This window comes from Flavobacterium algoris, from assembly GCF_048158525.1.
GTDB lineage: Bacteria > Bacteroidota > Bacteroidia > Flavobacteriales > Flavobacteriaceae > Flavobacterium > Flavobacterium algoris.
Genome location: NZ_JBLNKT010000002.1, coordinates 57,672 through 115,342, shown reverse-complemented (window position 1 = coordinate 115,342; position 57,671 = coordinate 57,672). Strand labels below are relative to the sequence as shown.

At 33.5% G+C, this 57,671-nt stretch carries 51 protein-coding genes and 4 tRNA genes (1 of these 55 only partly in view); 23 read left to right on the top strand and 32 right to left on the bottom strand.

Annotation, left to right across the window (positions count from 1 at the left end; all coding sequences use genetic code 11):
* Window positions 1–632, top strand: the 3' portion of a protein-coding gene (folK, locus tag ACM55I_RS01530) for a 2-amino-4-hydroxy-6-hydroxymethyldihydropteridine diphosphokinase (protein ID WP_416845026.1). Its footprint begins 502 nt before the window's first position; the window shows 632 of its 1,134 coding nt (coding positions 503–1,134); the start codon falls outside the window, past its left edge; its stop codon occupies window positions 630–632.
* Window positions 633–648: 16 nt separating this feature from the next.
* On the opposite strand, the gene ACM55I_RS01525 is transcribed toward folK, so the two are convergent.
* From ACM55I_RS01525 to ACM55I_RS01515, 3 genes are all read right to left on the bottom strand, one after another.
* A complete protein-coding gene (locus ACM55I_RS01525; protein WP_416845025.1) occupies window positions 649–4,422 on the bottom strand; it encodes a T9SS type B sorting domain-containing protein in 3,774 nt (1,257 codons plus the stop codon).
* Between the two features lie 96 nt (window positions 4,423–4,518).
* The gene (locus ACM55I_RS01520) at window positions 4,519–5,049 is read right to left on the bottom strand and encodes an RNA methyltransferase (protein WP_416845024.1); all 531 of its coding nucleotides are present in this window, start codon (window positions 5,047–5,049) and stop codon (window positions 4,519–4,521) included.
* A gap of 74 nt (window positions 5,050–5,123) precedes the next feature.
* On the bottom strand, window positions 5,124–5,582 hold the full coding sequence (locus ACM55I_RS01515; protein WP_416845023.1) for a DUF1573 domain-containing protein: 459 nt from the start codon (window positions 5,580–5,582) through the stop codon (window positions 5,124–5,126).
* Window positions 5,583–5,744: 162 nt separating this feature from the next.
* Between ACM55I_RS01515 and mutS the strand changes: the two genes are divergently transcribed.
* The 4 genes from mutS to ACM55I_RS01495 all read left to right on the top strand — a co-directional run bounded on the left by mutS (window position 5,745) and on the right by ACM55I_RS01495 (window position 9,160).
* Window positions 5,745–8,351 (top strand): DNA mismatch repair protein MutS, encoded by a 2,607-nt coding sequence (gene mutS, locus ACM55I_RS01510; protein ID WP_416845022.1) that lies wholly within the window; start codon window positions 5,745–5,747, stop codon window positions 8,349–8,351.
* Between the two features lie 148 nt (window positions 8,352–8,499).
* Window positions 8,500–8,575 (top strand) — tRNA-Gly (locus ACM55I_RS01505).
* A gap of 12 nt (window positions 8,576–8,587) precedes the next feature.
* Window positions 8,588–8,673, top strand: a tRNA-Leu gene (locus ACM55I_RS01500).
* Window positions 8,674–8,812: 139 nt separating this feature from the next.
* Window positions 8,813–9,160 carry a DUF1508 domain-containing protein gene (locus ACM55I_RS01495; protein WP_416845021.1) on the top strand — a complete coding sequence of 116 codons (348 nt, stop codon included), beginning with the start codon at window positions 8,813–8,815 and terminating at the stop codon, window positions 9,158–9,160.
* 156 nt (window positions 9,161–9,316) lie between these two features.
* Here ACM55I_RS01495 and ACM55I_RS01490 read toward each other — a convergent pair whose 3' ends face one another.
* On the bottom strand, window positions 9,317–9,541 hold the full coding sequence (locus tag ACM55I_RS01490; protein ID WP_039108867.1) for a hypothetical protein: 225 nt from the start codon (window positions 9,539–9,541) through the stop codon (window positions 9,317–9,319).
* A gap of 311 nt (window positions 9,542–9,852) precedes the next feature.
* Window positions 9,853–11,097: a 3-deoxy-D-manno-octulosonic acid transferase gene (locus ACM55I_RS01485; protein ID WP_416845104.1), complete on the bottom strand. Its 1,245-nt coding sequence runs from the start codon at window positions 11,095–11,097 to the stop codon at window positions 9,853–9,855.
* A 230-nt stretch (window positions 11,098–11,327) separates the two neighbouring features.
* Here ACM55I_RS01485 and ACM55I_RS01480 point away from each other — a divergent pair, with 230 nt between their 5' ends.
* Both ACM55I_RS01480 and galE read left to right on the top strand, forming a co-directional pair.
* The gene (locus tag ACM55I_RS01480; RefSeq protein ID WP_416845020.1) at window positions 11,328–12,458 is read left to right on the top strand and encodes a DegT/DnrJ/EryC1/StrS family aminotransferase; all 1,131 of its coding nucleotides are present in this window, start codon (window positions 11,328–11,330) and stop codon (window positions 12,456–12,458) included.
* Window positions 12,459–12,537: 79 nt separating this feature from the next.
* On the top strand, window positions 12,538–13,551 hold the full coding sequence (gene galE, locus ACM55I_RS01475; protein ID WP_416845019.1) for a UDP-glucose 4-epimerase GalE: 1,014 nt from the start codon (window positions 12,538–12,540) through the stop codon (window positions 13,549–13,551).
* A gap of 39 nt (window positions 13,552–13,590) precedes the next feature.
* Here the strand turns inward: galE and ACM55I_RS01470 are convergent, their stop codons facing one another.
* The 7 genes from ACM55I_RS01470 to ACM55I_RS01440 all read right to left on the bottom strand — a co-directional run bounded on the left by ACM55I_RS01470 (window position 13,591) and on the right by ACM55I_RS01440 (window position 19,531).
* Complete coding sequence (locus ACM55I_RS01470; RefSeq protein WP_416845018.1) at window positions 13,591–13,842, bottom strand: hypothetical protein; 252 nt, start codon at window positions 13,840–13,842, stop codon at window positions 13,591–13,593.
* Window positions 13,843–13,960: 118 nt separating this feature from the next.
* Window positions 13,961–14,836 carry an ACP S-malonyltransferase gene (gene fabD / locus ACM55I_RS01465; RefSeq protein WP_416845017.1) on the bottom strand — a complete coding sequence of 292 codons (876 nt, stop codon included), beginning with the start codon at window positions 14,834–14,836 and terminating at the stop codon, window positions 13,961–13,963.
* A gap of 195 nt (window positions 14,837–15,031) precedes the next feature.
* A complete protein-coding gene (locus ACM55I_RS01460) occupies window positions 15,032–15,982 on the bottom strand; it encodes a bestrophin family protein (RefSeq protein WP_416845016.1) in 951 nt (316 codons plus the stop codon).
* A gap of 32 nt (window positions 15,983–16,014) precedes the next feature.
* Window positions 16,015–16,740 (bottom strand): hypothetical protein, encoded by a 726-nt coding sequence (locus tag ACM55I_RS01455; protein WP_416845015.1) that lies wholly within the window; start codon window positions 16,738–16,740, stop codon window positions 16,015–16,017.
* An 80-nt stretch (window positions 16,741–16,820) separates the two neighbouring features.
* Window positions 16,821–18,209: a HAMP domain-containing sensor histidine kinase gene (locus tag ACM55I_RS01450; RefSeq protein ID WP_416845014.1), complete on the bottom strand. Its 1,389-nt coding sequence runs from the start codon at window positions 18,207–18,209 to the stop codon at window positions 16,821–16,823.
* A 3-nt stretch (window positions 18,210–18,212) separates the two neighbouring features.
* Window positions 18,213–18,887 carry a response regulator transcription factor gene (locus tag ACM55I_RS01445; protein ID WP_416845013.1) on the bottom strand — a complete coding sequence of 225 codons (675 nt, stop codon included), beginning with the start codon at window positions 18,885–18,887 and terminating at the stop codon, window positions 18,213–18,215.
* A gap of 281 nt (window positions 18,888–19,168) precedes the next feature.
* Window positions 19,169–19,531, bottom strand: coding sequence for a DUF983 domain-containing protein (locus tag ACM55I_RS01440; RefSeq protein WP_416845012.1), 363 nt, complete (start codon window positions 19,529–19,531; stop codon window positions 19,169–19,171).
* A 91-nt stretch (window positions 19,532–19,622) separates the two neighbouring features.
* Here ACM55I_RS01440 and ACM55I_RS01435 point away from each other — a divergent pair, with 91 nt between their 5' ends.
* On the top strand, window positions 19,623–20,486 hold the full coding sequence (locus tag ACM55I_RS01435) for a helix-turn-helix domain-containing protein (RefSeq protein ID WP_416845011.1): 864 nt from the start codon (window positions 19,623–19,625) through the stop codon (window positions 20,484–20,486).
* Here the strand turns inward: ACM55I_RS01435 and purT are convergent, their stop codons facing one another.
* The 3 genes from purT to ACM55I_RS01420 form a co-directional block, all read right to left on the bottom strand.
* Entirely contained in the window at window positions 20,487–21,647 is a 1,161-nt protein-coding gene (gene purT / locus ACM55I_RS01430) for a formate-dependent phosphoribosylglycinamide formyltransferase (protein ID WP_416845010.1), read from the bottom strand.
* A 235-nt stretch (window positions 21,648–21,882) separates the two neighbouring features.
* On the bottom strand, window positions 21,883–23,088 hold the full coding sequence (locus ACM55I_RS01425; protein WP_416845009.1) for a pyridoxal phosphate-dependent aminotransferase: 1,206 nt from the start codon (window positions 23,086–23,088) through the stop codon (window positions 21,883–21,885).
* A 76-nt stretch (window positions 23,089–23,164) separates the two neighbouring features.
* On the bottom strand, window positions 23,165–24,262 hold the full coding sequence (locus ACM55I_RS01420; protein WP_416845008.1) for a fatty acid desaturase family protein: 1,098 nt from the start codon (window positions 24,260–24,262) through the stop codon (window positions 23,165–23,167).
* 107 nt (window positions 24,263–24,369) lie between these two features.
* Between ACM55I_RS01420 and rsmG the strand changes: the two genes are divergently transcribed.
* Together rsmG and ACM55I_RS01410 are read left to right on the top strand one after the other, a co-directional pair.
* A complete protein-coding gene (gene rsmG, locus ACM55I_RS01415) occupies window positions 24,370–24,999 on the top strand; it encodes a 16S rRNA (guanine(527)-N(7))-methyltransferase RsmG (RefSeq protein ID WP_416845007.1) in 630 nt (209 codons plus the stop codon).
* A gap of 69 nt (window positions 25,000–25,068) precedes the next feature.
* A complete protein-coding gene (locus ACM55I_RS01410; RefSeq protein WP_416845006.1) occupies window positions 25,069–25,743 on the top strand; it encodes a DUF2490 domain-containing protein in 675 nt (224 codons plus the stop codon).
* Window positions 25,744–25,856: 113 nt separating this feature from the next.
* Here the strand turns inward: ACM55I_RS01410 and pruA are convergent, their stop codons facing one another.
* The 12 genes from pruA to ACM55I_RS01350 all read right to left on the bottom strand — a co-directional run bounded on the left by pruA (window position 25,857) and on the right by ACM55I_RS01350 (window position 43,238).
* Window positions 25,857–27,485: an L-glutamate gamma-semialdehyde dehydrogenase gene (pruA, locus tag ACM55I_RS01405; protein ID WP_416845005.1), complete on the bottom strand. Its 1,629-nt coding sequence runs from the start codon at window positions 27,483–27,485 to the stop codon at window positions 25,857–25,859.
* A gap of 283 nt (window positions 27,486–27,768) precedes the next feature.
* On the bottom strand, window positions 27,769–28,155 hold the full coding sequence (gene apaG, locus ACM55I_RS01400; protein ID WP_416845004.1) for a Co2+/Mg2+ efflux protein ApaG: 387 nt from the start codon (window positions 28,153–28,155) through the stop codon (window positions 27,769–27,771).
* 81 nt (window positions 28,156–28,236) lie between these two features.
* Window positions 28,237–29,490 (bottom strand): type IX secretion system plug protein, encoded by a 1,254-nt coding sequence (locus ACM55I_RS01395; protein WP_416845003.1) that lies wholly within the window; start codon window positions 29,488–29,490, stop codon window positions 28,237–28,239.
* A 92-nt stretch (window positions 29,491–29,582) separates the two neighbouring features.
* A complete protein-coding gene (locus ACM55I_RS01390; RefSeq protein ID WP_416845002.1) occupies window positions 29,583–30,353 on the bottom strand; it encodes a class I SAM-dependent methyltransferase in 771 nt (256 codons plus the stop codon).
* Between the two features lie 147 nt (window positions 30,354–30,500).
* Entirely contained in the window at window positions 30,501–31,319 is an 819-nt protein-coding gene (map, locus tag ACM55I_RS01385; RefSeq protein WP_416845001.1) for a type I methionyl aminopeptidase, read from the bottom strand.
* A gap of 44 nt (window positions 31,320–31,363) precedes the next feature.
* Window positions 31,364–32,752, bottom strand: a complete 1,389-nt coding sequence (locus ACM55I_RS01380; protein WP_416845000.1) for a TolC family protein — start codon at window positions 32,750–32,752, stop codon at window positions 31,364–31,366.
* A complete protein-coding gene (locus ACM55I_RS01375; protein WP_416844999.1) occupies window positions 32,752–34,098 on the bottom strand; it encodes an HlyD family secretion protein in 1,347 nt (448 codons plus the stop codon). The genes ACM55I_RS01380 and ACM55I_RS01375 overlap by 1 nt, the downstream gene beginning before the upstream one ends.
* Before the next feature lie 2 nt (window positions 34,099–34,100).
* Window positions 34,101–35,762, bottom strand: a complete 1,662-nt coding sequence (locus ACM55I_RS01370) for a peptidase domain-containing ABC transporter (protein ID WP_416844998.1) — start codon at window positions 35,760–35,762, stop codon at window positions 34,101–34,103.
* A 32-nt stretch (window positions 35,763–35,794) separates the two neighbouring features.
* Window positions 35,795–36,466, bottom strand: coding sequence for a TetR/AcrR family transcriptional regulator (locus ACM55I_RS01365; RefSeq protein WP_416844997.1), 672 nt, complete (start codon window positions 36,464–36,466; stop codon window positions 35,795–35,797).
* 118 nt (window positions 36,467–36,584) lie between these two features.
* Window positions 36,585–38,102 (bottom strand): 2,3-bisphosphoglycerate-independent phosphoglycerate mutase, encoded by a 1,518-nt coding sequence (gene gpmI, locus ACM55I_RS01360; RefSeq protein ID WP_416844996.1) that lies wholly within the window; start codon window positions 38,100–38,102, stop codon window positions 36,585–36,587.
* A 141-nt stretch (window positions 38,103–38,243) separates the two neighbouring features.
* Window positions 38,244–40,661, bottom strand: coding sequence for a DUF5916 domain-containing protein (locus ACM55I_RS01355; protein ID WP_416844995.1), 2,418 nt, complete (start codon window positions 40,659–40,661; stop codon window positions 38,244–38,246).
* 183 nt (window positions 40,662–40,844) lie between these two features.
* Window positions 40,845–43,238: a DUF5916 domain-containing protein gene (locus ACM55I_RS01350; protein WP_416844994.1), complete on the bottom strand. Its 2,394-nt coding sequence runs from the start codon at window positions 43,236–43,238 to the stop codon at window positions 40,845–40,847.
* 188 nt (window positions 43,239–43,426) lie between these two features.
* On the opposite strand from ACM55I_RS01350, the gene ACM55I_RS01345 reads away from it, so the two are divergent.
* Window positions 43,427–44,149: a murein L,D-transpeptidase catalytic domain family protein gene (locus ACM55I_RS01345; protein ID WP_416844993.1), complete on the top strand. Its 723-nt coding sequence runs from the start codon at window positions 43,427–43,429 to the stop codon at window positions 44,147–44,149.
* Here ACM55I_RS01345 and ACM55I_RS01340 read toward each other — a convergent pair.
* The gene (locus ACM55I_RS01340) at window positions 44,138–45,646 is read right to left on the bottom strand and encodes a L,D-transpeptidase family protein (protein WP_416844992.1); all 1,509 of its coding nucleotides are present in this window, start codon (window positions 45,644–45,646) and stop codon (window positions 44,138–44,140) included. The genes ACM55I_RS01345 and ACM55I_RS01340 overlap by 12 nt on opposite strands.
* Window positions 45,647–46,132: 486 nt before the next feature.
* Here ACM55I_RS01340 and ACM55I_RS01335 point away from each other — a divergent pair.
* Together ACM55I_RS01335 and ACM55I_RS01330 are read left to right on the top strand one after the other, a co-directional pair.
* Window positions 46,133–46,205 (top strand) — tRNA-Gly (locus tag ACM55I_RS01335).
* A 48-nt stretch (window positions 46,206–46,253) separates the two neighbouring features.
* Window positions 46,254–46,326, top strand: a tRNA-Gly gene (locus tag ACM55I_RS01330).
* Between the two features lie 59 nt (window positions 46,327–46,385).
* On the opposite strand, the gene pepE is transcribed toward ACM55I_RS01330, so the two are convergent.
* Window positions 46,386–47,093, bottom strand: a complete 708-nt coding sequence (gene pepE, locus ACM55I_RS01325) for a dipeptidase PepE (protein ID WP_416844991.1) — start codon at window positions 47,091–47,093, stop codon at window positions 46,386–46,388.
* Window positions 47,094–47,261: 168 nt separating this feature from the next.
* Here pepE and ACM55I_RS01320 point away from each other — a divergent pair, with 168 nt between their 5' ends.
* The 7 genes from ACM55I_RS01320 (at window position 47,262) to ACM55I_RS01290 (ending at window position 53,456) form a co-directional block, all read left to right on the top strand.
* Window positions 47,262–48,029 (top strand): hypothetical protein, encoded by a 768-nt coding sequence (locus ACM55I_RS01320; RefSeq protein WP_416844990.1) that lies wholly within the window; start codon window positions 47,262–47,264, stop codon window positions 48,027–48,029.
* Window positions 48,016–48,744: a carboxypeptidase-like regulatory domain-containing protein gene (locus ACM55I_RS01315; RefSeq protein ID WP_416844989.1), complete on the top strand. Its 729-nt coding sequence runs from the start codon at window positions 48,016–48,018 to the stop codon at window positions 48,742–48,744. The genes ACM55I_RS01320 and ACM55I_RS01315 overlap by 14 nt, the downstream gene beginning before the upstream one ends.
* Entirely contained in the window at window positions 48,734–49,486 is a 753-nt protein-coding gene (locus ACM55I_RS01310; RefSeq protein ID WP_416844988.1) for a peptidase associated/transthyretin-like domain-containing protein, read from the top strand. Before ACM55I_RS01315 ends, ACM55I_RS01310 begins: the two co-directional genes overlap by 11 nt.
* An 80-nt stretch (window positions 49,487–49,566) precedes the next feature.
* On the top strand, window positions 49,567–50,070 hold the full coding sequence (locus ACM55I_RS01305; protein ID WP_416844987.1) for a DUF6702 family protein: 504 nt from the start codon (window positions 49,567–49,569) through the stop codon (window positions 50,068–50,070).
* 64 nt (window positions 50,071–50,134) lie between these two features.
* Window positions 50,135–52,378 carry a M1 family metallopeptidase gene (locus tag ACM55I_RS01300; protein ID WP_416844986.1) on the top strand — a complete coding sequence of 748 codons (2,244 nt, stop codon included), beginning with the start codon at window positions 50,135–50,137 and terminating at the stop codon, window positions 52,376–52,378.
* Between the two features lie 113 nt (window positions 52,379–52,491).
* The gene (locus ACM55I_RS01295; RefSeq protein ID WP_416844984.1) at window positions 52,492–52,893 is read left to right on the top strand and encodes a Sec-independent protein translocase subunit TatA/TatB; all 402 of its coding nucleotides are present in this window, start codon (window positions 52,492–52,494) and stop codon (window positions 52,891–52,893) included.
* Complete coding sequence (locus ACM55I_RS01290) at window positions 52,893–53,456, top strand: phosphatase PAP2 family protein (protein WP_416844983.1); 564 nt, start codon at window positions 52,893–52,895, stop codon at window positions 53,454–53,456. Before ACM55I_RS01295 ends, ACM55I_RS01290 begins: the two co-directional genes overlap by 1 nt.
* A gap of 175 nt (window positions 53,457–53,631) precedes the next feature.
* Here ACM55I_RS01290 and ACM55I_RS01285 read toward each other — a convergent pair whose 3' ends face one another.
* Genes ACM55I_RS01285 through ACM55I_RS01275 form a run of 3 tightly spaced genes read right to left on the bottom strand, consistent with a single transcriptional unit; the run spans window position 53,632 to window position 54,817 of the window.
* Window positions 53,632–54,273 carry an O-methyltransferase gene (locus tag ACM55I_RS01285; protein WP_416844982.1) on the bottom strand — a complete coding sequence of 214 codons (642 nt, stop codon included), beginning with the start codon at window positions 54,271–54,273 and terminating at the stop codon, window positions 53,632–53,634.
* The gene (locus ACM55I_RS01280) at window positions 54,274–54,573 is read right to left on the bottom strand and encodes a type II toxin-antitoxin system RelE/ParE family toxin (RefSeq protein WP_416844981.1); all 300 of its coding nucleotides are present in this window, start codon (window positions 54,571–54,573) and stop codon (window positions 54,274–54,276) included. It lies immediately after the preceding gene.
* The gene (locus tag ACM55I_RS01275; protein ID WP_416844980.1) at window positions 54,566–54,817 is read right to left on the bottom strand and encodes a hypothetical protein; all 252 of its coding nucleotides are present in this window, start codon (window positions 54,815–54,817) and stop codon (window positions 54,566–54,568) included. The genes ACM55I_RS01280 and ACM55I_RS01275 overlap by 8 nt, the downstream gene beginning before the upstream one ends.
* A 668-nt stretch (window positions 54,818–55,485) precedes the next feature.
* On the opposite strand from ACM55I_RS01275, the gene ACM55I_RS01270 reads away from it, so the two are divergent.
* Genes ACM55I_RS01270 through ACM55I_RS01260 form a run of 3 tightly spaced genes read left to right on the top strand, consistent with a single transcriptional unit; the run spans window position 55,486 to window position 57,075 of the window.
* Window positions 55,486–56,169 (top strand): hypothetical protein, encoded by a 684-nt coding sequence (locus ACM55I_RS01270; RefSeq protein ID WP_416844979.1) that lies wholly within the window; start codon window positions 55,486–55,488, stop codon window positions 56,167–56,169.
* Window positions 56,166–56,618 carry a hypothetical protein gene (locus ACM55I_RS01265; protein ID WP_416844978.1) on the top strand — a complete coding sequence of 151 codons (453 nt, stop codon included), beginning with the start codon at window positions 56,166–56,168 and terminating at the stop codon, window positions 56,616–56,618. Before ACM55I_RS01270 ends, ACM55I_RS01265 begins: the two co-directional genes overlap by 4 nt.
* A 10-nt stretch (window positions 56,619–56,628) precedes the next feature.
* Window positions 56,629–57,075, top strand: coding sequence for a peptidase associated/transthyretin-like domain-containing protein (locus tag ACM55I_RS01260; RefSeq protein WP_416844977.1), 447 nt, complete (start codon window positions 56,629–56,631; stop codon window positions 57,073–57,075).
* Window positions 57,076–57,671 lie beyond the last annotated feature (596 nt).

Below are 57,671 nucleotides of genomic sequence, written 5' to 3'. Positions count from 1 at the left end.
GTCCTTTGCAAAGTATTGCTTTGGAACAATTTAATTATGTAGCTTTTGAAGGGAATATTGGAGCTGGAAAGACAACTTTGGCTATGAAAATTGCTGAGGATTTTAATGCAAAAACAGTTTTAGAACGCTTTGCAGACAATCCTTTTTTACCTAAATTTTATAAAGATCAAAACCGATACGCTTTTCCGCTTGAAATGTCATTCCTTGCCGACAGGTACCAACAATTATCAGATGATTTAGCTCAATTTGATTTGTTTAAAGATTTTTTAGTAGCCGATTATCATATTTTTAAGTCTTTGATTTTTGCCAAAATAACACTGGCTGAAGATGAATATCGTTTGTATCGAAACCTGTTTGATATCATTTACCGAGAAATGCCGAAACCCGATTTGTATATTTATTTGTACCAAAATTCAGAGCGTCTTTTACAAAATATTAAAAAAAGAGGCAGAAGCTACGAGCAAAAAATTCCAGCAGAATATTTGGATAAAATTAATAACGGATATTTGGATTATATTAAATCACAAACGGAACTGAATGTTCTGATTATTGATGTTTCTAATCGAGACTTTGTGAAAAACCAAGAAGATTATCTTTATATTTTAGATCAAATTCAGCAGAAAATCAGCTAATAGTAATTAGAAATAATTACCTTTTTAATGAAAAATGACCTTTTGCTTCTCTGCCATCTTCTAATTTTAAGGTAAACCAATAATCATCTGCTGGTAAAGAATTACCATTGAAAGTACCATCCCAACCTTGGTTTAAATTGGGAACCCATTGTTTGATGAGTTTTCCGTAACGGTCAAAAATGTAGATTATTGATTTTGAATTAAAAGTTTCATTCACTCCTTTTACGCTCCAATAATCATTATAACCGTCATTGTTTGGTGTAAAGAATTTTGGTGCACCAATAACGGCAATAGTTTTGCTAACTACACCGCAGCCATTTTTGTCTTTGATGAAAACTTCGTGAATTCCTGCGGGTACTTTATCAAAGAAATTGGAGTCCTGCCAAAATCCACTAGGCTCGTCTAAACTATATTCATATTTTCCTTTTCCTGTTACATTTACGGTAACTGTATTTATATCGGTCAAATCTATAATATCAATACTTTCGATATGTGCCAAATCCGAAGCGGTAACTTTTATGGTTCGAATTCTACTGCAACCTGAACTATTTGTTACTTCTACAGCATAATTTCCTTCGGCGTTTACTGATAGCGTTGGGGCTATTTTGCCAATCAAAATAGTTTCGTCTTTTGACCAAATGTAGGTGTAATTACTTGTTGGAGATCCGTCTTGAATTCCAGCATCAAGCGTTACAAAAAAGCTTGGAAGATTAGAACAAACCAATTCATTTTCACTACCATTGGTATTCAAGTTAATTTTCGGAGTTGGATTAACAACAAAATTTAAAGTTGTGGTGGCAGTACAAGAAGTATTTAATGGATTTATTACTGTTGCTGTAATATTTTGAGTTCCTGTTATAAAAGTGGGTGAAAAATTTGAAAGTACAGTTCCGTTTTGTAAAGAATAAGTCACCGTCATTCCGGTTTGTCGGCCTAGAATAGTGGCTTCAAATGTTGAAGTGTCGAATGCAAATTTTCTGTCTTGATTCAAAGGATCTGCTTCATCATCGCAAACTGTAGTTAAGGCAGGGGAGACTGCAAATGCCTTAGGTGAAATGTCTACAATAAAAGGAATGCTTGTTTCGTCATAACATTTTAAAGTTGTTCTATTAGTTACAACGGCTTTTATAGTTTGAGAAGCGGTTGTGAAAGTATTCGGAAACGGACTTGGCAACGGATTATTGTTTTGGTCAAAATAAGTAACAGTAACATCAGCAAGCATTTGTCCTTTTAATAATTTCGATTCAAGGGTACTAGTGTCAAAAATGAATATTCCATCTTGATTGTCATCACATTGTCTTGGAATTATAACTGAATTAGCAATAGGTAAAGCCTCAACTTTTAAAGTAATGTAAGGCCCTAAGCCAACGCAAGCGTTATCTAGACTACTTTCAACCCGTACCCAAATATCTTGAGAATCGCGATAACCAATATTTCTGTAATTTGAAATATCCGCAATCACATTGAGTTCGGCTAAGGCATCAGCTTGGTTTCTGTAATAGTTTATAGTGTAAACTTGATTTATGGGGAGTTGAGTTTGTATTGTGGCTTTCGTCCAAGAGAAATCAAAAGTTGCAATTCCGTCTCTATTATTGTTAATAGCATCTAAAAAATCATCACAAACAGGAGGGACTATGATTTTATAAGTTGAAAGAAGATTGGTAGCAGGAACTTTTAATGTTAATTTGGCAATACTATAACAACCGCTAATTTTATTGGCAACTCTCACCCAAACATTCATTGTCGATGGTGTTGTGTTTTCGAAAGCCAAATTATTTGAAATTAAATCGGTTGTAAGACCATTATTAGCTCCTGATTGTGACGTATAATAGGTAAAGTTTTCATTGGTATAATTTGGGGAAATTAGATTGTTATTTACGGTCAAATTAAAAAGAGTTTCCCCGTCTGGAATCAAATCAGTATCGCATTGAACAATTGTTACATCGTAGACAATTGGCAAAGGATTTACAACAAAATTTAAAGTTGTAGTTGCAGTGCAGTTTGTGTTTGCTGTATTTGTTACTGTTGCTAAAACATTTTGAGTTGCTGTTACAAATGGATTTGGGAGTGGACTTGATAATGGATTTCCATTTTTATCAAAATATTTAACTATCATTCCGGTTTGCCCTTTTAGAATGGAAGCTTCGAATGTAGCCGTGTCAAAAGCAAATTTACCATCTTGATTTAATGGATTTGGTTCGTCATCACAAGTTGTGGTTAAAGATGCAGGAACGGCAAAAGCTTCAGGTAAATCATCTACGATAAATTTAATAGTTGTTTCGTTAGAACAGTGTAAAGGAGAGTTGTTTGTCAAAACAGCTTTTATCGTTTGTGATGTTGTTGTGAAACTAGCAGGAAACGGACTAGTTATCAGATTTCCGTTTGAATCTTTTAGCGGATTAGTGTTTTGGTCAAAATAAGTAATGGTTATGTTTGTTTGATTTCCTAATAAAGTAGACTCAAGAGCAGCAGTATTAAAAGTGAATATTCCATTTTGATTGTCATCACATTTTCTAGGAATTATTACCGGATTTGCAATAGGCAATGGATTTACAGTTACTATAATCGGAGTTCTCGGAGTACAGCCGTTATCAATATAATAGGTTGTGGTGGTATTGAGTGGAGGAGTCGTAAAACTATTACCAGTCCCAAGAGAAACTCCATTTGTTGCAGCATCATACCAGTTTATAGTTCCAGTTGTAGAACTTGCTTGAAGTGTACATGTCGCTGAAGCACAAATAGGGCTTGGTGTTGTCGTTGTAATTTTTGCGATTGTCATTGTAGTACTTGTTGCTATTTGTAGCGTTGGATCGCCTGGCATTCCGCCATATTCTACTACATAACCTTTTGGTTGATAAGATCCGCTAATAGCACCCGTATCAGATAGATCATTCCAGGAGCCTTTGATCCCGATACCTGGTTCTGTAATATGAGCATAATCTTCATTACCAGTTTGATTGGGTTCATTTGTGTTCCAAAAGGCAAAATTTGGAGATGATCCATTAGCAAGGCCATTCCAAAATATTGTACCGTTTTCAGGACCGGTTACCCATTTCCAAACCCCTTCGGTTGCAGCGTCGCTGCCTCCAATCCATCCTGTGCCTGAAGCTTGTTCCCCAATTAGTAGCGCTTCATCTAAAGCGCCAACTGTTGCTAAATAGCCTTGAATTCCATAATATGTGCTCGTTTCTGCTGCCGTTTTTGCTGCTGTCCAAGTAATTCCTAAACTAGGTATAAATTGATAATAATGTTGTGTAGAGGGAAGATAATTGGCTTGACCTATGGTAATGGAAAAATTTCGAATTCCTGAAGGTGAAGACGATGAATTGTAAAATTCTACATCTTTAATCGCAGATACAAAGTCCATATAAGATATTGGTGTTCCAGTAGGACTGTATAGTTTTAATTTCCCTGCAGTAATATCCCAACTTGTGATAATTGTAGGATGTGAACCACTAAGTGTTAATTGGTCTTGTCCGTTTATATAACCTGATGAAATTTGAATGTAAATGGCATCCGTACTGGTGTCATCAGGATCAGTTATTGTAACATCAGTTACAATTTTTATATTGGTTTGAGGGCAATAGATTTGATTGCCTGTGGCTTTAATTATAGGAGCAATATTTGCTACTAAATTTATTTTAGAATTATTAACAGCAGGGTTGATCTTTTGTCTTAGAGTGGTGACGTTTCTTTTTTTTAAAGGATAAACAACTTTAGTAGCGTAGGTTACATTATTGATTAAAAAAAATATTGCCAAAATGACTTTAAAAAAAAAATTATTTTTCATTTTATAAAAATATAAATTTTATCAATATATCGGTGTTTGGCTATAAATTTTAACTAAAAAGAGATAGGTTAGAAAGGTAATAAAACAAAATACATGCTAATTGTTAAATTGTTTAAAAAATTCCCAAACCACAATGCCAGCACTTACCGAAATATTTAAAGAATGTTTGGTTCCTAATTGTGGAATTTCAATACAACCATCACATATTGCAACCGCTTCTTGCGATACGCCATAAACTTCATTCCCGAAGACCAAGGCGTATTTTTTGTCTTTCTCTACTTTAAAATCTTGAAGAAAAACAGCGCTTTCAACTTGTTCAATAGCAAGTGTGGTAATGTTTTCTTCTTTTAATTTATTAATAACTTCAAGGACGTTGTCATTATGTTCCCAACTCACGGTTTCAGTAGCGCCAAGTGCGGTTTTATGAATTTCTTTGTTTGGAGGTGTTGCAGTAATACCGCATAAATATATTTTTTCTATTAAAAATGCATCGGCAGTTCTAAATACAGAACCTATATTGTGTAAACTTCTAATGTCGTCCAACACTAAAATAAGCGGTGTTTTTTCAGATTGTTTAAATGCTTCAATAGATTTTCTTTCGAGTTCGCTGTTTTCCAGTTTTCTCATATTTTTTTGAGTTTATTTCAATAAAAAAAGCTTCCGCAGTTAGGGAAGCTTTTTTGTTATAATTAATTTAGAATTTAGCTTTTTGGTGCATCATCTGCTAAAACTGTTCCTTTTATAGTAAGCACTTTAGTTGGTTGTCCTGCAGCATTTGAAGTTACAGTTACAGTTTTTGTAAATGCACCAACTCTGTCAGTTGCATATTTAACACCAATAATACCTTTTGCTCCAGGAGCAATTGGCTCTTTTGGAGTAGTAGGAACAGTACATCCACATGAACCTTGAGTATTGGTAATGATTAATGGTTTATTACCGTTATTAGTAAAAACAAATTCACGTTTGCCATCTGCATTGTGTGCAATTGTTCCATAATCAATAACTTCAGTTACAAATACCATTCCTGCGCCATCTACTTTTGGAGTAGAAACTTTAGCAGCTATAGCTTTTGCTTTTTTTGTAACTTTTGATGTTTCTTGTGCATTAGAAGCTGTAGCTCCTAAAACTAATAATAACGCTAGTGTAACTATTTTTTTCATTTTCTTGTTTTTTTTAATTAGTAAAACAAATTTAAAGAAAAAATCATGCCAATGGCTTAATTTTTCCTTAAAAAAAATAATTTTTTGAAGTGTTACTTATTCGCTTTAAAATATTTAAATTCGCTGACACATTTTTTTTTCATTTTTTAAATATAAAATAACTTGGCATCTAAAGAGAAAACGGTTAAAGAAACGCCTTTAATGAAGCAATATAACGAGATCAAAAGGAAATATCCGGATGCGTGTTTATTGTTTAGAGTAGGGGATTTTTATGAAACTTTTGGAGAGGATGCCGTTCGTGCTTCAAAAATTCTTGGGATAACATTGACCAAAAGAGGGGCGGGTTCAGAAACGGAGACTGCACTGGCAGGGTTTCCGCATCATTCTATAAATACCTATTTACCAAAATTAGTCAAAGCGGGACTTCGGGTCGCTATTTGTGATCAACTTGAAGATCCAAAAATGACAAAAACCATTGTGAAACGTGGTGTTACAGAGCTTGTAACTCCTGGGGTTTCCATGAATGATGAGGTTTTACAATCTAAAACGAATAATTTTTTAGCGGCTGTTTTCTTTGCCAATAAATCAATAGGGATTTCTTTTTTGGATGTTTCTACAGGCGAGTTCCTTACAGCACAAGGAAATGCAGAATATATTGATAAGTTACTACAGAATTTCAATCCTAGCGAAGTTTTAATTCCAAAAAATAATAAAAATGATTTCCGAGAAATTTTCGGAGATGATTACCATAGTTTTTACTTGGAAGATTGGATTTATAAAGAAGATTATGCATTCGAAACCTTAACCAAGCATTTTCAGACTGTTTCCCTAAAAGGATTTGGAATCGAAGAATTGAAAGAAGGAATTATTGCTTCGGGAGCGATTTTGTATTATTTGTCCGAAACTCAACATAATAGGGTACAACATATAACAGCTATTCAGCGTATAGCCGAAGATGCTTATGTTTGGATGGACCGATTTACAATTCGAAATCTGGAATTGTATCACAGTTATAATCCTAATGCGGTGACGCTTCTCGATGTGATTGATAAAACGCTTTCGCCAATGGGTGGGAGATTGTTAAAGAGATGGTTAGCGCTTCCTTTGAAAGATAGTGCTAAGATTCAAAGTCGTCATCAGGTTGTTTCGTATTTAAAAGAAAATCAGGATGTTTTGAAAAACATTCAAAATCAAATCAAACAAATCTCAGATTTGGAACGTTTGATTTCGAAAATTGCTGCGGGAAAAGTATCGCCCCGTGAAGTAGTTTATTTAAAAGAATCATTGGACGCGATAATTCCAATAAAAACCTTGGCGTTAGAAAGTCCGCAAGAAGCAGTAAAAGTAATTGGTGACAGTTTGCACAGTTGTGAATTATTGCGTGAAAAAATCAAAACCGTTTTAAATCAAGATGCTCCTGTGGCTATTGCCAAAGGAAATGCTATTGCTAAAGGTATTAATGCAGAATTAGATGATTTACGGGCGATATCGACTTCAGGAAAAGAATTCTTGGAAGGAATAGAAAAACGAGAGTCGCAATTGACGGGAATCTCCTCGTTGAAAATTTCCTTTAATAATGTTTTTGGGTATTATATCGAAGTTAGAAACTTACATAAAGATAAGGTTCCTGCTGAATGGATTCGAAAACAAACTTTGGTCAATGCTGAGCGATACATTACGGAGGAATTAAAAGAATACGAAACTAAAATACTTGGTGCCGAAGAAAAAATTCATAAGATAGAAGTAGAGTTATTCGAACAATTGGTGAGTTGGATTGCTACTTATATCAAACCGGTTCAAATGAATGCTAATTTAGTAGCGCAACTGGATTGTTTGTGTTCTTTCACGCAATTAGCTATCGAAAATAAATATGTTTGTCCTGAACTAGACGAAACATTCGAATTGGAAATTAAGAACGGAAGGCATCCTGTTATCGAAAAGCAATTACCGGTAGGAATGCCTTATATAGCCAATGATGTTTTCTTGGATAGAGAAACGCAGCAATTGATAATGATTACCGGGCCCAACATGTCGGGAAAGTCAGCTATTTTACGCCAAACGGCTTTAATTGTACTCTTGTCTCAAATGGGGAGTTTTGTTCCTGCAGACAGTGTGAGAATGGGAATTGTAGATAAAATATTCACCAGAGTAGGAGCGAGCGATAATATTTCGATGGGAGAATCTACTTTCATGGTCGAAATGAATGAAACGGCTTCCATCTTGAACAATATTTCTGATAGAAGTTTGGTGCTATTAGATGAAATTGGAAGAGGAACGAGTACGTATGACGGAATTTCGATCGCTTGGGCAATTGCAGAGTTCTTACACGAACATCCTTCAAAGCCGAAAACATTATTTGCAACGCATTATCATGAGTTGAATGAAATGAGTGAATCTTTACCTAGGATTCAGAATTATAATGTTGCGGTCAAAGAATTGAAAGATACCGTGCTTTTTATTCGAAAATTAGTAAAAGGAGGGAGTGCGCATAGTTTTGGAATACATGTGGCTAAAATGGCCGGAATGCCTCAAATCGTAATTTTGAAAGCACAGAAGCTTTTGAAAAAATTAGAAAAGAATCATTCGAGCGATGCGCTGAACGGAATTAAAGCTACAAAAGACGAAATGCAAATGAGCTTCTTTAATCTGGACGATCCTTTGTTGGAGGAAATCAAAGAAGAAATCATAAGTTTAGATATAAATACCATTACGCCTATGGAAGCGTTGATGAAACTTAATGAAATTAAGAGAATGTTGACTAGAAAATAATTTATTTTGTTTTAAAGTTTACGTTATCAGAAAGTTAACTTTTATCTGCGATTTTTTTATAAAAAAGGCTTGTTTAATTCAATAAATGTCCTAAATTTGCATCCGCAATACAGAACAAGTATAGCGGTTCTTTCTAAGAATTGAAAATGCGAAAATAGCTCAGTTGGTAGAGCGCGACCTTGCCAAGGTCGAGGTCGCGGGTTCGAGCCCCGTTTTTCGCTCCAACACCACATAATGCTCGGATGGTGAAATTGGTAGACACGCTGGACTTAAAATCCAGTGAACAGCAATGTTCGTGCGGGTTCAAGTCCCGCTCTGAGTACTAAAAAAGCTTCAAACTATGTTTGGAGCTTTTTTTATTTTATAGAAATTTGTAACTGCAAAGAAAATAATTTTTATAAAAGTGAATTCTAAGCTCCACGTTTAGAATCTGAAATCTGCAATTTAAAATCTAAAATTTCATGGGAGCTTTTGTTATTAGTAAAAGATTTAATGATGAGTATAAATTTGTTTTCACTTCTAGGAAAGGGAAAATTATTTTTACAAGCTTAAGTTATGAACTCAATTTTGAGTGTCAGGAAGATATTGAAAAGTTAAAGGAAGATATTGTCTCGACTGACTTTTTAAAGTTTAAGTCGTCCAGTGGAAAGTTTTTTTTCAAACTGATGTTTCGAGGGGTTCATTTTGCGACAAGCAGAAAATATACTACTTCGTTAATGCTGGAGAAGGGAATAAAAGAAATTGTTCTATATGCTTCAAAGGCAGAAATATTAGATTTTTCAGTAGATCATTTTGTTTTTACTGATTGAGAGCTTACGTGAATATTGAAAAAAAAGAGAGCCGTGTTAATTAACACGGCTCTCTTTTTGTATTATATCAGTTTTTTTTAATGAGCTGATATAGATAACTAAAAAAGCCATCTCGCTTAGCGGATGGCTTTAAAATTTTTAGAATTTAAATTCTAATTATTTTTTTGCAGCTTCAGTTGCAGTTTTTGCAGCGTCAGTAGCAACAGCAGCAGCAGAATCAACTACAACAGCAGCAGAATCAACTACAGCAGCAGCAGAATCAACAACAACAGCAGCAGAATCAACTACAGCAGCAGCGTCTTCAGCAGGAGCTTCAGCTTTTTTACATGATACAACAGTTAAAACAGCAACAACAGCTAAACTTAAAAATACTTTTTTCATCTTACTTTATTATAAAAGGTTAATTATTAATTCGTGGCAAAGATATAAATTTTTTAATATGTAAAATATTTTTTTATTTTTTTTTTAAAAAATAATATTTTTTGTCAACATTCTCATTTACAGCAACTATTATGCCAGAAGGGAAATTTTGCAAATTATTCGACTATTATTTAATAAATGATACTCTTACAAAATTTTACTTAAAGCAATTTTACTTAATTTAATACTCTTTGGATAATGTAATTAAGAATGGACATAACAATTAAGTTACTTACATTAGATGCTCTTTTTGTTTAATTATTTTTAAAATACTAATGTTTTTCAAAATTTGTAATGGTATTCATAATCATATTTGTGGCGCCTTTATTCATTTGTACAAAAGTGCCACAAATATGTCCTCTTTCCTGTCGTTCTACCTCGTTTAGAATTAAATTTGTAAAAGTAGTATCGAGTTCTTTTTTATTGGAAACAGACACACATCCTTCTAGATTAACTAAAGCGGTAGCTTCGGCAAAATGAGAATAATTTGGTCCTATTACTATTGGAACACCAAAAGTAGCAGGTTCAAGGATGTTATGCACACCAGGGTTTCCAAAGCCACCGCCAACATAAGCAATGTCGGAATAACTGTATATTTTGGTCAGAATGCCAATGGTATTGATTATTAAAACATCATATTCAGATAGCATTTCATTTTCTTTTTCAGAAAAAAGAATGGTTTTTTTAGTAATGCTATTTTTTAGCTGCTGAATCTGTTCGGTTTTTATATTATGTGGTGCAATTATAAATTTGACATTGTAATTATTCGAATTTATAAAATCGACTAGTAAATTTTCATCTTTTGGCCAAGAGCTGCCAATCACAATAGTAAGTGTGTCATTTTTAAAATCACAAATAAAATCCAAAGTATTATCTTTTTCTAAAATTGCAACAACCCTGTCAAAACGAGTATCTCCAGAAACGGCTGCATTGGTTTTGCCTAATTGGAGTAATAATTTTTTTGAATTTTCATTTTGTACGAAAAAATAAGTGAAGGTGTCCAGGGCTTTTCTATAAAAGCCACCATACCATTTAAAAAACATTTGGTTTTCTCTTAGGATACCGGAAATCAAATAAGTTGGTGTGTTTTGTTTTTTAAGTTCGCTTAAGTAATTAAGCCAATATTCATATTTGATGAAAAATACTAAATCCGGGTGTACGAGTTTTAAAAACTCCTGCGCATTTTTTTTAGTGTCCAAAGGCAGGTAAACCGTGACATCAGCAACGGTATTGTTTTTGCGTACTTCATAACCCGAAGGCGAAAAAAAGGTAACTACAATTTTATGTAGAGGGAATTTTTCTTTAATTTTTTCAATCACAGGTAAGCCTTGCTCGTATTCGCCCAACGAGGCGGCGTGAAACCAAATTGTTTTATCAGAAGGTTTTATATTTTGTTCTAAAACAGGAAAAACAACTTTTCGACCATCTACAAAAAGTTTGATTTTTGGGCTGAAAAGTGCTACGATTTTTAATATAAAAGCAGCAATCTGAACAATAAGATTATAGAGAAAAAGCATCATCGAAATTTTGGGGCTAAAATACGTTTTCTTTATATTAATTTCTTCTGAAAGAAATATTTAAATTTTTGGCTGACAGGAGCACGATTTTTTATTTAATTGGAATGCTTTTTTTTAATTTGGGTTTCATTGGTTTAAACTCATTAAATAACTATTTTTGTTCTTCGTTTTAAGAAAGTGTCAGTTGTTTCCAGAAACGCTAAACTTTCGAACTTTAAACAAAAATTTCAATGAAAAAAATCCAAATGGTTGACCTAAAAAGTCAATACGATAAAATTGCAGCTGTTGTAAATACCTCTATTCAGGAAGTTTTAGATACCAATACGTATATCAACGGACCTCAAGTTCATCAATTTCAAAAGTCTTTAGAAGAGTATTTAGGTGTAAAGCATGTAATTCCATGTGCAAATGGAACTGATGCCTTACAAATAGCCATGATGGGACTGGATTTAAAACCTGGGGATGAAGTTATTACTGCTGATTTTACTTTTGCAGCTACAGTGGAAGTGATTGCTTTACTGCAATTAACACCCGTTTTAGTTGATGTGGATATGTATAATATGAATATTTCTATCGAAGGAATTAAAAAAGCGATTACACCAAAAACCAAGGCGATTGTACCCGTACATTTGTTTGGTCGTGCTGCCAATATGGAAGCTATTATGGCTATTGCTAACGAGTATAATTTATATGTTATTGAAGATAATGCACAAGCTATTGGAGCCAACTGTAAATTTTCGGATGGAACCAAAAAGAAAGCCGGAACCATTGGACACGTAGGGGCTACTTCATTTTTTCCTTCCAAAAATCTTGGATGTTATGGAGATGGTGGAGCTATTTTTACAAATGATGATGCTTTAGCGCACAAACTTCGCGGAATAGTAAATCACGGAATGTATGAACGCTATCATCACGATGTAGTAGGAGTAAATTCTCGTTTAGACAGTATTCAAGCAGCTGTTTTGAATGCTAAATTGCCTTTATTGGATGAATACAGTAAAGCACGACAAGATGCTGCCAGAAAATATTTTACTGCTTTTGAAGGGCATAAAAATATTATTGCACCAAGCATTTGTGATATTTGTGATTGCCATGTTTTTCATCAATACACGTTACGCATTATTGATGCAGATAGAAATGGTTTAATGCAACATTTATTAGATAAAGGCATTCCATGTGCTATTTATTATCCAATTCCGTTGCATTCACAAAAAGCATACATGGATTCGCGTTACAAAGAAGAAGATTTTCCGGTAACCAATCAGTTAGTCAAAGAGGTGCTTTCTTTGCCAATGCACACTGAACTGGATGATGAGCAAATAAAATTTATCACGGAAAGTGTTTTAGATTTTTTAAAATAATAATACAGAGACGCAATTTATTGCGTCTTTTTTATAAAATGAGATGTGATAAAATCACATTCATAACAAGATATAAGCTATGAAAATACTAGTAACAGGAGGGTTGGGTTTTATTGGTTCTCATACGGTTGTTGAATTGCAAAATGAAGGTTTTGAAGTGCTTGTTGTGGATAATCTTTCTAATACATCATTGAATGTGTTAGACGGGATTCAGAATATTACCGGAAAAATTCATGCTTTCGAAAAGTTAGATTTGCGCGAAAAAGAAAAAGTGCAGGATTTTTTCAAAAGACATCACGATATTTCAGGTGTGATACACTTTGCGGCTTCAAAAGCAGTTGGTGAAAGTGTTGAAGATCCATTGTTATATTATGAAAACAATATTAATACATTAGTTTACTTACTTCAAGAACTACAGAAAAAGCCGGAAGCAAATTTCATTTTCAGTTCTTCTTGTACCGTTTATGGTCAAGCTGAAAAAATGCCAATTACTGAAGATGCTTCTATTCAAAGGGCTATGTCTCCTTATGGGAATACAAAACAAATTGGAGAGGAAATTATCACAGATACTGCCAAAGTAACCAATATTAATGCAATTTTGTTGCGCTATTTCAATCCAATTGGAGCACATCCATCGGCTGAAATAGGGGAATTACCTATTGGAGTTCCTCAAAATTTAGTGCCATTTATCACTCAAACCGGTTTAGGTTTGCGAAAAGAATTATCAGTTTACGGCGATGATTATCCTACGCCAGATGGAACAGCTTTGCGGGATTACATTCACGTAGTTGATTTGGCGAAAGCCCACGTTATTGCTTTGCAGCGACTATTGAATAAAAAAAATACCGCAAAAGTAGAAACATTCAATCTGGGAACCGGAACCGGAAGTTCTGTACTGGAAGTTATCCATACCTTCGAAAAAGTAAGCGGTAAAAAATTACCTTATAAAATAGTGGCCCGTCGAGAAGGAGATATTACTTCGGCTTACGCCAATACCGATAAAGCGAATAATGTTCTGGGCTGGAAAGCGCAATCAACGCTTGAAGAAGCCATGGCGAGTGCCTGGAAATGGGAACAAAAAATAAGAAAATAAAAAAGGAGACTGTTCACAATGACAGTCTCCTTTTTCGGATTATTTTTTTGCTGCTTCTTTGAGTTTTTCAGCGGCTTGATTCATTTTGTCAGCCCCTTTTTCAAGAACTTCCCCTGTTTTAACCTTGGTAGAATCTGCTGCAGCGTCAACTTTTACAGCTGCCGTATCTATCGCTTCTCCCATTTCATTTCCAACAGCTTCAGTAGCCTCTTTTACTTCATCTTTTGTTTCTTTTTTACAAGAAGTCATTAAAGTTGCAGCAAATGCTAATCCTAAAAGTACTTTTTTCATTTTTTTTCATTTTAAAAATTAATAATCGAGTAAACTCATCCTATAAAGATAAAAAAATCCTCATAAACTTATGTTCACGAGGATTATATTTGTAATCTATTTCAAAACTGAACACTAATTACGCATTAGCCGTAACCGCTTCTCTGTCAATTTTTCCAATCAATCCAGTTAATACTTTTCCTGGACCTACTTCGGTAAACAAAGTCGCACCATCTTTAATCATTTGCTGTACCGATTGTGTCCATTTTACTGGAGCGGTCAATTGTATGATTAAGTTTTTCTTGATCTGGGTAGGTTCAGAAACAGCGCTTGCCGTTACATTTTGATACACAGGGCATATAGGAGTCGAGAATGTAGTTGCTTCAATAGCAGCAGCCAGTTCTTCACGAGCTGGTTCCATCATTGGAGAGTGAAAAGCACCACCGACAGGCAACAATAAAGCACGTTTTGCGCCAGCTGCTTTCATTGCTTCACAAGCTTTTTCCACTGCGGATGTTTCTCCTGAAATTACTAATTGTCCTGGGCAGTTGTAATTAGCAGCCACTACAATTCCGTCAATTGAAGCGCAAACTTCTTCCACAATATTATCAGCTAATCCTAAAACAGCCGCCATTGTAGATGGCTTAATCTCGCAGGCTTTTTGCATTGCTAAAGCACGTTGTGAAACCAATCGCAATCCGTCTTCAAAAGACAAAGTGCCATTTGCCACTAATGCTGAAAATTCACCTAATGAATGTCCCGCTACCATTTCCGGTTTGAAATCTTCACCCAGCGTTTTTGCTAAAATCACCGAATGCAAGAAAACTGCCGGTTGTGTAACTTTGGTTTCTTTCAATTCTTCGGCTGTTCCTTCAAACATGATGTCTGTGATGCGAAAACCTAAAATTTCATTAGCTTTCTCGAATAATTCCTTTGCTAATGGGGAATTTTCATATAAGTCTTTTCCCATTCCTGTATATTGTGCACCCTGACCCGGAAATACGTATGCTTTCATGTATCTAATTTTAAAAATTTAAAGATTGAAAAATTAGTTTCAATCAGAACGCAAAAATACTATTTTTTACGGTATTTGAAACTATCTGTTTGGGTTCATTTTGCTATTGAAAAGGGTACTTTAGTATAGATAATTAAGATTCAATCAAAAAAAATCCACTCCAATTAAGGAGTGGATTTGAACTGAAATCAAAAGCTAAAGGACAAAATAAGCGTTGTTTAAAGGTTGTATATGATGCGCTTTTGTTTCAGAAGTATATACTTCTTCATCAAATTCATCTCTATATTCGTTGACCATCTGCATTAGATTTTTTTCAATTGCATTTGAAATGGCACTTACAGGAGTGTCTGTAGGTCTGTTTTCAAATGGATCTTGTAAATGAATCGCCATTTTTTCGATTAAGAAAAAGGCAGCGGCAATGGTTGTAACTAGTGGAATTTGAAGCCAGCCGATACTATTGATTAATCCAAAAGGCAAGAGAATTATGAATAAACACAGCGCAAATCTGATGTACATACTGTATGTTGTTGGAAAAATAGTGTTTTTTATACGTTCACACTTTCCCATTGCATCACACAATCGCGTTAATGTATTATCAATTTCAACTTGTTGGTAAACATTTATTTTATTGTTGCTAAGGGCCTTTTTTAAATCTTTGGCGTGTAAAATTAAAATGGCATTAGGAACATGTTTATGTCTTTTTACAAATCGCAAATCATCTTCATCCAGTAAATCTTTTATTGTTTTTGTAGGATCTTTTTCTCGCAGCATTTGTCCCAGGCTATAACACCAGGCAGCTTGTCTTTTTGCAAATTTTTCTTTGAAATCGTTAGCCTGCAATGAAAAATCAGGATCATTATAAAAAATAATAATTTGTCTCAATAGTGTTCGGGATTCGTTAACAATAGAACCCCAGATTATTCGGGCTTCCCACCAACGGTCATAAGCTTGGTTAGACTTGAATGCTAGTAGCAATGAGATAATTGTACCAATTATTGTGGGGATTGCGATAGGAATATTGATAGACACGGTTTGAAAAAAATAGCGAAAAATTTCAAATGAAATACAAAATAAAATGACTAATGCTAATTCATTTTTTATTTTACCCAATACATATTTCATGGGGATTTTCTTTTTTAATAACATATATTTTGAATTAAAAGTTTAAACAATCATTATTAATAAATCGCTTCATATAAAGAAAGAACAGGTAAACCTAATGTTTCGTTAAGAGCAATTTTTTCTTTTTTTAGGAGTTTTAGTTTCTTAGGTTTTCGGGTTTCGATCAGGATATTTATGTTGTTTTTGGATATCGTATCGGTTAAAAACGGTTCAATTTCATTCGCTTTTTGTTGGTCATTTATTTTGGCTTGACTTACAATTTTTATAGAAAAAAGGGTGTTTACATAGGTTTGTAAATCTTCTACTTGAAGAACAGAATCTGAATTTTTAAGATACAACGCCTGGCTAAATATTTCTTCTTCAAAGTTCGTGTTTAGGTGTAAAATGGGACATTTACTATTAGAAATAATTTGGACACAATACGTGTTTATTTTCTTTTTAGAAGCTGTAAAAGAAGGCGTAAGTATTGTTAATTCAATAGCGAAATGCTCCATTAGATTTCTAAAAAGGGGAGCAGAAATACCGTATTGATGGTGAATTTTTAAGCTGCAATTGTTAGATTGCAAAATAATTTCTCGGCACATTTGAAAAACATTTTCCTGAGTAATACTTAGATCCTGATTGATGTTTCTTAATAAATTGGCAGATGAATACGTATCCGGAATGTCAGTTAGTAGCATTAGAATAAGCTGGCATTGCTCACCATTAGATGATTTTATGGCTGTTTTAATTGCATTGATTGTATCACTTTGTAAAGTAGTGGGAATTAGAATATTTTTCATCTGTATAAAATTTGATTTATTTATACATACAAAATAACAGTTCCCAGTTTATAGCAATCTTAAATTAACATTAGAATATTCTAAGAAGTAACATTAGAATTTTTAATGTTGGTTGTATTAAACGTAATGTTTACAATAGTGCCTTGGTCTGGTTCGGATTGTATTTTAAGTTCTCCATTGTGCATCCGGATTATTTTCATGGCAAGCGGAAGTCCTAATCCATAGCCATTGTATTTTGATGCTTTTTTACCTCTAAAAAAAGGTTCGTAAAGATGGGGAATGTCTTCTGCGGGGATACCAATTCCAATATCAGTAATCGAAATTTTGATCGATGAATTGTTTCCTGACAAAGTAACAAAAACGGTCTCATTATCAGAATATTTCACACCATTGGCGATTATATTATTCAATGAAAGTTCCAATAAGGATCTGTTACACGGAATTTCCAGTAAACTAGGATCACTAGGGATTTTATCGATTTTAATCTTTACCCTGTTATTAGGATAAATTTTATCAATATCCGATTTTACATCCATTAGAAGTTCATCAATTCTAACGACATCTAATAGTTGTTTTTTTCCGTCGTAACCAGTTTGTGTCAGTTTCAAAAGACTTTCCGTAAGATCTCCCAGTCGGGAAGCCTGACTGTGAATGTTTTCTAATGACGAGATGTATTCCGTAACATTTCTCTCTTTGAAGAGCATGATTTCCGCTTCGGCAATTATAGTCGTTACGGGCGTTTTTAGTTCATGTGAAGCATTGTTGATAAAATTAGCTTGAATTTCAAATGAGGTTTCCAGTCGGTCCAGCATATTGTTAAATGTCTTTATCAAATCAGCAATTTCATCGGTGCTTTTAGTTTCGGGAAGTCTATTGTGTAGGTTTGATGCGCTTATTCTTTTTACGTCGTAAATAATTCGGGCTACAGGATCTATAACTCTTCTTGCCAGAAATCTACCAAAAATATAGGCTAACAATATAAAAGCCAATCCCCCAAAAAAGAGAATCCGAATAATGTAGATGCTACTGGTGTTTCCTCTTCGGTCTTTTGCAGTAATGATTATAATGTATTTTTGACCGGATTCAGTAAAAGTCTGGCCATAAAAATAACGGTTGTCATCTTCAATCCATTCTGAACCATTCGCCATCACTTTTTTATAAAAATCAGCAGGCAAATTAAGATTGGTATTGTATTCAAATGTGTTTACCCCGTTGACTTTAAGAACAAAATCCTGTTCATCTATAAGTTCTTCAAGTCCTTTCGCTTTAAATTCTTTGAAATAGCGCGTTTTTACAGAATCATTTTGATAATGAATCGAAGCGCTAATTTTAGCTCGGTCTTGTAATCTTTTCAAAAAATAATACTGATTGTTTTGTTTGAACAAAAAGAAAACCACCAGACTTAATAAAAGGGTGCTGAGGGTTGAAAGAGCGATATAGGTAAAGGTTATTTTTTTCTTAATCTGCATTTTTTATGGTTTCAGTACATAACCCAACCCTTTCATGGTGTGAATTAATTTAGTGTCGTATGGTTTGTCAATTTTTTTTCTCAAATAGTTAATGTAGACGTCAATTACATTTGTATTCATCTCAAAATTGATGTCCCAAACATTGTCTAAAAGTTGTTCTCGCGATAAAATGCTTTCAGAGTTTATTGCCAGATAATGCAAAAGTTTAAATTCTTTGGCTGTTAATAGAATAGTATCGCCATTTCGGGTCACCGATTTTGTTCTGGAATTAATTTCAAGATCAGCAATAATTATAATTTCATGCGGTTTTTGTATTTGACCCGCTCTTCTGGACAACGCATTGACTCTGGCATCAAGTTCTAGAAATTTAAAAGGTTTTACTAAATAATCATCGGCGCCGGAATTCAATCCGTTTATTATATTTTCGCTACTTCCCAAAGCAGTTAGTAATAAAATGGGAACAAAATTTTTTGCGGCTCTCAAACGTCTACAAATTTCAATACCATTGATATCCGGTAACATCACATCTAATAGTACCACATCAAAAGTATGATTTGAAAGCAGCTCTAATGCTGTTGTGCCATCAAGTGCAACACTTACATCGTGATTTTTTTCTGAAAATCCTTTGCGGATAATTGACGAAAGATTGGGTTCGTCTTCAACTATTAATAACTTCATCGAGATGTAATTTATACAAATCTAATGATTTAACTTTTGTTTTTTTTTAAAATGGAGTTTTAGAAATAATATTAACAAAATCTTATTAAAATAGTTGATTTTTAATTTTTTGAAATCAGATTAAGTAATTCAGTTTTGGTCGACAAAAGGGATGGTTAATTCACAAGTGTGAACTTCCATTTCAGGAAGCTTTAATAATCGCGTTTAGTTTTCCACTAATACAACAAAGGTTATTAGCTTTTTCAGTAATGCTTAATTTCCTTAAGCCGTGATAATAGTTTTTACAGGGAATAATTTTTAAACATATAAATCCACAATAATCTGGAAAGACGAATGTTAAAAGAAGCCATCGTTACAATCACCACAGCAATAATAGGGATGATTCTTAAGTCGAAAGTTTCGGTAAAGAAAAATTGAGCAATAACATAGGTAGCAATTCCTTGGGCTACTGTCAAGCCATAATTGACATACATGGCACCAAAGAAATAGCCAGGTTCTTTTTGGAATTTATAATGACAATGCAAGCAATACGTATTCATTTTAGGGAATCCAATATTGAAAAAAATGTTTTTTTCTTTAAATACTTTGCCTTCAAGACAATGTGGACAATCATTATTTAGGATGTGAGCAATAGTGTGTGACATTTTTATTATTTTTATCAAAGGTATTTCTTATCCACGTCATGGATGTTTTCTATATTCGCTAATTATAGCACAATAAAGACATTTGGAGCTTATGAAGAAATATCCTATTTATAACATTCAGCGGTTTAATTGCAATTCCGTGAATAGTGATTTATACATTAATACCTTCAAAAATCACTTAATCGACCATAGTTTTGTCGAGGAACCGCATCGGCATAATTCCTATGTTTTGGTCTTTTTTACCAAAGGTTCAGGGACACATGAAATCGATTTTGATGTGTTTACGATTCAGCCGGGAAGTATGTTTTTTTTGCAACCCGGACAAATGCACCATTGGGATTTATCGGATGATGTGGAAGGGTTTGTGATTTTCTATTCGCAGGAAATGTACAATCTCTATTTTGGGCAAAAAACCATCGGTGACTATCCATTTTATTCTTCGGTGGACAATAAGCCAGAAATGGTTTTTGATGTACCTGAATCGAAAGCGATTCTCCCTTATTTTGAGAGTTTAATTTTAGAAACTCAGGCAAATCATCTGTTGAAGCAAGATAAAATAATAAATCTCTTGGATATCATACACATTGAAATTGCCAGAAAATATAGTGAAACACATTTCCATGAAACGCATTCCTATAATGTGAAAATTAAGAATTTTGAAATGCTTTTAGAAAAGAATTTTAAAATAGAAAAAACGGCTTTTTTCTATGCGTCACAACTTCATATTACCTTAAAACATTTGAACAGGATATGCAATGAGATCCTGAAAAAGACAACAACCGAGGTGATTACGGATAGAATTATTCTCGAAGCTAAACGCATGCTGATGGATAAAAAAATGACCATTAATGAAATTGCAACTGAATTAGGCTATGATGATTATTCTTATTTCACACGATTGTTTAAAAAATATACTCGAATGACTCCTTCCGATTTTCGTGTTTCTAAAAAATAGTTATGAATTTACCGTAACTAAACTGGCTGCTTTTTTTGCTTTTTCTACCACTTCTTCAATTGGAGTTTCTAGGATGTCATTGATCAAAGCTACTCCCATTCTTCTATATGGTCTTGAAGTTGGTTTACCAAAGATTCTGAAATCAGTTTTAGGTAAAGCAGCAATTTTTTCAATACCGGAATACGTTGGTTTTGTTGCGTTTTCAGATGCCAAAATCACTGCGCTGGCTCCCGCTTTTTCTAATGTAATTTCGAAAATAGGCAAACTCAAAATGGCTCTTAAATGCAATTCAAATTCATTGAAGTTTTGTGTTCCTGCTAATGTTACCATCCCTGTATCGTGTGGCCTTGGCGATAATTCCGAGAAATAAACGCCATCATGAGCCAAGAAAAATTCCACTCCAAAAAGGCCGGCGCCGCCCAATGCTTCGGTTACTTTTTCGGCCATGTCTTGCGCTTCGTATAGATCTTTATCGGAAATTCTGGCGGGTTGCCAGCTTTCCTGATAATCTCCACGCTCTTGACGGTGACCTATTGGTGCGCAAAATAAAGTAGGATTATTATTTTGAACAACAGTCAATAAAGTAATTTCGGAATTGAATTTTACGAAGGCTTCTACAATCACTTCTACCACATCGCCACGGGAACCTTCAACGGCATAATTCCACGCTTTTTTAATATCGGCTTCGGTTTTTATCGTGGATTGACCTTTTCCAGACGAAGACATTAAGGGTTTTACCACGCAGGGCATTCCAACGGCTTCAACACCTTTTTCTAATTCCTCGGCAGTTGTAGCGTATCGATAAGCAGCGGTTTTTAAACCTAATTCTTTGGCAGCTAAATCACGGATTGCTTTTCGGTTCATGGTGAAATTAGCCGCTTTCGCTGATGGAACTACAGTAATGCCTTGCTTCTCGTAGTCATAAAAACGCTCCGTTCTGATGGCTTCTATTTCTGGAACGATGAAATCAGGTTTGTGTTTGGCAACGATGCTGTCTAAAGCGTCACCGTCTAGCATATTGATGACTTCAAAACCATGGGCCACTTGCATGGCGGGAGCATTTTCGTAACTGTCAACCGCAATTACGATTTGTCCGATGCGTTGTGCAGCGATTGTAAATTCCTTTCCTAATTCGCCTGAGCCGAGAAGTAGTATTTTCATATTTATTGTGTTAGGTATAGCTAGGGACCGCTCGCGAGCTGTCCGTACTGCATGAGGGATAGTAGTGGAAATCCTTTTTATTTCCGTAGCGATAGCGAAGGTAATAAAAAGATTGCAACGGATAGCCCGACCCGCTTTTTCAGCGGGGCATGCCCATAAAAAAAAAAATAGTTTAAAGTATAAAGCGGTAAAACTTTAAACCTTAAACTATTTTAAATTTTAAACAGATTTTATATTATGCAGGAACTTCGGTTAATGTTACTGCTTCTTTGATTCTGCGTAATGCTTCTCTCAATAAATCTTCGCTTGTTGCGTAAGAAAAACGGATACAGTCAGGGTTTCCAAATGCGTCACCCGTTACGGTTGCTACATTCGCTTCGCCCAAAAGGTACATGGAGAAATCATTAGCATCTTTGATGAACGTTCCTCTCAATGTTTTTCCGAAGAAAGATGAAACGTCTGGGAATACGTAAAAAGCACCTTCTGGAACGTTGATTTTTACTCCTGGAATGTCTTTCAATAATCCAACCACTAAATCTCTACGGCTATGGAAAGCGTCAACCATGTGTTTTAAAACGCTTGGATCCGCATCTACAGCAGTAATGGTGGCACGTTGTGCAATACTGTTAGCGCCACTTGTTACTTGACCTTGAATTTTTGTACACGCTTTAGCAATGAATTCAGGAGCTCCAATATATCCAATTCTCCATCCTGTCATTGCGAAAGCTTTTGCTACTCCATTTACGGTAATTGTTCTTTCTAACATTCCCGGGATTGAAGCGATGCTACAAAAAGTTCCTGAGAAATTGATGTGTTCGTAGATTTCATCAGCAACAACATAAACGTTTGGATATTTCTCCAATACTTTTGCTAAAGCCGTTAACTCTTCTCTGTTGTACACCGATCCGCTTGGATTACAAGGGGAACTGAACCACATCATTTTTGTTTTTGGTGTGATGGCTGCTTCTAATTGTTCTGGTGTGATTTTGAAATCAGTATCTACAGAAGTAGGAACTTCTACAGGAACTCCACCAGATAATTTTACGATTTCGAAATAAGAAACCCAGTATGGAGCAGGTAAAATTACTTCGTCACCATCGTTTAACATTACTTGCGCAATATTGTATAAGGATTGTTTTGCTCCCGTTGAAACTACAATTTGAGATGGTTTGTACTCTAAATTATTGTCTCTTTTAAATTTTCTACAGATTGCTTCTTTTAATTCAGCATATCCTTCTACTGGAGAATAGGTGCTGTAATTTTCATCAATCGCTTTTTTTGCCGCTTCTTTGATAAAGTCTGGCGTATTAAAATCAGGTTCGCCTAAACTTAAGCTGATGATATCTTTTCCTTGTGCTTTTAATTCTCTGGCCAAAGCAGCCATTGCTAGTGTTTGTGACGTAGCTAGATTGTTAATTCTGTCTGAAAGTGGATTATTCATTAAAAAAGTTTTGAAAGCCCCGAATTCCTATGCAGGAGTTAAGGGAGGTTAATTATTATTTTTTAGTTTATTTATTTTATGCACTTAATTCTGGTTTCATTCCCAATTCTTTCAAATGCTTAAAGTGAGCAATAACAGCACTTCGCATCGTTTTGTATTCGTAATAAGGCAAGTTGCATTCTTGAGCAGTTTCTTTTACGATTTTTGCAATTTTGCCGTAATGCACATGGCTAATATTTGGAAAAATATGGTGTTCGATTTGGTGGTTTAATCCGCCGGTGTACCAGTTTACAATTTTGTTTTTTGGTGCAAAATTGGTTGTGGTAAACAATTGGTGAATCGCCCAAGTATTGTCCATTTCCCCTAATTCATTTGGAGATGGATTAGTGGTTTCTTCTACTACGTGTGCCAATTGAAAAACGACGCTCAAAATTAATCCCGCAGTATAATGCATTGCAAAAAAGCCAATAAGTACTTTCCACCATGTAATTCCTATAAGAATAGGCAATACGATCCAAATGGAAACATAAATTACTTTTGTAATGATTAAAGTGGTCCAAAGTATTTTCGGGCTTTTGGCTTCACCATAGGATAATTTTCTTTTTAGGTAACTTCTCATTTGTCTAAAATCAGTTGTGATAGCCCAATTGAAAGTGAGTAATCCATATAAAAAAACGGAATAATATTGTTGAAAACGGTGAAAATTATACCATTTGGCTTCTTTTGTAAAACGGATGACACGTCCGGCATCTAAATCTTCATCATGACCAGGAATGTTAGTATAGGTGTGGTGTAAAACATTGTGTTGCACTTGCCAGTTATATACATTTCCTGCAAGAACATAAATAGTTCCTCCCATGAATTTATTTACCCAATTTTTATTCGAATAAGAACCGTGGTTTCCATCGTGCATTACATTCATTCCAACTCCTGCCATGCCTATTCCCATGACAATGGTCAATAATACATGTGCCCAAAATGGCATATCCAGTGTTAGTATCAAAAAATACGGCGCAAGAAAAACAGTAAACAGAATTATGGTTTTCAAATAAAGTCTCCAATTTCCTGTTTTTTGAATATTGTTTTCCTTGAAGTAATTGTTTACCCGCGAGTTAAGCGTTCTGAAAAACTTCAGATTGTCTTGCTTTGCAAATGTAGGAGCGGTCTTGTTCATATAATTTTATAATAATTCCCAAAGGTAATTATTATAAATTTTCAATATGCAAAATTGAGTTAAATATTTACAATCTAAAAATAGTACTTTTGTTAAAAAATTAGAGCATGGACGAGATTCTTAAGTATTTTCCTTATTTAACCGATATTCAAAAAGAGCAATTCGCAAAATTGGATTTGCTGTACCACGATTGGAACGAAAAAATCAATGTCATTTCGAGAAAAGATATTGATGCTTTATATACCAAACATATTTTGCATTCGTTGGGAATTGCCAAAATCATAAAATTTGAACCGGGAACATATGTTTTGGATGTTGGAACTGGCGGTGGATTTCCTGGAATTCCATTGGCGATTCTTTTTCCGGAAACCCGTTTTTTTCTGATTGATATTATTGCCAAAAAAATCAAAGTAGTTCAAGCTGTTGCTGAAGCATTAGAACTGAAAAATGTAAAAGCAGAACAATTGCGTGCCGAATTAGTGAAAGGGGATTTCGATTTTATCGTGAGTCGCGCCGTTACCAATATGCCTGATTTTGTTTCTTGGGTGAAAACCAAAATAAAGAAAAATAGCAAGCACGAACTGAAAAACGGTATTCTCTATCTAAAAGGAGGCGATTTAACCGAAGAGTTAAAAGATTTCCCAAAAGCCACAGAATACAATTTAGCGGACTTTTTTGAAGATGAATTCTTTGAAACTAAGAAAGTGGTGCATGTGCCGTTGAAGTTTGTGGTTTAGGAATTGTATTGCTGTATTGAATTTGTGTCTGAGAACTAGAGGATTCAGGACTTAAAATAATAAAATTTAATGAAAAATAAAGTGAGATTATTTTGCTTTTTGGTGTTGTTATTTATAACCGCTAATAGTAATGCGCAAAAATCAGATCTAGGGAATTGGTTTGCTTATTTGGGTAACCAAAAAATAAATGATAGATGGAATTGGCATAATGAGGTACAATATAGAAACTTTAATTTTGCTGGGGATCTTGAACAATTAATGGTAAGAACAGGTTTAGGCTATAATTTATCTGAAAATAATAATAATGTATTACTTGGTTATGCGTATGTTCATTCGGAACCTTATATAGCGGGAACAGAGGAGAAGACACGAACGGATGAGCATAGAATTTTTCAGCAATTTATCACAAAACAACAGTTTGGGAGAGTGAGTATTTCGCATAGATATCGTTTTGAACAACGATTTCTTCAAGATAATTTTAAAATGCGTTTCCGTTATTCGCTAGCATTGAATATCCCAATAAATAAAAAAGTGATGGAGAAAAATGCAGTTTATGCCTCGTTGTCAAACGAAGTTTTCATCAATACAAAACAAAATCATTATGATAGGGATCGTGTTTATGGCGGTATTGGTTACTGTTTCAGTAAATATGTTAAAGTAGAGGCGGGTGTGATGTCCCAACTTTTACCAGCAACGAGCAGAACTCAATTTCAAATTATGATTTTTAATAACCTTCCTTTTTAATCTTGTTATATATTAGGTTTAAAAAAACATAACCTCCAAGAATTCAAAATCATTTGAATTCTTGGAGGTTTTTTAATCCAAAATCTTCATGCGAAAATCCTCAATCTATATCCTTATTCTCCTAAAAATGGATATCTGTAATTTTCTGGAGTTATAAAAGTTTCTTTGATAGTTCTTGGGGAAGCCCAACGTAATAAGTTCAATGCTGAACCCGCTTTGTCGTTAGTTCCTGATGCTCTTGCACCACCAAAAGGTTGCATTCCTACAACAGCTCCCGTTGGTTTATCATTGATATAGAAGTTACCAGCAGCATTTTGTAATTTGGTAGTCGCTTGCTCAATTGCATAACGGTCTTGACTGAAAACTGCACCTGTTAGAGCATATTCTGAAGTAGTGTCAACCAATTCTAATGTTTCTTCCCATTTTGCGTCTTCGTAAACGAAAATCGTCATTACAGGTCCGAATAATTCGGTTTCCATTGTGGTGTAATGAGGATTAGTAGTTACGATTATTGTTGGTTCAATGAAGTAACCAACAGATTTATCATAATTACCACCAACGATGATTTCGGCATCAGTATCTTTTTTGGCTTGGTCAATAAAACTAGCTAATTTGTCAAAAGAACCTTCATGAATTACCGCAGTGATGAAATTGCCAAAATCTTCTGGCGAACCCATTTTCATGGATTTTGTATCGGTGATTAATTGTTCTTTTACGGCTGGCCATAAACTTTGTGGCACATAAGATCTTGAAGCTGCCGAACATTTTTGACCTTGAAATTCAAAAGCACCACGAACAATTCCTGTTGCTACTTGTTTTGCATTGGCACTTGGATGCGCGATAATAAAATCTTTTCCTCCAGTTTCTCCTACAATTCTTGGGTAGGTTTTATAATGGTGGATGTTTGTTCCAATTTTTGACCAAATATCTTTGAATACATGAGTTGAACCTGTAAAGTGAATTCCGGCAAAATCACGGCTTGCCAACACAGTATCAGTAATCATCAAAGCATCTCCAAAAACAACGTTGATAACGCCATCAGGAACTCCTGCTTCTTTGAAAACTTCAATTATGATTTGAGCAGAGAAGACTTGACTGTCGCTAGGTTTCCAAATCACAACATTACCCATCATTGCAGCACTCGCAGGAAGATTTCCGGCAATGGCAGTGAAGTTAAAAGGAGTGATAGCATATACAAAACCTTCAAGTGGTCTATATTCTAATCGGTTCCACATATCCGAATTTGAATTAGGCTGATCGCCGTAAATTTGGGTCATAAATTCTACGTTAAAACGTAAAAAATCGATAAATTCACAAGAAGCATCAATTTCGGCTTGATGGATGTTTTTAGATTGCGCAATCATAGTTGCTGCATTTATTCTTGCTCTGTATGGACCAGCTATCAATTCAGCCGCTTTAAGGAAAATTGCGGCTCTTTGTTCCCAAGCCATATTTGCCCATGCAGTTCTTGATTCTAATGCATTTGCAATGGCACTTTCAACATGAGATTTTTCAGCTAAATGATACGTTCCTACGATATGTTTGTGATCGTGAGGAGCGGTCATGTTTTTTGTATTTCCAGTTCTAATTTCTTCACTTCCAATGTATAATGGCACATCGATTTTAGAATTCCACATTTTTGCGTAAGCTGCTTGAACAGCTGCTTTTTCGGGTGAATTTGGTGCGTATCCTTTTACTGGTTCGTTTACCGCTTTTGGTACATGAAAAAATCCTTTTAACATATTTGTAAAATTATAAAATTAGCGAATGTTTGTGTGTGGTAATTTTTTTTCACAAAAGTACGAATGATTGTTTAAAAAATCGTCATTTGTTGCTATAAAACTATTTGTAATAAATTAGATCGTTTGTGTTGTAGCCCAGATAGAAATGAAAAGCCCGGAATAAAATAAGCTTTTTTTGCGGCTCTAAAAAAGCGACCAATGGAAGGCTTGCAAAAATGCTGTTTTTATGAGGACTTGTAATTAATAGCTGGAATAGCTCCTAGTAATAATAAAGCTTATGATTTTAGTTTAATGCGAATGGAGCACACAATCTAAAGGTAGGCACAATAACTTTGAAAGTTTTTGTAGAAGTAAAATTGATCATATTAAAATACCCTTTCATTGCTCCATAAGGGGATGATAATAAACAACCGGAACTGTAAGTGTGGAATTCTCCTGGTTTTAAAACAGGTTTTTTTCCAATGATACCTTCTCCATCAACCACTTCAACATCATTTAGAGAATCAAAAATTTCCCAATGACGACAGGTTAATTGTACGGAATCTTTGCTATGGTTTTCGATGGTGATTTCATAACTAAAGGCAAAGTGAATCTTATAGTTTTTGAAGTAGGTGCCTTCAAAACTAGTCAATACGGATATCTTTATGCCTCTTGTTATTTGAGAAACCATGATAAATAAGTGAATAGGTGCTTAATAATGACAAATTTACAAAAAATTGATTTTGTAGCGTCCTTTTTAGAATTTTTTTTTTTAGTTGATGATATTTAATGAATTAGCCGTCCCTTTTCCGATGGCTCGATCATATCTGCCGGTGTTTTCGCGGTAATATACGATTACGGAATAATCATTTTCTGTTTGATAAAAATTTCCGTCAATTGCATTTTCATGATCGATAATTCCTTTGTTGTCAGCAATTGTGTATTGAAAATTTGTAAATCCTTGTTTTATTAAAACTGCTTTTTCATAAAGGCCCTTTTTTTCATTGTAATCCATTTTATATTCGGGTGTCAGATTGTAATTATTGAACATGCCGTTTATGTAAATGTCTTTATTCATTCTAAAAGTAGGAGCCGAAAGACTAAAATACACCCAGGCATAATCGGCTTCAATTTCATTGTTGGTCGCGTTTAGGTTCTTGACAACAAAATTCCCGTTTACATCTTGTGTTAGAGAATAGGGGAAATTCGTTCGTGCATTATTGGTATATAAATAAGAACTGTAGATCTCATTATTAGAATCTACGCGGGCTACATTATTATTGGCAGCTCGAATGTCTTTGTTTTCAAAATATAAAAACTCGTTTCCTGCCCAAAATTGGGTTTGCGTATCGTATTTATAAATCAAATCATTTCCAATCGTGTATTGAGGGACAATATTTGTAATCGCGTCATTGAATTGTCCATTTTGAAGTAAAACTACTTTCACATTTTTCAATGGATTTTGAAAAGTAAGGGTGCTGGATTTAATCGTAAACTCCAGGTTGTGTTTAAACTCCAAATTACTAACGGTTCTGGCTCTCTTGATTTGAATAGGAATTGTGACAACATCTTCATAGAGAATGAATTTTCTGGAGAAAACGGCTTCTTTATTGTTGTTTAAAATTTTCAGAATGTAATTACCGCTGATTAATAATTGTGTAAACTGATTTGGAATAGCCAGTCTATAATGGGAATAGAGTTGTAAGGCATTGAAAGAATTGGAGTAATCTGAAATTCTTTGGTTGTCAAAACCTCTTAAATACTCACTTTTAGGGATGTCTGTTGGTTTCCAATTATAATCGCAATGGGTAATTTCATAATAATAATCAGCTTCATTACCAAAAAGATCGTCAAATTGTAACTGAAATCCTTCTCCTAATTTGAAAATTGGAATTACATTTTGGTCATTTTGCACAAAAGAAATCGTCTTAATATTATAAGGTGGAGCAACCTCTTTTTCTACTTGAGCAGTAGCCGAAGTAATTATGAAAAGCAATACTATTTTTTGAAAAAAGGCTTTAAGCATATGTTTTGAATTGCTGAAATGTAAATATACGGAATTAAGCAACACTATTATAATGCCAATTATGGAGCAGTTTTGTTTTATCTGTCTTAAATCTATTTAAAACAAACTGGAATAATTTCCCCTTTTGCCAAACAATATTTTTCTACCAATTCCGGGGCTATTTTATTGGTGTAATCTTCTTCGATTACTTTAAAACCAATACTTCTTAATTTATCAAAATAATCTCGTCCATAAATACGAACGTGGTCGTATTGTCCGAAGATTTTAGCCCGTTCTTTCTGGTCAGTAATAGTATCATCTGCAAATGTAGTGGCTCTGGACAACTCTTGTGGGATTTGTAAAATTGCCATTCCTCCTGGTTTCAAAACTCGATATAATTCCTGCATCGCTTTTGTATCATCCGGAATGTGTTCCAAAACGTGATTGCAAAGAATAACATCATATTGATTGTCCTCGAAAGGCAAATTACAAATATCCGCTTTTACATCTGCTAAAGGCGAAAATAAATCGGTTGTGGTATAATCCAGATTTTTTTGATTTCGAAACAATTTATAAAAGGCTTGTTCCGGTGCAAAATGCAGGACTTTCTTTTTTGCTACAGAAGTAAAAAAATCAGTTTCCTCATTCAAATACAACCATAATAAACGGTGTCTTTCCAATGAAAGTGTACTTGGTGAAAGCACATTATTTCTTTGTGTTCCATAACCATAAGGCAAAAACATTTTGAAACTTTTCCCATCAATAGGATCCGTAAATGTATTTCCTTTTAATGCTAATGCAAGAACTGGACGAGCCACGTAACTTAAACGAATAAGTAAAGGACGCGGAATGGTATTGAGTATAAGTTTAAAGAGTTTTTTCATTTTTGTTTCAGAGAGATTCACTTTTACAACTTTAGATTTTCTTATATGACCTTAAATCATTTATATGTTTCTAAAAAGGTTAAAATATAAATGATTTAAGGTCATGTAATTTGGGTTTTAATTCTTTCTTGTTAGACTGTAAATAATTTATAGAACTAAAGGTTCTCTTCTAAACTCATCTTCTTCATTACTCACAATTCCTAATGCTTTGTAGATGTATCCAAAAGTCGATAAAATCTCCGGTTTTCCATCTATAATCGCAACATCATGCTCAAAGTGCGCACTTGGTTTCCCATCGGCAGTTAGGATTGTCCAACCGTCTTTTAATTGTTTGATGTTTCTGGTGCCCATATTGATCATGGGCTCAATGGCAACAACCATTCCTTCAACAAAAAGTTTTCCTCTTCCTTTTTTGCCATAATTAGGCATTTCCGGATCTTCGTGCATTTTTTGTCCTACGCCATGTCCTACTAATTCACGAACGACACCATAACCGTGTGCTTCAGTATATCTTTGAATCGCATTTCCAACATCTTCCACGCGGTTTCCTAATTTTAATTCTCGGATTCCTACGTACAATGATTCTTTGGTTACTTGCAATAATTTTTTAGTTTCTGGCGCTACTTCGCCAATTTCAAAAGAATATGCATGATCGCCATGGTATCCATTTTTATAAGCACCACAATCTACCGAAATAACATCACCGCTTTCTAAGGGTTTGTTATTTGGAATTCCGTGAACTACTTGCGCGTTTGGACTCATACAAAGTGAGTTTGGAAAACCATACAAACCAAGAAAACTTGGTTCGGCGCCATGATCACGAATGAATTCCTCGGCTAGTTTGTCTAAATATAAAGTGGTGACTCCTTCTTTTATTTCAGAAGCAATCATTCCTAATGTTTTTGATACGATCAAGGCACTTTCTCGCATCAATTCTATTTCTTCACGTGATTTTACTATAATCATAATTTCGAATTTTCAGTTTGCAAAAGTACAATTTTATAAATTATTTAATCCGGATTAGCCATTATTTTAAAAAGCTCTGAATTTGAAATATAAAAACGGTTTTCCAAAGCTATTTTTGAAAGTTGTGCCACAACTAAATTATTCTCTCTGGTATTGATTAAAAACAGGGAACTTTCACCAAACGAAAATAATCGTTCCTCTGAATTGAGCATCGTGAGATTATCCTGTACCAAACCTTTGATTAACGCCTTTTGTTTAAGCAACGATTCAATCTCCATTTTTTGAGCATTGATTTTATTCGTTAGTTGCACTTTTTCTAAGTCTAATGTAAATTCGGTTTCTTGTACCTTGTACTTTGCCAATTTCAAACTACCGCGTTCTTTTCTTAGAAACAAGGGGAAATAAAAATCCAATCCTATTTTATAATCCTGAAATTGATAATTGTCAATATAACTGGGTTCGGACAAATAGGAGTACCCTACATCAATTTTTGGTAAAAGCATGTTGGCTTTTAGTTTTCTTTCCACATTCAGTATATCAATTTTGCTTTCTAGCGCATTTATTTTTGGATGGTTAGTGATCGAAAAATCCGTATTTAATAAATCATTCGTTTTTAGACTTTCCTGAATCGTAAATTCCAATTGAGTTTCAGGAATAATCAGATCGGAAATTTCCAGCGGAATGTTATTTTCCAACCAAAGAAAATTAGCCAGTTCTAACTTGGCTTTGGCTAATTTCAGGTTTGAATCTTCCAAGTTAAGCAGCCTGTTTTTTACAATAATTCCAGCTTCAACACTGTCAATTGCCGGTTTATCACCTTGCTTAATCAACGATTGAATTGCTTTGAACCTAATTTGTGCATTACTGCTATACTCTTGATACAATTGAACCTCATTAAAGTTTTTCTTCCAATTGAAATAGGCTAAAGAGGCATCATACAAAACAGCGATCGCTTGTAGTTTTCTTTCGGACTGGCTTAATTGCATTTGTATCTTTGCTTTTCGCACATCAGCCATTCTTTGATTTATAAACAATCCTTGTCCAAGCGGAACGGTTATTCCCAGCGAAGTCAATCCTTGATTGGGGACAGTGTTTTGGGGATTCAAATAAACGCCTTCACTGTTGTCAAAGCCCGCTTTAATCTCAATTCCATACCATGTTGGGATTTTGAAACTGCTATTTAAAATAGAATAATACTCTTTGTCTTTGAATTGTTTTTTGCTAAAATCAACTTCTATTTTTGGATCAAATCCACCACGAGCCATCATCAAATTAGCTTGTGCTTTATTTATTTCCAAATTAGCGTTTTTAACTAACGGATGGTATTTTTTTACATAACCCAAGAATTCCGTATACGAAAGTTCTTTTGATGGGTTTTGTTGCGCTGTAACAGAAAACGCAAAGAATAAAAAGGCGAAAAGGAGTGGTTTCATTATTTTTTTTCTTTGGTTGTTTTTGTTGCCGGCTGGTAATAGTTAGGTGGGAAACCATTTAATGTTCTCCATAATTCGAACCAAACGGGAACAGTATTCAATAAAGCAATAGTTTGTGCGCCCGCTCCTATGCTTAGTTGTTTAGGCCAATTGGCTTCGTTTTTGTCAGGTGTTATTAAGACTCTGTATTTTCCATTTTCGCTAATGAAGTTTTCAATGGCTACAATTTCTCCTCCAAAAGTTCCATAAGACATATCTGGCCATCCAGAAAATACGATAGTTGGCCATCCATCAAACCAAACCCGAACTTTTTCCCCTTTGTTCAACAACGGTAAGTCCATGGGGTTTACAAAAGTTTCTACAGCAATATCATATTCTGATGGCATAATGGTAGCAATTGGGGTTCCTTCTTTTATAGTTTCGCCTAAACCAGATTGTAAAGCCCTATTTATGTAGCCGTTTTGGGATGCTTTTATATAATACATGCCATTGCGGATGCTGTAATTTACATATTGGTTTTCAAGTTTGTTAACTTGCGCATCAGTATCGTACTGACTGCTGAGTGCCGTAAATTTATCACTACTGGCTTTAGAAACTTTTTCAGCATACTCTGCGCTAATTCGGTTTATTTCGACTTTTGCATTTATAAGCTCGTTTTTACTGGTTAAGAATTTGTTTTCCTGAGTTATGATTTTAGCCTCTACCTCTTGCAATTTCAATCTTTTTTCCTCAATATCAGTTAATGGTTTTAGACCTTCTTTGTTCAACTGAGCGGAACGGTTGTATTGCGTGTCTGCAATTCGGAGCTGTGTTTTTACCGCAACTAAATCCATACTGTCGCTTTTTATTTTTAAAAGAGATTGTTTGATTTTATTTTGTGCTTGTTCCAGTTTCAACGTTTTTTCGGTTTCAATAGCCTTAATTTGACCAGAAAGCGTACTTACTTTTGAACCATACGATTGCAAAGATTGTTTCTTGGCATCAATCTGTTTTTTAGTATTTCCTACTAAATTGGGATCCATGTAATCCTCTTTTGTCTCTGATATGAAAAGAATCGTGTCTCCTTTATTAACAAAATCACCCTCTTGAACGTACCATTTTTCTATTCGACCAGAAATCACACTCTGAATAGATTGCGGTCTTTGACTTGGTTTTAAAGTCGTTACGGCTCCTGATCCAGAAATATTTTGTGTCCAAGGCAAGAAAAGGGCAACAAAGCCAATTATGGAAACAATGGCTATGATTCTGTTTAAAATTTTATAATGAGGTCTGTTGGATAAATTTTTTACAGTTGAATACCGATCAAGATACGGCAGTTTCATTTTATTATCGGATATGTTTAGCATGGCTAATTATTTTTTAAATCAAGTTGAATGAGACCATTTTTCATCGTAATCGTTCGATTAGTTTTGGTTTTCCAATACGGGTTTTTAGAGGACACAATAATTGTCCATTTGTTCTTGTCGGAAGTAATAAAATCAATAATTTCATTGGCTACTTTTTCATCCATAGTATCGGTCGGGTCTTCATAAAAAAGTATTTTTGGCTTATGGATAATACTTCTTGCCAACAGTATTTTTTGAGCGTTGGAAGAGGATAACTGTCGTCCTTCGGGATAAATGCTTCTTTCTAAACCCTTTGGATAAAGTTTTATAAAAGAGGAAAGTTGCACCCCATCAATTGCCCATTTCAAATCTTCTGAACTTACCGAAGCATCATTGAAAGTAATGTTTTCCAAAAGTGTTCCTTCAAAGGGTTTTTCTCCATAGATTATGCTTCCTATTTGAGATCGATATTGTTTCAGGTTTATTTTTCGAAATGTATCGTCATTGATATAAAAGGAACCAGAAGTGGGGTGGAGTAAACCGGATAATATCCGAATTAGAGTTGTTTTTCCAGAACTATTTTCCCCGTCAATCACTATTTTTTCTCCTTGTGCTATTTTCAATGAAATATTATTCAGTATTTTTTTATCATAATCAGGGAATTTGAAGCTAAGATTTTCAATTTCTAAGGAGATATTGGCATAGCAAACATCACTTTTAAAGCTAGTGTCTTCTTCTAATGCCAGGTCTGTTACTTGCCCTATTTTTTCAATGGAAGTTAACACATCATAGAAAGTTTCAAGTCCAATTATTATTTTTTCCAACGAATTAATTACCAATAAAATGATGATTTCTGCAGCTACAAATTGCCCGATATTCATTTGTTGCGATAATACCAAAAAACCTCCTATTGACAATAAACTAGTAGTAACTATAATCTTGAATAAGATCAACTGAGTGAACTGTTTCTTGATGATATTAAAATGTTTTTCCCGATAATTTAAATAATCGGTTACTAATGAATTGTTTTTTTGAAGTGCATAATCGTAATTGAGTTCGTTTTTGAAACTAAAGCTGTTGCGCGCCATTTCTTGTAGCCAGCTGGCTACTTTGTATTTGAATTTTGATTCTTTTAAACTGGTTTCTAACCCTGATTTATAAGAAAATCGGAAGATGAAATATAAAAGTAAGAAAAGTAAAATACCAAATACAATAAAATAAGGATGATACAAGGACAATAAAATTACACCAAAAACAATTTGCAACAAACCTGCGGAAAAATCAATCAATAATTTTGAAGTTCCTTTTTGAATGGTCATGGTGTCAAAAAAGCGATTGGCTAACTCCGGAGGGTAACTGTTGTGTAATTCTTCGGTTTTTATTTTTGGCAACCGCGTAGCAAAATCAAACGAGGAACGAACAAATATTTTTTGTTGTAAATTTTCCGTAATTCGAAGCTGCATTAAAGAAAGAATTCCCACTAAGGCGACACCAAAAACGACTAGAATAATCAATACAATCCACGAAGCACTCACTCTTCCTGATTGAATAAAGTTGGTGATTGCTTGAATTCCAAGAGGCAGCGATAAACTGATCAATCCGGAAAATATGGCGTAAAAAATTATTTGGGAGACATCTTTTTTGTCTAAGTGAAGTAAGTTGTAAAAACGTTTTAGAGGAGTCATAATGGTATTGGTGTTTTCTTTTTTTAATGGTTCTATTTCAAAACGTTTTCTGCAAGATTCAAGTAAAAATTTGTAGTACTAACGGAATCATTACAATCGGTGATGGTTTTTAAATGTTCTTTTAGAAAATGCTGGTGTAAACTGCCTTCAACTATTGTAGAAATAAGCGATTTAGCATAAGGGTATTCGGGGTTTACCTCTGTTACAATACCTACAATTCGATTGATTACCCTTTTATAAATCAAGAAAAAACCTTCATTGTTTTCTTGATCAACTTCCTTGATATGTAGTGTTTTTGTGAACTCAGCGATAATGATTTTGTTAAGAACGGCTTCATTGATGTGCTCTGTACTGTTATCATCAATTACTTTTTCAGTTACAATAGTTATCGCTTTTTTTAGTTTTTCCTTTGGATCCGAAATATTTGTAGTAGCAAAAACCAGTTTGTATTCCATCCAGCTCCAGTACCAAGAGGATAAATAAACCAATAGTTTATGTTTGTTTTCAAAGTAACGGTATATGGAGCTTTCGTTTGATCCAATTTTCTCTCCTAATTTTTTAAAAGTAAAATTGTCGAATCCAATTTCGTCTATTAAAAGGATACTTTGTTCTATGATTTTTTTACCTAAAGCGGAAGTTTCAGGATCCTTAACGTATATTTTTTCGTTAACTTGTATTTTTAAATTGGATAAGATTACATTCACAATTGATATTATTTTATGCAAATATAATAGTATTACTATCAATAATGAGATTTTAACTTTTATTTATAAAAAAAAAGCTACTCGACTGGAGTAGCTTTTAAGAAAAATATTTAATTATTTATAGTAAGGAATGACACGTCATTACTTCAGGTTTCTCTATTCCCATTAATTCCAAAATAGTTGGAGCAATATCGCCCAAAACGCCATCGTGGATCGCTTTCAAGTCTTTGTCTACCAAAATGATTGGAACTGGATTTGTTGTGTGGGCAGTATTAGGACTTCCATCCGGATTTATCATCGTTTCACAGTTTCCGTGATCCGCAATGACAATGGTAGTATAATTATGCGCTAATGCGGCTGTAATTACTTTTTCGACACATTTATCAACGGCTTCACAGGCTTTTATCGCAGCACTCATAATTCCGGTATGACCTACCATATCACCATTGGCAAAATTAAGACATACAAAATCAACTTCTTCTTTTTCAAGTTCCGGAACTAAAGCATCAGTAAGTTCAAATGCGCTCATTTCGGGTTGCAAATCATAAGTGGCTACTTTTGGAGAGTTTTTCAAGATGCGAGTTTCGCCAGCAAAAGGTAATTCTCTTCCACCAGAAAAGAAGAAAGTCACGTGAGGATATTTCTCCGTTTCGGCAATACGAATTTGTTTTTTATGCGCTTTTTCCAAAACTTCACCCAGGGTTTCAGTAATGTTATCTTTATTGTAAACGACTTTTACGTTTTTATACGTTTCGTCATAATTGGTAAGCGTTACATAATACAAATTCAATTTGTGCATGTTTTGCTCATGGAAATCCTGTTGCGAAAGCGCTTCGGTCAATTCTCTTCCTCTGTCCGTTCTGAAATTGAAGAAAATAACGATGTCATCTTCCTCAATAGTAGCAAGGGGTTTGTCATTATCATCAACTACAATCATTGGATGAATAAACTCATCGGTTACATTGGCTTCATAACTTTCTACCATCGACGCAACTGGATTTTTAGTATGAGTACCTGTTCCGTTTACTAATAAATCGTAAGCTAGTTTTACTCTTTCCCAACGTTTATCACGATCCATTGCATAATAACGTCCAATTACAGAAGCTAGTTGCACGGTAGTATTTGCGATATAATCTTCTAAATCCTGAATATAATTTTTTCCTGATTTTGGATCAACGTCGCGACCATCAGTGAAGGCGTGAACGAAAACTTTTTGCAATCCGTATTGTTGTGTGGCATCAATCAAACCACGTAAATGAGAAGTATGAGAGTGAACACCACCATCAGAAACTAATCCTAAGAAGTGTACTTTTTTATTGTTTTCTTTAGCATAAGTAAAAGCATCAACCAATACTTGTTCTTTTGCCAAAGTATTATGCGCTACGGCAAGATTTATCTTGGCTAAATCCTGATACACTATTCGACCAGCACCAAGGTTCATATGTCCTACTTCGCTGTTTCCCATTTGTCCTTCAGGCAAACCTACATTCAGACCATCGGTTCTAAGTTGTGCGCTAGGGTAATTTTTATAAAGGCTATTTATAAATGGTACATTGGCATTATCAATTGCAGATACCTTAGGGTCAGGAGATTTTCCCCAACCGTCCAAAATCATAAGAATTACTTTTTTGTTCATTGTAATATATTTTGAACAAAGATAAAGCATTTCTAAAAATGTTCGAAGCAATCGAAATCACTATTATTCATTCGTAACATAACAATAACAAATAATGATAATTTTGTTGCAGAAACCTTAGTTTTTTAAAATTAATGCAACTTAAAATTTATTTTTTACGGCGTTATAATCTATGAAATAACGAATACTTATAGAAAAAACATGCTTAAGTTGATCATTGGTTAATAAAGTAGTAACGTTTCTTCCAAAATCTTTGTCGATTTCTCTCTGAAAATTGGCTGCATTATTTCTATATAAAATAGAGACTTCACTTCCAGGGGCAAACCACCAGGAATAGGATAAATCAGCGTTCCAAGAATAAAAACTTGAGTTTCTGTTTTCGGTAAAATTCGTATAATCTTTTAATCTTCCGTTTTGTTCCAGAGAGAGGAAGTTTTTATTTTCGGCAAAGGACCAATATTGTCGTAAAGAAAGATTAAAAGTCATTTTGCTGTTGATAGAGTATTTTCCAGTAAGTGTATTAGAATAGGTAATTACATTTCTATTAGCAAATATTATGGTATTAGGCGTTGCTGAATTTAAATCATCATTGATACTATCTATATATCCTTTGTTATTGTTTTGTCTAAAAAAGTTGAAGCTGTAATTTAAAGCAAATTTATCGTTAAAGCGGTATCTTGGACCAAGTAAAAAGCCATATGAATTTCTTCCAGGTTCGCTTAAAATAGCAAAAGAAGGGTTAAAGTCTATTGCAAATTTATTATTGTAATTAGAAGAAAAGTAGAACCAGCCTCCCATTCTTTTTGGGAAAATTAGAGGTCTGTTTTCTGTTCTTGATTCATAATAATCATAGGATTCAATGGGATTTGCATTTATTCCTAATCCAAAATAATGATTTTGTTTATTATTAGAATTTATATTTACATTGATATTATTTCCTTGAATTTTTCCTGTCTCTTTTTGAAATTGAGTATACATGTTGAAATTCGCAATGAAAGTGTTGAAATATTTTGTGGGATTTAATATCCTATAATTTGTGTTTCCATAAATAGCATAGTAGTTGGTTTCAAAATTGATTCCTAAATCATTGCTGTCGAAATTTTTAGAAACTATTTCTGTTCCAAGACTGTATCTGTATTTTCCAGATGTTTCTCCAAAGTTTAATGAAGTAAAAGTCCCTTTCTTGTCTTCAGTATCGTTTATGATGCTGTACTTGAAATTTCCAGAGAGATTATAGGTGTTTTTCTTAGTGTTTAAATCCCAGACTAATGCTGAAACATTTGCATCACGAAAACTTCCGTTTCGGGTAACATTAGTATTGATAAATGAAACTGAGGAGTTTTTGCGAAAGCGCTGATCTAAAACCAATACATTATAATTAGTTAACGGTTCTACTAACTCTTTTCTTTTTTCGTTGGTCTCATTATTCTGAATCGTTGCATATGTTTTTTCAGTAACTGCATTTAAAATTCCTATCCCCAGCCCATTTTTTGTTCTACCGGATACTTTTAAGGCATTGATAAGATTGATGCTTGATGGATTGTCAATAATTTTTTCATTGCTCGCAATAGTTGGATAATTTGACGGTCTTCCACCAATTCTTCTGGAATAGAGTAGGTTTCCTTTGCTGAATAAATCTGTTCCTTCTGTGAAAAAAGGTCTGTTCTCATTAAATTGTTGTTCGAAAGGACCTAAATTCAAAATTTGATCATCATATTTTGTTTGGCCAAAATCAGGAATAAGTATGGCATCAAGTGTAAATGCGTCATTTATGCCATATTTTATATCTAAACCACCTTTAAGTGTACCCGTAGTTTTTTGCTGTGCATTTGCATTTACATAAAAAGAAGAATAGGGTAAAAGAAACAGTCGGGTAGGTGTTTTTATATTTTCAATTCCTTCCAAAACACCAGTTTGTTGCGTAAAAGTCCCAATTTTTGAATCAATAAAATTCCAACTGTATTTTTGCTTGTCCCGTTTTATTTCTCTAAAAAAATTGAGTCCCCAAGTTTGTTTTTTCTCACCCGAAAAACGTAGCGCGGCATATGGAATTCGCATTTCAACAACCCAGCCAAAATCCGTGATTACTGCTTTACTTTTCCAAACTGCATCCCAAGAGTAATCTTCTCCATTTGTATCGGTTCCTATACAATCAGCTTGTCCATCCGATGCGGAAACTATAAAGCGAAAATCTTGTTGCCCGTCATTATAACCGTTTACAAAAACTCCAAAAATATCAGAAGCACCAAAATTATCTCTTTGTGAGATTTCTTTCAATATTTTATTAGGTTCATTATCGTACATTAATGCGGCAACATATATGGCGTCATTGTCATATAAAACTTTTATCTCGGTTTTTTTATTTTCTGCAATAGGTTTGCCATTGTCTGGTTCAAACATGATAAAGTCTTTAGCCACAGGAACTGATTTCCAAACATTTTCATCTAATTTCCCATCAATAGTTATGTTTTCAGTGATGAATTTAGTTTGTAATATTTTTTTTTGGCTGTAGCCAAGAAGGGAAAAAAGAAGCGTGATTATAAGGAGTAATTTTCTCATTTAATTTTGATTGATTTTGATGATTGTTGGGATTCTTTTAATCGAATTAGAATAATAGACTGTACTTTTAAGAATTTGTTACAGTTTTTTTAATAAAAAATTAAGTTACTTTTTATTGCATAAAAAAATGAGATTGAAAACGAAGTGTTTTTCAATCTCATTTTATGAAGCTTTCTTTTTGGGTTAAAATTTACTTTTTACAACATTGTAATCAATAAAGTAACGAAGGCTAATGGAAAAAATTGTAGTCAGGTTACTGTCAAAAACATTTTTGAAATTAGTGGATAAATCTTTTTGAACGGTTCGAGTACTTTCGAGTGCATAGTTGCGGTATAAAATAGAGATTTCACTACCTGGAGCAAACCACCAGGAATACGATAAATCAAAATTCCAGGAATTAAAATTTCTGTTTTTATTTAATGAATAAGCATTATTTTGAACTAAATAACCATTGTCCTCTAAAGTTAGAAATTGATGATTTTGAGAATAGGACCAGTAATAACGAGCCGTCAAGTTTAGCGTCATTTTATTGTTTATAGCATATTTACCAGTAACGTCATTCTGTACTATTTCTCTGTTGCGCTCTGCAAAAATGATTCCCGTGTTATCTTGGTCTACCCAACCTCTGTCGTTTGTCTTGCGGGTATAATCTAATATGTAGGAAAGCGAAAATTTGTCATTAAATCTGTATTTTGGACCTACAGCGAGTCCGTAAGTAATTCTTCCTTCTTGATCATATAATGTGAAAGATGGAGTGAAGTCAAAAGTAAAAGCATTGTTACTATTGAATTCGGTTCCAAAATAAGATGCTATTCTTTTTGGGATTTGAAGGTATCTGCCGTTTGCACGTGGCTCATAAAAATCGAACGTTTCAAATGGATTTATTATTAAAGCAAATTCAAAATAATCATTTTTTTTAGATGTAGCTTTAATTACTGTTTTGTACCAACCTTCTTGTAATTTTCCAGTTGTGTTTTGCAGTTCTAAATTTAATTCTTGTTCGACTTTGAAGGTATTGAATGTTTTAGTTGGATTTAAAATCCTATAACTGACATTAGCGAATGCATTGTGATAATTGGTATAAAAAATAATTCCTAAGTCATTTATATCATAATCTTTAGATATGTATTTCCCAGAAAGTAAGTATCGATACCTTCCACTTGTTTTTGCAAAGTTTAATGATGTTTTAAAGCCATCGTAATCTTGAACTGTATTGATAGCACTGTATTTGAAATCTCCGTATAAATTATAGGTGTTTGATTTTGTGTTTAAATCGAATAATAATGCTGAAACATTAGCGTCTCTAAAACCGCTATTACGGGTTGTATTTGTATTTACAAACGAAACCGATGAATTTTGATTAAAACGTTGGTCTAAAACCAATATATTATAATTGGTAAGTGGTTCTATGACTTCTTTTCTGGTTTCATTCGTATCAGTATTATGAATAGTAGCATAGGTTTTTTTTGTGACAGCATTCAAAAAACCAATTCCGAGACCTTTTTCTGTCCTTCCGGAAACTTTTACTGCATTAAGTAAGTTAACGGTGTTAGGATAATTTGTTATTTCTTCATTTGCTTCAATTACTGGTTCTGTTATTGGTGATCCACCAATTCTTCTGGAATAAAACAAACCTCCTTTATTGAATAAATCAGTTCCTTCTGTAAAAAAAGGCCTGTTTTCATCCAGTTTTTGTTCAAAAGGTTCTAGGTTTAAAATTGCATTGTCAAATTTAGTTTGTCCAAAATCTGGGACCACGATAGCATCCAATGTAAAGGAATCATTGATTCCGTATTTTATATCTAAACCAGCTTTAAAAGTAGTTCCCGAAGCGATATCATTTTCTTGGTAATAAGCAGATGAATATGGGATGAAAAAAAGTCGGGTAGGGGTTTTTATATTTTCAATTCCTTGAAGAATCCCTGCCTGCGGAATTACAGCGCCAATTTTTGTATCAACACGATTCCAAGTGTATTTTTGATTATCGCGTTTTATTTCGCGCATAAAATTCAAACCCCAAGTTTGTTTTTTGATATTCGAAAATCGTAAAGCTGCATAAGGGATTTTCATTTCGACTGTCCAGCCATAATCAGTTATTGTTGTTTTGCTGTACCATATAGCATCCCATGTAAAATCTTCGCTTTCCTCTATTGCTAAACAATCTGCTTGAACTCCTGCTGAACTTACAAAAAAGCGAAAGTCTTGTTGTCCGTCATTAAATCCGTTAATGTTAACTGAAAAGTTGTCTGAAACTCCAAAAACATCTCGTTTTGTAATTTCTCTTTTTATTTTATTGGGTTCATCATCGTATAAAGTAGCAGCAATATAAATGGCATTGTTGTCATAAAGTATTCTGACATCCGTTTTCTTAGCGGTGCTTATTGGTTTTCCATTATCAGGTTCAAACATGACAAAGTCGGTAGCTACCGAGCTTGTTTTCCAAATTTCCTCATTAATTTTCCCGTCAATGGTGATGTTTTCTGAAATAGATTTTGTTAAAAGAATCTTTTTTTGGCCATAGCTATTGAAACTATAGAAAATTAATATAATTAGGACTGTAAAATGTAATTTGGACATAAATTAGTATTGTATCTAAACAAAAATAACAAAATTAACATAGAAAGTGATTTTATTATGATTTTTTGCTCAATATTTTCAGTACTTCATCCGTTATACTGGTCTAAAGTTTTGTTAATTACTTTTTAATTCTTGTTTTTTGGAGTACGTTTGCAATCCCAAATTAATTTATAACTTAAAGATATTCAATGATTTATAAGATATTTCCTGCTATTTTGTTTATGCTGGTTTCATTCACTCCAAGCAAAACAAGTTTTTCTGAGCCAAAGAGTATTAAATCAGTAGTTTATGCCAAAACGGTGAAATTTAGTGTGGAGGCTACTATTGAAATGGCATATAATAATTTGCATTCCAACGAATTTGCCTTACCTAAATTTGAAGGTTTTTCAGAAGCTTTAAAAGGGTATTATTTATTGAAAGAAAAAGGATTAATTAAGAAAGATATTTTAACTTTAGTTGATTTTAGTTTATCATCCAATACCAAAAGACTTTGGGTGATTAACCTGACAACGGGTGAAATCTTGTTCAATACGCTTGTTGCACATGGGAGAAATACGGGCGATGAATTTGCTTCTACTTTTTCAAATTCAGCCGAATCCTATAAAAGCAGTTTAGGTTTTTATGCAACTGGTGAAATCTATAGCGGTAAACATGGAATGTCACTAAAATTAGATGGTTTAGAAAAAGGAGTTAATGACAATGCAAGAGCAAGAGGCGTGGTTATGCATGCGGCTGAATATGTTTCTAATTCATTTATTAAAAATAATCATAGATTAGGAAGAAGTCAAGGTTGCCCAGCAGTGCCAGTAGAATTGTCTAAAGATATAATCAATGCAATAAAAGACAAATCATGTTTCTTTATTTATCATCCATCAAGAGCATTTAAATTGGAATCAGAATTAGTTTCTTAATTTATTGTATAAATCAACGTCAAGATTATAAATATCATCTCTAAAAATTAATTTATTATTGTCACTCCAAGCAGTCCAATACAATAAATGAAAGAAAACATCTTTTTTTATTTTTACAAATTTTGTTTTTTCGTTTTGTAATGTAGTTGTGATTTTTTCTAAGTTCCAATTAACGGGGTCATTCAGTAAATATTCCGTTAATTCAAGCGGATTATCAACCCTAACGCAACCTGAGCTCAACGAGCGATCAATTTTATCAAAATAATCCCTGTGATTTGTATCGTGTAAATAAACAGAGAAACGATTTGGAAAAATAATTTTCACCATACCCAGAGAATTAAAAGTTCCCGGAGTTTGTATATAGCGGTAACTTTTTGCTTGAGATAATTGCCATTCATAAGGACTTACTATTCTTCCGTCACTATCATATACCTTAATGTTTGAAGTTGTTAAATAGCTTCTGCTTTTTAAAATTGCAGGAATTACATCTTCTCTTAAAATAGTTGGTGGAACCGTCCATGTTGGATTAAAAACTACCTGAATTAATTTGGAGCTTAGGATTGGAGTTTTTCTTTTAGTTCTTCCCACAATTACTCTGTGGGTTCTCAAAGTATCTTTATCTTTAACTAAAGTCAATCTGTAATCGGGAATGTTAATGATTACGTATTCTTTTCCCATTTCTTTTGGATACCATTTCCAGCGCTCTAGATTGACAATAATTTGATGGATGCGTTGTTCTTTTGAAAAATTTAGAGAAGCAATTGTCGCGTCATGAATAATTACATCAGTAGCTAAGCCATGACGGGCTTGAAACTTTTTTACTGCAATTACCATTTCTGGATCATAAACTGGTGTCAAAGTGTCCTTTGGCTGTAAATCTTTCCAATAAATTAATCTTTTTTTGATGTCAATTATAGAAGTATTAGTATCATTTGGAGAAATTCTCCCGGTAATTTTTAAATTTTTGAAATTGTATTTAGGAAAACTTTGAATCAGTTTAAGCGCCTTTTTTAATCTTTTATAAACAATATGACTGGGTTTTAATTGTTCTATTTTATAGGTCAATGAATCGCTTTTTAATAATTGAGTGACAGTTTCGTTTAAATCAATATAGTTTTCTTTTAAATCCCAGTTTTTATATAGTTTTCTTGGATTTAATGTCCCATTTGTTAGATGTGAAATGTATTTTTCAAGACTGGAAGTTAGTAAAACATCATATTTTGCTAAATCTACAGTATCTAGAGTTGCTGATTTTTTTTCGAATTCAAGTAGTTTTTTTACTTTATAATCCTCTGGATTTAATCCTTCTTCATCAGATTTAAGAAGTTTTTCTAAAATTATTTTTCTCTTTTCGTCAGATTGCCAAACAGTTTTATATTCAGTAGATTTATAAAAATTGAAAAGTGTTTTATCCTTAAAAGAGGATAATAGAGTAGTGTCAATTCTAATTGATTTACCTTCAGGGATAACATAGGAATTTCGAATCTCTTTTTTCAAGATTACCTCGCTTTTCAGTTCTTCCTTTTTACAACTTATGACTGAGTACAGCAATAATATTAGAAATAGCTTATTCATCATCCATTTTTTTAAACATGATAAAGTGTTCTCCAACTCCTTAATTATTTGTAAAGCAATCCTTTTATTTGGCAGCCCATTTTCTCATAGAAACAATTGCTTCTTTTCTGTTAAACAAACCAAAATGAGCAGTAGTCTCTACATTGTTACCGTCGAAATGACAACAATCTATCGATTTATGAGCTCTGAGTAAAGGATATCTCACCGAAAATGTCTGCAATGCAGAGATTTATTTGATGTTTTAGATTCTTTTTTTTTAGCCTAATAAAGGTATAATATTTTCATATTAAATTCTTTATGATTTATATCGGCTTTATTAAAAAAGATTGTGGGGAGTAGTTTGTGATTTTTCAGAAAAAAAACTTGCATTGAAGCAGAATTATTATTTATATTTGCACCGTTGTTAATGCGAAAGTAGCTCAGTTGGTAGAGCTCCAGCCTTCCAAGCTGGTTGTCGCGAGTTCGAGCCTCGTCTTTCGCTCTAAAACCTCAAATTTTGGTTTGAGGTTTTTTATTTAAATTTTGTCATGCGAAAGTAGCTCAGTTGGTAGAGCTCCAGCCTTCCAAGCTGGTTGTCGCGAGTTCGAGCCTCGTCTTTCGCTCTTTAAAGCCGAAACTTAATTGTTTCGGCTTTTTTATTTAGTATAAATTCGTTTCTGAATTATTTTAGAGCGCTCAAATCGCTTCCGCTTTCTAATTCTTCTGCTATTTTGTTTTGCCTAAAAAGTCTCGCAGACAAATTTCCCCTTAAGATTATTTTTTCGCCTAGAACCTCTAACCAGCTCCCTTCTCGTAATCCTAAAACAGGAATGGTATTAAATGCATGAAATTCTTTGATTCGTGTTTCGCGCGTTTCACCCATATGTGTCGATTGCTTATCAGCATCTAAATAATGTGGATTCAAATTAAAAGGAATCAATCCCAATGTTTGGAAACTCGGGGGGTAAATAATAGGCATATCATTAGTGGTTTGCAACGTTAGACCGCATATGTTACTTCCGGCGCTTGTCCCTAAATAAGGAGTTCCTTTTTTTACGGTATCTGCAAGAATAGTCATGATTTTGTTTTTATACAATTGTGAAACCAGTAAAAAAGTATTACCGCCTCCGGTAAAAATTCCTTCTGCATTTTGAATAGCTTCTGCTGCATCTTCAAATTCATGAATTCCTTTTACGGTTTTGTTTATTTTGGCAAAAGCCAAAGCGACTTTTGAAGTGTATTCCTCATGCGAAATGCCTCCAGAACGGGCATAGGGAATAAAAAGTATGGTTTTGCAATTTAGAAAATGCAAGCTTAATCGAGGTAATAAATAGTCTAAATAATCTCCACCATGAAGGATAGATGTACTGGCGATAATTATGTTTTTCATTGTGTTTTATTTTGAAATAGTAAGCGTTAAAGGTATAAAATTGTCTATTTTAATGTTATGTTTTGCGTTTTTTAATTAACATATTTTTACCAAGTCATTAGTAATTAATTTTGAAGAGAGTAAGATACTTTTACAATGTACCAATAATCGAAATTTGATTGTCATCTGATGAGTAGAGTTGTTTGCCTTTTTTTTATTTTAGTTGCTTCTAAAGCTTTTGCTCAAGAACCCGTTTCGGTAAAATTGAAGGGAAAAGTTATTGCTGACATGTCAGATCTGGAAGGGATTTATATTATAAATTTAAAAACTGAAAAAGCAGCAATTACTGAAAAAGGTGGTTATTTTTCAATAGCAGCTGTTCCAGGGGATACGCTGTTGTTTTCTGCTATGCAGTTCAAAGGGGTTCGGGTAGCTTTAACGCAAAAAATTTTTGAAAATGAATTGTTTTTTGTTAAAATGGAGCCTATAATGAATCAATTAAAAGAGGTTATCGTTAGAAGGGGGTTTGATAATATCAATGCCGTTTCTCTTGGTATAATTCCAAAAGGGCAGAAATCTTATACAGAAGCAGAACGTAAATTATATACCGCCACTGATCTTAATGCATCAGCAAGTTTGTCAGGAATGGCTGGAGGTTCAATTTCAGCTGATCCGTTACTTAATTTTCTTTCCGGTAGAACACGCATGCTCAAAAAGCAATTGGAAGTAGAGAAAAAAGAGTTTTATTTAAAGCAATTGGAAAATCTATTTGATATTGACCATTTTGTAAATAAATTGAAAATTCCTTCTGAATATGTAAAAGGATTTGAATATTTTGCAGTTGAAAATATTAAATTCACCAGAATTTTGGACACAAAAAATAAAACCACCATTGAATTTTTATTGGGCGAATTAGCCACAAAATATAACGAAATAATAGCCAGTGAAAATAAATAATACGTTACTGCTTTTTTTATTTTTTATCACTACTATTGCTTTTGGACAAGTTACTTTTGACAAAGAAATTCGAGGGAAAATTAGTGCAGATACAATTGCAGTTGAAGGAATAAATATCGTCAATTCGTCAACTCAAAAAGCAACCACAACTGATAAGAATGGCTCTTTTTTACTATTTGTAAAAGAAGGGGATATTTTGATTTTTTCTGCAGTAAATCTTGTAACTTTACATAAGAGAATAAGTAAACAGGATTTAATGCAGGATATTCTTAAGATCCAATTGACTCCCAAAAGCATTGAGCTGAAGGAAGTTATTGTTAATGAAAATCCACAAATAACGGCTGAAAATTTAGGAATTATCCCTTATGGTCAAAAAAAATATACACCAGCAGAGCGGAAATTATATACTGCAACTTCCGGTGGTGGGATTGATGGTTTACTAAACACAATTTCAGGTCGTAAGGCGATGCTTAAAAAAGAGATACTAGTTGAGGGGAAAGAACAATCCTTAAACCGACTTGTTCCAATTTTTGATGATAAATATTATTCTGAAACTTTGAAAATACCAACTGATTATATCAAGGGGTTTCAATATTATTGCGTTGAAGATACTGGTTTTGCGGCAGCATTAAAATCTAAAAATAAAACGTTGATTATGTTTCTGATTGTTGGATTGTCTGAAAACTATGCTAAAATCATTACAAATGAAAAATAAAATCATAATATTGGTTTTGTGTTTGTGTTGTCAATTTTGTTTTAGCCAATTGACAAGAAAAACGTTGTATGGTCAAGTCGTAAATGATTCGATTAAGTTAGAAAATGGGATTGTTTTTAATGTGAATTCTAAGACAGGAACGGTTATAAACCAACAAGGATATTTTAGTATTTTGGCAAAAGCCAAAGACACCTTAGTTTTTTCGGGTATAGCTTTTAAATCCAGAAAAGTAGTGCTTACTGGGAAAGATATATCAACTGTATTACTGAGAGTGAAACTGATTGCTTTTGTTAATCAATTACCTGAAGTGGTAGTTTCTGGAAATAAAAAAATTACCCCAATTTCAGGAGGCTCGCAGGCAATTGTGGATAAGCCGTATTTTGACGATGCAAAATCATCTCCAAAAAACAGAACGATGCCACCCGATGGAAGTATTGAAAACGGAGTAAACTTTGTTCGAGTTTATAAAGATGTCTTAAAGGCTTTGAGAAAAAATAATCCTGAAAAAACCGACTTTACTGCCGATAAAAGTTTTACGGAACTTACAATGAATAAAGTTGGCTATTCCTTTTTTACAAACACATTGAAGTTAAATGATGATGAAATAGGTCTCTTTCTTATTTTTTGTGAAAATGATCCTAAATCAAAGCTATTTATGAAATCAGATAATGAATTTCAATTGATGGATTTCTTGGTAACAAAAAATAAAGAGTTTAAAAGAATTACTACTTTTGAAAAATGAAATTGCCATGATTCCAAAACATAAATAAGATTGAAGAAAGGCGATACCATATTCCGATAAAAAACAAATAGAATCTTCGTATGAAAAAAACAATCCTATATTCTTTTATTGGAATTTTATTTCTGAGTTTAACTGCTTTTAGTGTTCATAAATTTTATATGGCAGTATATCAGGTAAATTATGCTCCCGAAAAAAAAATGCTCCAAATTACATCCCGTATTTTTGTTGATGATTTGAATAAAGCCTTAGAGAAAAAGTATAATAAAAAACTCAATTTAGGATCTGAAAAAGAATCACCTGAAGAAATTCTTTTGCTAAAGAAATATTTCTTGGAAAAATTCTCGGTAAAAGTAAATGGACAATCTAAAACAATCAATTTTCTAAGTAAAGAATTAGAAGGCGATGTGCTTGTATGTTATTGCAGCATAAAAGATATTACCAAGATTAATTCGATTGAAATTGCCAACACAATTTTAATCGATTGGAATTCAGAACAGCAAAATATAACCCATGTTACGGTGCTGGGAGAGAAGAATAGTATTCTTTTTACTGATTCTAATAAAACAGGAATGTTAAAATATTGATATAATGCGAGAAATTTGTTAAAAATTATTATTTTCACGCGCTCAAATAATTTGTATTCTACACATGAAAAAAATCACTTTATTATTCCTTTTTCCAGTAATTTTACTTGCTCAAGAAAAAGCTCCTGTCGTAACTACTAAACAACCAGGGAAGTATGACACGAACAAGTTTAGTCAAATGTATGATTTGTTAGCTACGCCTAACATGTTTCGTACCGCTTCTGGCGCTCCAGGACCAGCCTATTATCAACAACAGGCTGATTATAAAATAGATGTGGAGCTGGATGATAGAAAAGCTAAATTAAGCGGCTCAGAAACGGTAACGTATTATAATAATTCCCCGGACAGTTTAGAGTATTTATGGGTGCAATTAGATCAAAATCAAGCGGCTAAGAATTCACAATCTCCTTTGGCCGAAAGTGAAAAAATAGAACAGGTTTTACCTGCCGAAAAATTTGCAAATGAATATTTGAAGCAAGGATTAGATCGTGGATTTAATATTGAATATGTAAAAGACGCCAAAGGAAATCTTTTGTCTTATACGATAAACCAAACCATGATGCGAATTAATCTGGTTACTCCTCTTAAACCAGGTGAAAAATTTATATTTTCAACAAAATGGTGGTACAATATCAATAACTATATTCAGGATGGCGGTCGTTCAGGCTACGAACCATTCGAAAAAGAAGGAAATAAACTGTATGTAATTGCTCAATTTTATCCTAGAATGGCAGTTTATAATGATGTCGAGGGTTGGCAGAATATGCAATTTTGGGGAGGAGGAGAATTTGCTTTACCTTTTGGAAATTTTGATGTAAATATTACTGTACCTGCGGATCATGTTATGGATGCAACAGGGGAATTGATGAATAGAAGTGAAGTGTTTACGCCTGCTCAGGTTAAAAGATATGAACTGGCTCAAAAATCATTTGATAAACCAGTAGTTATTGTAACCCAAGCTGAGGCTGAAGCTGCTGAAAAAGGTTTTTCTGATAAGAAAAAAACATGGAAATTTAGCGCTAAAAATGTGAGAGATTTTGGTATAGCCACTTCAAGAAAATTTATTTATGATGCCATGGCGGTACAACTGAGTAATAAAGTGGTAATGGCTGAATCGGTATATCCTAAAGAAGCGAATCCGCTTTGGGGAGAAACTTCTACAAGAACCGTTGCGCATACTTTAAAAAGTTATTCTTCTCATACTTTTGATTATCCTTATCCAAAAGCGGTATCCGTTTCTGCAGAAGATCAAGGAATGGAATATCCTATGATTTGTTGGAACTATGGTCGTCCAGATGAAAATGGTGTGACCAGCGAACGTACTAAGAATGGGATGATGGGAGTAGTTATACACGAAGTTGGACACAATTTTTTTCCTATGATTGTCAATTCTGATGAACGTCAATGGACTTGGATGGATGAAGGATTAAATTCGTTTATGCAATATATGGCGGAACAAGAATTAGGGACTAATTTCCCGTCTAATCGTGGAATTCCTAGTAAAATTGTTCCTTACATGAGTGGAGACCAAAAATTATTGGAGCCAATTATGTCTAACTCAGAGAATATAATTCAATTTGGTAATAACGCTTATGGGAAACCGGCAGCAGGACTTAACATTTTGAGAGAAACTATTATGGGAAGAGAATTATTTGATCATGCTTTCAAAGTATATGCAAATAGATGGAAATTTAAACACCCTACTCCGGAAGACTTTTTTAGAACAATGGAAGATGCATCGGCAGTAGACTTAGATTGGTTTTTTAGAGGTTGGTTTTACTCAACTGATTTTGTTGATATTGGTATAAATGAAGTAAAACAATATTATGTTTCTGAAACACCAACTACAGAGTTGAAGGATGCTAAAGTAAGAAAAGGACGTTTTGGTTTGGATAAAGGACCATTTGTATATTTGATTTCTGAGAAAAGTACGGAGTTGAATCCAGCATCTAAGAAAGCATTAAAAGTAGAGGAGGTAAAATTACTTTCGGATTACGTAGACCAAAAACTTACAGCAGAAGAGCGTTCGACTTTAAAAGCACCTAAATACTTCTATGAAGTAGAGTTTAATAAGCCAGGAGGAATGTTGATGCCTATTATTGTTGAAATTACTTATGAGGATGATTCCAAAGAAAATTTCAAATATCCAGCTCAAATTTGGAGGAAAAATAATGACACCGCTAAGAAAGTTTATGCAACTGAAAAAGCAATTAAAAAAATTCAGATTGACCCAAAATTAGAAACTGCTGATATAGATGTAACGAATAATACTTGGCCAAAAACAGAAGCGAAATCGAAATTTGACTAAAGAATAAAAAGAATAAAAAAAGGCTCCAGAAAAACGGAGTCTTTTTTTATGAAAAATTTAAAATACTGCGATTCAAAAATCGATATATTTGTAACCAAGAAAAATCTAAAATTATGTTTGGTATAGGAGGAGGCGAATTAATCTTTATAATGTTTATTGTACTTATGCTTTTTGGCTCGGATAAAGTGCCTGAAATAGCGCGTACTATGGGAAAAGCGATGGCGCAGATAAAAAATGCAACCAACGATATAAAAAGCGAAATTCAAAAAGGAGCAGAGTCGAATGGTTTTGATACAAAAACATTGAGCGATATAAGAGGAAGTATTTCATCAGAAATCAATAAAGCTAAGGATAATCTATTAGGGGATACAAGCTCATTGACTGATATGACCGGTAATATAACATCAGAAATCAATAAAGCCAAAGACAATCTTTTAGGTGAAACTGCTACTCACGTTGAAAAAGTAAAAGAAGGAATTGACGATATTACGGGCCCAATAAAACGCCAAATGTAATGTTGGAAAAAATCCTGTCTCTTGATACCCAGTTGTTTATTTATTTGAACAGCTTAGGTTCTGAAACCTATGATGGATTATGGCTTTCTATAACCAAACAAATCAATTGGATTCCGTTATTTTTATTATTGTCTTACTTGATTTTTAAAAAATTAGGAACAAAACAAACCTTATATTTATTGCTATTTGTAGCTATTTTGATAACGATTACGGATCAAACTACCAATTTGTTTAAAAATGGATTTCAAAGGTTACGACCTTGTAATAATCCGGATATCAACACTTTTATTCGAGTAGTAAAAAAGAGTAATTCTTTTAGTTTCTTTTCAGGACATGCGGCAAATTCTATGGCAGTAGCTGCTTTTTTATTCTTCAATTTTAAACACAGAATCAAATATTTTGGTTTCTTATTTTTATGGCCGTTAATATTTGCCTACAGCCGAATATATCTAGGGTTGCATTATCCATTAGACATTTTAACAGGCTATTTTTTCGGATTTGTTTTTGGCTTCTTAATGTTTAAGATATATAAAGTAGCACAACGAAAATATTTTCCACAATAAAATAGGTAGTAAATTTTGGAGCTATTTCCTGCTATTCGCTTGTATCTTTACTTCCTTAAAGAACCAAGTAAAGGATACCGCTTCTATCAGGGCTAGGGCATTAGTTTTCCATAAAAAAAACAATTTTTGAATTGGTACAATTTAGATCCAAGATATTGCAACTGACATCTAAAATCTAAAGAACTCGACTAACAGTCAATCCATCGCGAATAGGTAATAAAACCGTTTCTACTCGGGGATCATTTGCCAGTAATTTATTGTATTCCAATAATACTTTTGTACTCAAATCTTTTGGGTTCAATGGTTCAAGAACTTTACCGCTCCACAATACATTATCGGATAAGATAATTCCGCCTTTATTCATTTTTGGAACAATCAATTCAAAATAGTTGAGGTAATTGTCTTTGTCAGCATCAATGAATACCAAATCAAATTTTATATCGAGCGTTGGAATAATAATAGTTGCTTCTCCCAAATGCTGAAAAATTTGCTTTCCCCAAGGTGATTTATCAAAATGTTTGCGCTGAAAATCTACCAATTCTTCTTTAATATCAATTGTATGTAGGGTTCCGTTTTCCTGCATTCCTTCGCATAAACACAATGCCGAATAACCGGTGTAAGTTCCAATTTCAAGAATAGTCACAGGCCGAATCAATTTCGATAGCATACTCAAAACGCGACCTTGGAAATGACCACTCAACATTCTTGGTAATAAGATTTTTTGGTATGTTTCTTTATTCAAAGCCGCTAATAAAGCTGGCTCTTTTTCAGAATGTTGCTCGATATAATCTTCTAATTCTTGGGAAATGAAATGCATTTATCTTAAACTTTTTATTAGATCTTGGAAAGTATTGAATATTCTAACAACATAAATTGTGTTGTGATGGAATTGGTAAAGTATTTTGTAATTTCGGGTGATTATTCTTCTACAATCAATTCTGTATTCGTCAATTTGGAATTGATCAGGAAAAGTAATTGAATTCAAACTTCCGAAAATTTCATTTGTTATTTTAGTAGCAACTGGGAGAGAAATATTTTGTTCTAATGAAAGATAAATGTCTTTTAAATCAAGTTTTGCATTAGTAGTCCAGAAAACTGCATAAGTAGGATTACTCATTTTTCCAGGTTTTCATTTCTTCAATAAGATTTTCTTGAGAAATTACTCTGTTGTATTTGATGTCTTCTAATCCTTCCTCAACTTTATTATGGTATTCCGAAAGTGTCAAGGCTTTTCCATTTGCGTCATAAGAAACAATTTCATTCAAATAATTATCAAATACGGATGACACAATACGAAGTACTCTTTCATCTGCTAAATCTAATTGAAGTTGGATTTTATGTTTTAATTCAGGAAGTCCCATTTTTACTAATTTATATACAAATTTACAAAAAAATATAATACGTTTATTTAATTGTCTTTCACTAAGAACTCAAGCTCTTTTTCAGAATATTACTCAATGTAATTTTCTAATTCTTGGGAAATGAAATGGATTTTGGTTAGTTTTTTGGATAGCAAACGTATTGAAAAATCCGATTTTATTGCAAACACGCTTTTTCTTTTATTTTTCATTTTTTTTAGTAGCAAAGAAGAGATTAATTTGGGTAAATTTCTTTAAAAGTCAATATTTGAAAGAAAAATAAGTGGAATATCACTTAAAGTGGGTATTGTATGGTTAAAATGTAATTCTTAAAATTGCATTCAATAAATATTTAAAGTCTTAATTACCGTTAATTTTTATTAAATATTAATGATAAAAATAATTTTAACTTAAAAAATGAATTTTTTAGAAATGAAAAAATTAACCAACCAAATTTTTAAAATTAGTGTTTTTCTAATAACAGCTTTTCTTTTGTTTAGCTGTGCATTGAATCCCATGATGATACTATTTTAGAAGAGAAATTAGGCACCCAGTCGAATGAATTAAAGACAGTTCCACTAGAAAATTCTATTGATTTTTTCAAGAAATTAAATAGTAATCGACTTGCTAAAAGAGATTCAGATACAACTGGTATTGGTTTAGAAATTGATTTGGCTTCATTAGAGCAAGTTGATATAACTGATACAGACGCGAAATTAAATATAGCAAGTGCAACTACTAAATTTGAAGGTGTCGAAACGGAAATTTTGCAAATAGAAATAGATGGAGAATTGCAAACTGTTTTGTTTCACCACGTCCCTGAAAACAATATTACTAATAAGAAGACGAATAAAATAGCATCCGAAGCTTTTACGGGGTCTGTTTATTCCACTGATTTAAAGGGTCGAGTGCTTAGTGGTTTTAAAATTAATGGAGGAACTATTGCTGGGGCATATGATTTTAGCCCAGTTTATTCTATAGACCCTCCTATAAAACTAAAAGAAGTTATTATTACTAACTATTACACTAAACCTGTTGCTACAAACGATGCTTACACCATGATGAATTATCAATTTGTAAGATCACAAAATAATGGTTCTTCAATGGGTATTGCTTATGCCGATTATTTCAAATATCTAGCAATAAAAGCATTTAATGATAAAATTAAGGACGACCAACTCAAACCTTGTTTGCAAAAAATACTTAACGACCTAAAAAAAATTAGTGCTAGTCCTGGTAATATGATTGCTAATTTTACAGGTGACGGCTATTCCACAAATTATAATTGGAATGTAAAATCAGGAACAATAGAAGGCCTAGCTTCAGGACAAACAGATCCAAATTATAATATGTGAGTGGTATAACGACTACCTTTGACTCTCAAAAATATCCAAACACTACCGACTTGTCTTGGTCCAGAACTATGCTACATGAATCCATTCACGCTTATTTAGTAACTTATTTTAAAGTTGATAGATCTGGTTGGATTGCGACATATCCTGAAATGGTTAAAGATTTTGGAGTTAAACAAAATTGGAATACTGTTGATCACGAAGAAATAGCAAGAAGCTTAGTGAAGGCGATAGGAGTGGCTTTAGAAACTTATGGTGTTAGTCAAGGCTATAATTTGACTAAACAATTTTACGAAGATATAGCTTGGGGAGGTCTTCAAGACACCGATGCATTTAAAGCTTTACCCTCTGTAGATAAACAAAGGATTTCGGACACTCTATCGGCAGAGCTAACAGGAATGGATATTAATGGAGAGTATAAATCACAGAAAGGTAAAAAAGCTGGCTGTTAATATTTTTTTTATGAAGAAATTTGATCATATTATATTGTTATTTATTTTTTTATTAGTTTTTGGTGGATGTTCGTCTATTAAAAATGAACTAATTCCGACCGCTAATAAAGGGGGATATAAAGTCAAAGTAATCAAGACCAAACCTAAAATTAATTCAGACGAACTTACTATCAAAGGGACTGTCTTTGATGTCAAAACAGGTAATCCAATAAGTTATACAATATTGAAAGTTGGATGTATTGAAATTCATGCTTCATCTCAAGGGGAATACTCTTATAAAACTAAAAATTTCAAATATGATTATTTTTTTATAGAGGTGAATTCAGTAGGTTACAAAACAATCATAACAAATTTTCTAGATTTAACGAATAAAAATGAAGTGAAAATTGACTTTTATTTAGCCGAAGAGGATAGACCTATAATAGAGTGCGAAGGGGTAAATTATAAATTGAAATAATTACACCCAATAGGTTTTTAAATCATATACTTGTTCGCGATGCTATCTAGCGGCAAAAATAGCCGCGCTTCACGAAGAATTTACTAAGGAATGCGGCATTGTTCTTGGAGTGTCTACGACCTCGCAGCCACAAAGTTGAAAAAAAACAAGTCAAACAGAAAAGAAACAGGCAATTTGCCTGTTTTTTTTTTGCACCGTTTACAATGTAATGAATGCGATATGGAAATTGTTCTAAAAGCACAGCGTTAATACTTTCAAATATTGAACTGAATTTTTGAAAACTACCCCAAAACGTCAAATTTGACGTTTTTTAGGTTTTTAGAAGAGACTGGACAAAATTTGTGTAAACTCAAATATAATATCCGTGACGGGGTATTTATTGTATAAGAAGCTATAAAGGGTGTTCCTAGAGTAAACTGTTGTTGGTAATTGGAGGGTTTGGTAGTATCTCATAATTTTAAAAGAAGTTTTTATGAAAACCGATGCCCTAGCCTAGATGGGAGCGATATCCTTTTCTTTTTTCCTTTAAAAAAGAAAAGATATAGCGCATAGATGGAAATAGCTCCTAATTCCCCGAATGATTTTTTTGACAGATT

Bases quoted from the DNA above. Each gene is read 5' to 3' on its own strand.
- ACM55I_RS01525 (WP_416845025.1), bottom strand. From the start codon at position 4,422: ATGAAAAATAATTTTTTTTTTAAAGTCATTTTGGCAATATTTTTTTTA.
- ACM55I_RS01520 (WP_416845024.1), bottom strand. From the start codon at position 5,049: ATGAGAAAACTGGAAAACAGCGAACTCGAAAGAAAATCTATTGAAGCA.
- ACM55I_RS01515 (WP_416845023.1), bottom strand. From the start codon at position 5,582: ATGAAAAAAATAGTTACACTAGCGTTATTATTAGTTTTAGGAGCTACA.
- ACM55I_RS01495 (WP_416845021.1), top strand. From the start codon at position 8,813: ATGGGAGCTTTTGTTATTAGTAAAAGATTTAATGATGAGTATAAATTT.
- ACM55I_RS01490 (WP_039108867.1), bottom strand. From the start codon at position 9,541: ATGAAAAAAGTATTTTTAAGTTTAGCTGTTGTTGCTGTTTTAACTGTT.
- ACM55I_RS01485 (WP_416845104.1), bottom strand. From the start codon at position 11,097: ATGCTTTTTCTCTATAATCTTATTGTTCAGATTGCTGCTTTTATATTA.
- ACM55I_RS01480 (WP_416845020.1), top strand. From the start codon at position 11,328: ATGAAAAAAATCCAAATGGTTGACCTAAAAAGTCAATACGATAAAATT.
- galE (WP_416845019.1), top strand. From the start codon at position 12,538: ATGAAAATACTAGTAACAGGAGGGTTGGGTTTTATTGGTTCTCATACG.
- ACM55I_RS01470 (WP_416845018.1), bottom strand. From the start codon at position 13,842: ATGAAAAAAGTACTTTTAGGATTAGCATTTGCTGCAACTTTAATGACT.
- fabD (WP_416845017.1), bottom strand. From the start codon at position 14,836: ATGAAAGCATACGTATTTCCGGGTCAGGGTGCACAATATACAGGAATG.
- ACM55I_RS01460 (WP_416845016.1), bottom strand. From the start codon at position 15,982: ATGTTATTAAAAAAGAAAATCCCCATGAAATATGTATTGGGTAAAATA.
- ACM55I_RS01455 (WP_416845015.1), bottom strand. From the start codon at position 16,740: ATGAAAAATATTCTAATTCCCACTACTTTACAAAGTGATACAATCAAT.
- ACM55I_RS01450 (WP_416845014.1), bottom strand. From the start codon at position 18,209: ATGCAGATTAAGAAAAAAATAACCTTTACCTATATCGCTCTTTCAACC.
- ACM55I_RS01445 (WP_416845013.1), bottom strand. From the start codon at position 18,887: ATGAAGTTATTAATAGTTGAAGACGAACCCAATCTTTCGTCAATTATC.
- ACM55I_RS01440 (WP_416845012.1), bottom strand. From the start codon at position 19,531: ATGTCACACACTATTGCTCACATCCTAAATAATGATTGTCCACATTGT.
- ACM55I_RS01435 (WP_416845011.1), top strand. From the start codon at position 19,623: ATGAAGAAATATCCTATTTATAACATTCAGCGGTTTAATTGCAATTCC.
- purT (WP_416845010.1), bottom strand. From the start codon at position 21,647: ATGAAAATACTACTTCTCGGCTCAGGCGAATTAGGAAAGGAATTTACA.
- ACM55I_RS01425 (WP_416845009.1), bottom strand. From the start codon at position 23,088: ATGAATAATCCACTTTCAGACAGAATTAACAATCTAGCTACGTCACAA.
- ACM55I_RS01420 (WP_416845008.1), bottom strand. From the start codon at position 24,262: ATGAACAAGACCGCTCCTACATTTGCAAAGCAAGACAATCTGAAGTTT.
- rsmG (WP_416845007.1), top strand. From the start codon at position 24,370: ATGGACGAGATTCTTAAGTATTTTCCTTATTTAACCGATATTCAAAAA.
- ACM55I_RS01410 (WP_416845006.1), top strand. From the start codon at position 25,069: ATGAAAAATAAAGTGAGATTATTTTGCTTTTTGGTGTTGTTATTTATA.
- pruA (WP_416845005.1), bottom strand. From the start codon at position 27,485: ATGTTAAAAGGATTTTTTCATGTACCAAAAGCGGTAAACGAACCAGTA.
- apaG (WP_416845004.1), bottom strand. From the start codon at position 28,155: ATGGTTTCTCAAATAACAAGAGGCATAAAGATATCCGTATTGACTAGT.
- ACM55I_RS01395 (WP_416845003.1), bottom strand. From the start codon at position 29,490: ATGCTTAAAGCCTTTTTTCAAAAAATAGTATTGCTTTTCATAATTACT.
- ACM55I_RS01390 (WP_416845002.1), bottom strand. From the start codon at position 30,353: ATGAAAAAACTCTTTAAACTTATACTCAATACCATTCCGCGTCCTTTA.
- map (WP_416845001.1), bottom strand. From the start codon at position 31,319: ATGATTATAGTAAAATCACGTGAAGAAATAGAATTGATGCGAGAAAGT.
- ACM55I_RS01380 (WP_416845000.1), bottom strand. From the start codon at position 32,752: ATGAAACCACTCCTTTTCGCCTTTTTATTCTTTGCGTTTTCTGTTACA.
- ACM55I_RS01375 (WP_416844999.1), bottom strand. From the start codon at position 34,098: ATGCTAAACATATCCGATAATAAAATGAAACTGCCGTATCTTGATCGG.
- ACM55I_RS01370 (WP_416844998.1), bottom strand. From the start codon at position 35,762: ATGACTCCTCTAAAACGTTTTTACAACTTACTTCACTTAGACAAAAAA.
- gpmI (WP_416844996.1), bottom strand. From the start codon at position 38,102: ATGAACAAAAAAGTAATTCTTATGATTTTGGACGGTTGGGGAAAATCT.
- ACM55I_RS01355 (WP_416844995.1), bottom strand. From the start codon at position 40,661: ATGAGAAAATTACTCCTTATAATCACGCTTCTTTTTTCCCTTCTTGGC.
- ACM55I_RS01350 (WP_416844994.1), bottom strand. From the start codon at position 43,238: ATGTCCAAATTACATTTTACAGTCCTAATTATATTAATTTTCTATAGT.
- ACM55I_RS01345 (WP_416844993.1), top strand. From the start codon at position 43,427: ATGATTTATAAGATATTTCCTGCTATTTTGTTTATGCTGGTTTCATTC.
- pepE (WP_416844991.1), bottom strand. From the start codon at position 47,093: ATGAAAAACATAATTATCGCCAGTACATCTATCCTTCATGGTGGAGAT.
- ACM55I_RS01320 (WP_416844990.1), top strand. From the start codon at position 47,262: ATGAGTAGAGTTGTTTGCCTTTTTTTTATTTTAGTTGCTTCTAAAGCT.
- ACM55I_RS01310 (WP_416844988.1), top strand. From the start codon at position 48,734: ATGAAAAATAAAATCATAATATTGGTTTTGTGTTTGTGTTGTCAATTT.
- ACM55I_RS01305 (WP_416844987.1), top strand. From the start codon at position 49,567: ATGAAAAAAACAATCCTATATTCTTTTATTGGAATTTTATTTCTGAGT.
- ACM55I_RS01300 (WP_416844986.1), top strand. From the start codon at position 50,135: ATGAAAAAAATCACTTTATTATTCCTTTTTCCAGTAATTTTACTTGCT.
- ACM55I_RS01295 (WP_416844984.1), top strand. From the start codon at position 52,492: ATGTTTGGTATAGGAGGAGGCGAATTAATCTTTATAATGTTTATTGTA.
- ACM55I_RS01290 (WP_416844983.1), top strand. From the start codon at position 52,893: ATGTTGGAAAAAATCCTGTCTCTTGATACCCAGTTGTTTATTTATTTG.
- ACM55I_RS01285 (WP_416844982.1), bottom strand. From the start codon at position 54,273: ATGCATTTCATTTCCCAAGAATTAGAAGATTATATCGAGCAACATTCT.
- ACM55I_RS01280 (WP_416844981.1), bottom strand. From the start codon at position 54,573: ATGAGTAATCCTACTTATGCAGTTTTCTGGACTACTAATGCAAAACTT.
- ACM55I_RS01275 (WP_416844980.1), bottom strand. From the start codon at position 54,817: ATGGGACTTCCTGAATTAAAACATAAAATCCAACTTCAATTAGATTTA.
- ACM55I_RS01260 (WP_416844977.1), top strand. From the start codon at position 56,629: ATGAAGAAATTTGATCATATTATATTGTTATTTATTTTTTTATTAGTT.